This window comes from Grimontia sedimenti (assembly GCF_011045095.1).
In the GTDB taxonomy this organism is placed as follows: domain Bacteria; phylum Pseudomonadota; class Gammaproteobacteria; order Enterobacterales; family Vibrionaceae; genus Enterovibrio; species Enterovibrio sedimenti.
This window is the reverse complement of the sequence record NZ_JAALDL010000003.1, coordinates 1-57,671: the sequence shown is the minus strand read 5'-3', so window position 1 is coordinate 57,671 and position 57,671 is coordinate 1. Positions and strand designations below refer to the sequence as shown.

Below are 57,671 nucleotides of genomic sequence, written 5' to 3'. Positions count from 1 at the left end.
AGCGTCGTAGAAGCTTTTGTCTTTAATCGCGCGCGATAACTTAGTGGCATAAGCATCCACTTTCTCTTTGTTTTCAGCGTTGGCGTGAACCCATTCACTGAGAGAAGGATGCTGATAGAGCTGCTCCCAGCTCGCTTGGTAATTTGCTTGGAAGTTCTCAAACTTCGGTGTGATTTCGCTCCAAAACAGGAGCTGAGCTTTAATCTTTTGAGAAAGGGTTGAGAGGTCCCGATGATCCCTTTCAAGCGCTAAAAGCGCCCATACTTCAGGGAGCTGTTCGTTCACGTATTCCGAATACGCCTCAGTCGAACGGGATGAAATCCACAGCGCCAAACTGCCAAGTCCTATCGTTGACGCGAGAAAAAGTGTGAATGCAACCAGCAATCGCTGACGTACGCTCATAGTGTTTCCTATCACCTACCTACTTCATTTGCGGGTAAGCCTAGTAGCGCCACATTTCACATTGGTTACAAAATTATCACTAGTGAGACTTGCGAGTTGCCATGCGACATGAATCACATTTTGTCTTTGGTGGGGAGTCGTATAGAAAGAAAAGCGCTCACAGGCGCTTTTCAGTTTACCAAAGTTCTGGGTTATTCAGTGCTGAAACACAGCCAGATTGTCCCGGAATAGCTTCCAATGATTCGTCATTCAACGATTGCCCCAACCACCCTTCAGGGAAGCTTAACGGAAGCGGTGCTTTGATTATGTTTTCGCTGATTTGTGCAAAACCTACCTTGCTGTAGAAGTTAGGGTCGCCGTAGGTCACGGCAATATCAACACCTTCAGATTTCAGCACTGCCAATGCATGGTTGATCAGCCCTTGCCCAATACCTTTACCCTGCACTTCTGTACTCACCGCCATTGGCGATAGCAGCTTGGCGGTTTTGTCACCTTCCAAAGTGAGCGTGGAGAACATCACGCCGCCAACAATTTTCTCTCCGTCTTTGGCAATGAATACCTGTAAATCTTCCTTAGGCGTGGTTTCCATCATTTCGCGGGCAAATGCGCCAATGACTTTTCCTTCTGCTTCACCTTCAGAGTTAGCAAATGTCGTTTGGAACAACTCGATAATCGCTTCGATATCGGTCTTTTGATAAGTGGTGTAATTCATGTTTCATTTTCCTTAAAGGTCTTTCTTCTTAAGCACAAAGACCTGATAACTAAACTCGTTCAAATATCGGTTGTAGATGTTCAATTCAGTCTGAATATCCTTCAGCGCCGCTGATTCCGCCATGTCTGCTTTCAGCGCATTTACTCTTTCTTCCAATGGCTTGAAGTAGTTTTCCCAAGCTTCTGGTGCAAGGGTAAAACTCTCCAATACTTCGTAGCCCGCTACTTTTGCTTGGGCTTCACGCTTGGCAATTGTGCCGATATCCGGGTATTCCCGTAGCCAGAATGTTTCGGTTTCTTCACTTGGTGTCTCTGTCAGCCAGACCAAATCACTTAACACCAAAACACCGTCATTCTTGAGTACTTTGCGCCACTGTTTGAGCGCATTTTCTACCCCCATGATGTAGGCGCAGCCTTCCGCCCAAATCAGCTCGAAGCTTTCAGGAGAGAAAGGCAATTCAGTCATGCTGGCGTTCACGGTTGTAATGCGATTCGAAAAACCAAGCTCTGCTGCACGTTTATTCAAGCGGTTGAGCGCAGAAGGCTCATTGTCCAGCGCTGTAATCGCTGCGTCGGTATGTTTTGCCAACACAGTCGTCGCAATGCCTTTACCACAACCAATCTCAAGCAATGTCTTCGGTGAAGTCTTCACACTGTTGAGCGCGCGAAGTGTTTCTTCTTCCGAACCAGGCCCCCAGCGATCCAGTGTTTCGAAAACACGCATAAAGTCAGCCATGTAGCGGTCATGTTCATTCATGTCTTTTGATAACCATTTCAAGTGCAGCGCCTCTTTTTCACTGAAGCCCTGCTTTATTAACCACTCGAGATGCGCGTCTGGCGCTATTTTGTCGACAGACTCATGCCAGGCTTTTAAGTCCCCTTCCCCCAGCAGTGCTGCTAACAATTGTCGCGATTGTTGTTTGTGCGCGATCTCTTCATCTAACTGTTGCAGCCGGTTCTGCAGCAACTCACGATCGACCTTGGCATTCAGGCAAGCTTTGCATTCCTTGAGCGTTAAGCCTCCAGCCTGAAGCTTCTGGATAAGGCGGACGCGTTGAACATCTTTATCACTGTAAACGCGGTAACTGTTTTCCAGACGTTTACCCTGAATCAGTCCCTGCTTTTCGTAATAAAGCAGCGCCGTGCGGGATAGCCCGACTAAATCCGCCAGCTCGGAAATACGGTACATGCTTGCCTCCTATGCCCACCAATGTCGCCACCTTAAACTATAAAGCTATAGACAGGTCAATAGGGGAGTTTAGGGGCTGGTGTAGGGGAGATAGGGTACAAAAGAGTGGAACCCTTGAGACTTAACACATAGGAACAGAATGGATATTCAGTTTTAGCGTCTGTTTTTAAAAGCTTTCTCCCGAGTTTAATACAGCTCAAGAGATCACAGATATCGCATAATGATAAGGCGCTAAGCCCGCGTTAAACCACAAGTACTCCCTGTGACAATTTAATTTATCCCTAATGTCTTTTGACTATGGAAAGGCAACGAATAGACGCTGAGTTTATGACAAAAAAGAAGTTGTATTTGAAGTTAGCCGTTTGCATAACGTTCATATTGGGAGGAGCCGTCAATCAAGGCTTTAGTTGGTTTTTTCTCGCTATACCTTTTGCCATCGCTTTTCTTTTTCTGCTCAAGCATTTCTCATTAAAGCTGAAAATCGCATTGCCTATATTCGTTGCAGTTTTGGTTTACCCTCTGACTTGGCAACATGAGAAGAACAAAATCATCTATCCGTATCTTGGCGATCAGTTCACGGCAAGCTGTGGTTGGCAAGCCGTGCAATATAGCCGTGATTTTACAGGATATAGTTATGAGACCTTAGTTCCTAAAGGTGGGAAAATATACGATTATTACGTGATCAGTAAACGGCCTGTACCTTGTGGTTCCGATTGGACTTTGACTCGAGTTTTTGTCAAACATCCGGATTTAAGTACCCTCTACTACCCTGTATTTTCCATCGGAGGTTCAGAAATGGCGATGTCAGGATATGAATTAAATGAAGCATTCGCGTCTAAGAAGCTCAAACATGACCAAATAGACACTTCTTATGAACTTCAGTCAGAATGGACGAAAAGTCTAAGCAACCTGATGATGTGGCCAGTGGCTCCCATCATGATATTAAATCAATTACGTGCCTTCTTTCATTTTTTGAACAACTGAAATACAGGTCTCTCTTCCGCCACTAACTAACAGCGATTTCAAGCAATCGGGTAATTAAAAACCCCATTGTTTCACTATGGGGTTTTTAAACACTAAGCCGCCTGTGAGAAATGCTTCCCAAGCAAAGCGTGGTAAAAATCATTATCTGACAATACGCCAATGACTTTATCGTTATCTTTTAGCAATACTGGCAGACCTGTCTGATAGCGAATTTCCAACGCATTTCGCATCGAAATATCGGCATTTGCCATAACGATGACATCTTTCGGCAACGAGCAAGCATCGCTTTCACCATCCCACGTCAGGATAGGCAAGGTTGTTTCACCACGATAGGCCGCAATCAATGAGCTCTGACTATCAAACTGAAGTCTGCTTTGCTCCATCTCGTTAAGCATAACCATGTTGTCGCGTCGCTCAAGATCGCCAATGGCAGTCATTAAAGAACGACCTCGCAGAACATTAAGCGGATTGGTATGCGCCACAAAGTCTTCGACATATTGGGTCTCTGGGCGCAGCACAATGTCTTCCGGTTTTCCGTGTTGGATGATTTTGCCTGACTCCATAATGGCAATGTTATTGCCGATTTTCAGGGCTTCATCCAAATCATGACTCACGAACAGAATCGTCTTGTTGAGTTTACGTTGAAGTTCCAACAACTCGTCCTGAAGCTGGTTGCGGATCAAAGGGTCTAGGGCTGAGAAAGGCTCATCCATCAGCAGGATATCGCTGTCCATACAGAAAGCACGCGCTAAACCAACTCGTTGCTGCATACCGCCAGAAAGCTCATGCGGCAGCTTATCATGCCACTCACTCAAGCCAACCATATCAAGCTTTTCCATGGCGCGTTTGCGGCGCTCTGTTTTACCCATGCCTTGCATTTCCAAACCAAAAGCGACGTTGTCTACCACACTGAGCCAAGGCATCAGTGCGAACTTCTGGAACACCATAGAAACGCGGTGTGAGCGTAGGTCACGAAGCTTGTTGGCGTCGATGCGATTAAGCTCCACCATCTCTTCGCCATCACGTACTTTCAGAGAACCGCGTGTCACTGGGTTTAAGCCATTCACAGCACGCAGCAAACTGGATTTACCCGAGCCGGACAGCCCCATCAACACACAGATTTCGCCTTGTTCGACAGAAATGGTGGCGTTGCTGACACCAACCACGTTGCCGGTTTCTTCCTGGATTTCCTGACGGGTTTTGCCTTCGTCCAGCATGGAGATGCTGCGCTCAAGCCCATGACCAAAAATCACGTCGAGGTTTTCAATCGATACTGCTTTCATGATTAACCCTCTTTACCTTGTGAAGCCGGCGCTTTGCAGAGACGGTCGAGAATAATAGCGACTAATACAATCGCGAGTCCTGCCTCAAAGCCTTGTGAGATGTTCACTGTATTCAGAGCGCGGATAACTGGTTTACCCAAACCGTCTGCCCCCACCAGCGCAGCAATGACCACCATTGAAAGTGACAACATGATGCACTGGGTAATGCCTGCCATGATATTTGGCATCGCCGCTGGCAGTTCCACTTTGAACAGCAGCTTGCTTGGTGTTGCGCCAAACGCTTTACCCGCTTCAATCAGCTCTTCGGGCACACTACGGATACCGAGATAAGTCAGGCGGATAGGTGCTGCGATGGCAAAGATAATCGTGGAAATCAGACCCGGCACGACACCCAGTCCGAACAGAACCAATGTAGGGATCAGGTAAACGAACGTTGGTATGGTCTGCATCAAGTCCAGAACCGGACGCATAAAGGTATACAGCCAAGGTCGATGCGCGGCGAGAATACCCAGCGGCACGCCAAGTAATACCGACAACATGGTCGCTGTAAGCACCAGCACGAAGGTTTCAATCATCTCCGTCCAGTAGCCCAGATTCAAAATCAGCAGAAGCGCTGCAACAACAAAAATCACCAGCGAAACGCGTCGGTGAAGCAGCCAGGCGATGCCCGCAGTCAACGCAATAGGCACATACGGTGGGAACCATTGCATCACATCGACGAGGGAAAGAATCAACCATTCAAGCGAAATAGAAAGCGCGTCGAAAAAGCCCGCTGCATTGTAGGTTAGCCAATCGACAACGTTTTCCATGTAGCTGCCGAGTGGAATTTTATTATCTGTAATCCAGTTCATGTGTACTCCAAAATCCATATTGATGTGCTGGGCTGATGGTCAGCCCAGCACCTGCTTTCGCGGTTACTGCTTGCGAAATGCAGTTGGGTTTACTGGATATTGAGGTGAGCTTTCACCGCTGGCAGTGCATCTTTGCCGTCTTGTGTTTTCACGCCGTCCAACCATACAGTCAGTACGTCAGGATTGCTTTGCAGCCATTCCTTCGCAGCCACTTCCGGTTTCTCACCGTCGTTCAGAATGCCGTTCATGATTTCGTTTTCCATTGGCAGGGTGAACTTCAGGTTGGTCAGCAGTTTGCCGACATTCGGACATTCCGTTGTGTAGTTCTGACGTACGTTGGTGTAAACATTCGCGCCGCCATAATTAGGGCCGAAGTAATCATCACCACCGCCCAGGTATTCCAGCTCAAAGTTGCTGTTCATTGGGTGTGGCGCCCAGCCCAGGAACACAATCCACTGGTCACGTCGCACGGCACGTTTAACCTGAGACAACATGCCCGCTTCGCTTGATTCAACCAATTCAAACTCTTTCAGTCCGAAAGCGTTGGCATCAATCATGTCCTGAATCAGACGGTTACCGTCGTTACCTGGTTCGATACCGTAGATACGGCCTTTGAAGTTGTCTTCAAACTTTGCGATATCAGCAAAGCTCTTTACGCCACCTTCAAAAGCATACTTTGGTACGGCTAGGGTGTATTTAGCACCTTCCAGATTCATACCGATGGTTTCTACGGTGCCCGCCTCGCGGTATTTCGCGATGTCACCTTCCATGGTCGGCATCCAGTTACCGAGGAATACGTCGATGTCGCCATTTGCCAGCGAGGTATAGGTAACAGGGACAGACAACAGTTGGATGTCAGTGTTGTATCCCATACCTTGCAGTACAAGCGTGGTCGCAGCCGTCGTCGCGGTAATATCCGTCCAGCCCACATCAGAGAAGCGGACTGTTTCACACTGGTTTGCCATTGCTGGCATGGCAGTAAGACCTGCCGCCAGAGTGATGCTCAAACCTGCCAGTCGCTTGGTCTGTTTATTATCCATGGTTACTTCCTCTTCCTTTCTTTTTTGGCTGAGGGCGCAACGACTTGCTGCGCCCTTCCGTTTTACTTGGGTGTTGCTGATGTTGCTTGTCGCCTTAACCTCGCATACTGCATAGCACGCTTACTGCAAAGGATTCAGGCGTTGCTGGGTTTCCCAGTTTGGGTCAATCCAAACCGACACATCCGTCGACGCCTCCATGGGCTGCCCCAAAATCATGTCTGCAGCACGCTCGGCGACCATGATGGTTGGGCCATTCAGGTTGCCGTTCGGGATCGTTGGGAACACAGATGAATCCACTACCCGGAGGTTGGCAATACCGCGAACCCGAAGTTCGTTATCGAGCACTGCCATCTCATCGCTGTCTGCGCCCATTTTGCATGTACACGATGGGTGATAAGCGCTTTCCACATTTGCCTTCACCCATGCATCAATTTCTTCGTCGGATTCAACTTTCATACCCGGTTGGATTTCGCCATCGCGATAAGGCGACATCGCTTCCTGCGCCAGAATCTCGCGGGTTAAGCGGATGCAGTCGCGCCAGTCCTGTTTGTCCTGTTCGGTGCTGATGTAGTTGAAGATGATTTCCGGCTTGTCATTGGTGTCGGCACTTTTAATGTGCACATGGCCACGGCTTTCCGGTTTGTTTGGCCCAACATGAACCTGGAATCCATGCCCCTCCACCGCAGACTTTCCGTCATAACGGATTGCTGCCGGCAAGAAGTGATATTGAATGTTTGGCCATTTAATACCCGCGCGGCTTCGGATAAACGCACAGGATTCAAAGTGATTGGTCGCTCCGAGACCGTCTTTGAACAAAATCCAGCGAGTACCGATCAAACCTTTACTGATAAGTCCCAGCTTGCCGTTCAAAGTGATGGGTTGTTTGCAGAAGTATTGGAAATAAACTTCCAGATGATCCTGCAGGTTTGCACCCACACCTGGCAGATCATGTTTTACTTCCACATTTGCATTTTCCAGCACGGATTTCGGGCCCACACCAGATACCTGCAACAGTTGCGGAGAACCGACAGAGCCAGCAGCACTGATCACTTCTTTACGCGCTTTCACCTCGAACGACTGACCGCCTTTTTCATAGGCAATACCTGTTGCGGCTTTGTTCTCTATCAGGATTTTTTTGACCGTGACGCCTTTGATTAGCGTCAGGTTGTCGCGCTTTAACGCACGTCGAAGATAGGCATTTGACGTAGAAGCACGCACACCACCATCCACGGTCATGTGCATCGGGCCAAAACCTTCCTGCTGGTAGCCGTTGTAGTCTTCTGTGACTGGATAGCCAGCCTGCTCACCCGCATCAATAAACGCGCGATACAGCGGGTTAAGCGCCATATCGTTACCGTTGCAGGTGCCAACAGGGCCTTTGCCCCCGCGGTATTCGTCTTCGCCGCCGATCCAGGTTTCCGCACGTTTGAAATACGGCAGACAGTTTTGATAGTTCCAGCCTGCTGCACCATTGGCTTCCCATTCGTCAAAATCACAGGCGTGACCTCGAACGTAAACCATACCGTTAATCGATGAGCTGCCACCTAAAACCTTGCCGCGAGGACAATGCAGCTTCCTGCCATCCAGTCCTTCTTCCACTTCCGTTTCAAACTGCCACGCGTACTTTTCGGTGTTCATTGGGTACGAGAGCGCAGTCGGCATTTGAATGAAAATGCTTCGGTCAGTGCCACCCGCTTCAAGGATCAGTACCTTATGTTCACCTGACGCACTCAGTCGATCTGCCAGTACACACCCCGCAGAGCCTGCACCGACGATGATGTAATCAAATTCTGTGTTCGACATTCCGGCCCCGTTCTCTTATGCGTAAGGACTGTCTACATCGCCCAATTCGACGTAAACACTCTTGGTTTGGGTGTAACTGCTTAGGGTCTGGATGCCATTCTCACGACCAATACCGGATTGCTTGTAACCGCCAACCGGCATTTCCGCCGGCGATGCGCCCCAGTTATTGATCCAGCAAATACCCGCCTGAAGCTTGGCAATCACGCGATGAGCGCGGGAGAAATTAGTGGTGAATACGCCTGCTGCAAGGCCATAAGAGGTGTCATTCGCTCGGGAAATGACTTCCTGTTCGTCGCTAAACCGCAGAACAGACATCACAGGGCCGAAGATTTCATTTTGAACATGTGACATGTCATCGGTGCAGTTCGCAAACACGGTAGGTACAACGAAGTTTCCTTTCGCCAGTTCACCTTCTGTCACTTGGTATCCACCACACAACAAGGTCGCGCCACTTGCTTTACCCTTTTCGATAAAGCCGAGCACTTTGGATAGGTGGTCTTTGGAAATCAGCGCGCCGATTTGGGTTTCTGGATCGGTAGGGTCACCCACCACCAGCTTTTCAGTGCGAGCTTTCAGTCGGGCAAGAAACTTGTCATAAACATCATCATGAACAAAAACGCGGGTACCGTGCGTACAGACTTCACCTTGGGTGTAGAAGTTGGCAATCATCGCACCTGAAACCGCGTTATCGAGGTCTGCATCGTTAAAAACGATCAGTGGCGATTTGCCGCCAAGTTCCATAGTGACGGGCTTGAGCGTACCTGCCGCATCTGCCATCACTTTTTTGCCCGTGCCGCACTCGCCGGTAAATGATACTTTCACGATGTTGTCATGGCGCGACAGCATTTGACCCACGCGGTAGTCGCCTTGAACCACGTTGAATACGCCATCTGGCATGCCTGCTTCGGTAAAGATTTCTGCCAGTTTCAGCGCCGTTAGCGGCGTTTCTTCCGAAGGCTTAAACACCATGGCATTACCTGCCGCAAGAGCAGGGCCCGCCTTCCACATCGCGATTTGGATCGGATAGTTCCACGCGCCAATACCTGCACACACGCCGAGGGGTTCTTTTCGCGTATAGAAGAATTGGTTTTCGCTCAGGCTTTGTTGTTCGCCCTGAATAGCCACAGCAAGACCCGCGTAGTATTCGATAACATCCGCGCCAGTGACCACATCAACATACTGCGCTTCCTGTATTGGCTTACCGGTATCCAACACTTCCAATGCCGCCAGCTCGTCATTGCGTTCACGCAAAATTGCTACCGCTTTGTTCAAAATGCTGCGACGCTCTGCCGCACTCATTGAAGACCAAACCTTGAAGCCTTCCCATGCGGAAGTCACAGCGATATCGACGTCCGTTTGGCTTGCTTGTTGTACGTCAGCCAGAGTTTCACCTGTGGCGGGGTTAGTCGTAGTAAACGTTTCGCCGGAAGTTGCGTTAACATACCTTCCGTGAATGTATAACTGCTTAATATCCATTTAGTTTTTGCCTTTTGATACGGATTCAACATCTTTCAGCTGAAGCTTGAGATAATCTTCGACTGTCGCCATTGCAGCACGCGGATCGATACCTTCCGGCGCAAGCGCACCACGAAGCCATATTCCGTCGATCAATGCTGCAATGCCTTGGGCAACGAAGTTAGCGCGCTCTGTCGGCATCAGCTTTTTTAATTCAATGCGAAGGTGGGATAGGAGGCGTTTTTCATTGACGCGCTGCAATCTAAAAAGAACTGGTTCGTGCATGGCATGAGACCAAAACGCCAGCCAGGTTTTGGTAACCGCAGCGTTCACCTGATTCGGGTCGAAGTTACCTTCCACAATCGCCAAAATCCGGGCATATGCATCATTTGGCGATGTGCCATTGAGACGCATCTGCACGCCTTGAGAAAGCTCTCGCAAAACCGAACGCATCGTTTCTTCGAGTAATCCGTTTTTGCCGCCAAAGTAATGGTTGATAATGCCTGCTGATACACCCGCTTTTCGGCTGATCAGTGAAACGCTGGCCCCTGCCAGCCCTACTTCATCAATGACCGCCATGGTGGCAGCAACAAGCTGCGGGCGGCGAATTGCTGGCATCCCTACTTTTGGCATTTCGCTCTCCTTTTTTCTTGCATCCAATCTCCCTAAACACCATCACATTTAGGTTAAAAATGTAGCGCAGATGTTTTTTGATTGAATGTTCAATTAAAAACAGACTTACAAATTAAACATTTGTTGTCAAAACAATATTTAATGTGAAAAAGTGAAAAGTGAATAATCCGAAGAATTTAACAATTTATATTCAGTGACTTACAGACTATTGAGAATGGAGTAGTGAAAAGATCGATTGAACAATATTTAGCACACTAAACATTTTTGAAGGCACTTAACCGCCCTGGCACTCTCATATTGAGAGTGCTGTTCCATGACAACGTGTATGCCTAAACAATCTGAAGATGGGTCACTGCGTCATGCGTTTGATGATTTTGACCGTGATAAGCGGATAAACGATAAGCGAAACCAAAATCATCAAAAATGCCATGCCAAGGAACAAGGATTGATATTCAAAAGTGGAAGGCAGCAACAGAATCAAAGCGACCGATACAGCTCCCCTCGCACCGGAGAAATTCAATAGCCAGAACTCATCCATGGACAGTGCTTTATGTTCTACACGCATGACTGGCTTTAAAGTACCTAAAGCAATAAACCGCGCAGCGAACAATAGAATCAGCGCGAGTACTGTATAGAGAACAGGTAATGTTGAATCTGATGTCAGCGTGAAATAGCTAGTGCCCAACAGAAAAAACAGCAAGGCATTAGCCGCATAATCCAGGTATTCCCATACTTTTTCTTCTGATTCACGGTTCTTGCTGTTGTGATCCGGCTTATAGCCATATGCCAATGCTGCTGCGAACACCGCCAAAATTCCCGAGAAGTGAAGAAATTCAGCCAGTACAAAGCTGCCATAGGCCAATGCCAGCGTAATATTGGTGGTAAGGATATAATGCGATGTATGCATTAGCTTCAATACCCACCTTGCAACTCTCCCCAGCAAAGCCCCAGATATCAGAGCGCCAAAAATGTGGGTGACAAAACTGAACCCTGTCTTTAAGGCATCGAAGCTTTCGTCGCTAAATATTAGCAATGCGAGAATCCCCGCTACGGTTACCACAAACCCGTCATTCAGAATCGACTCTCCCTCAATCAGCAGCTTCTGATTTTCCGTCACGGCTTCATTGCCTTTAAACAACGCACTGACAGCTAGCGGGTCTGTTGCTGAGATAATCACGCCAAACAAGAGTGCCGGAAGCCATTCCACGCCAAGCAGAAGATAAAAAGCACCACCGATCACCAGCATACTGATAATAATGCCCAACGTGCCCGCCAGCACCGCCGGCAGCAAAATCGGCCTGAAATGAAATAGGCACATTTTCTTGGTAGAAGCGAAGATAAGGAGTGGTACAAAAACAAAGAGGACAATTTCCGGATTCAATACCAACTCTGGTAGGCCTGCATTGGAGGAGGAAGCGACCCACCCATAAAGTAATCCAGCGAGTAGAATCCAAATGATGTCGGAGAACACCATCCAGCGTTCGGATATATAGAAAATGATGTTCAGCGCAACCCAGCCAAGCGCAGCGTATGTCACCAGAGCAGGAACAGATTCAGTCATAAGGCTCTAAAAGTTCTGAATAAGATTGAGTTAACTATAGGGACTGCTGACTTTTAGTGACGATTTTTGCAGCAGTTTGATTCCCAAAGTGTACAAATTGGATGTCCAGTTGCCCTGCTCTTCAAACGTTGAGCTTTTTTGTGTAGATAATCGATGAAAAACAGTCCACTTCCCTTTATGTATCATTTCCGAAAAGTAACCTTCCTATCTCCTGCTCTATGCTGAATGCGAGTCAAAACGAAGGGAAAGGCAATGGCACAGCAAACAAATGAGGAGCAAGACGAATCCCTACAAAGGAACCCTCAATCCAATGTGATGCGTCGCTTCCTTGCCAGCCATCAAAGTTCGCTTCCTATTCTTTTCCTTGCGGTATTCGTTGGACTACTAGCAGGACTACTTTGTACTTTCTTCGATATCGCCATTGATTGGGTCATCACCCAGCGTAATGAATGGTCAAAAACCCATGGCGAAATGTCGCTACTGACCATAGTGACTGTTGTGCTCAGTAGCGCTTTGCTCTCTGCATTCGGCTTCCTTTTGGTAAAGAAAGTCGCCCCGGAAGCAGCCGGCTCTGGGATACCTGAAATAGAGGGCGCACTTGATGGGCTTCGTCCCGTTCGTTGGTGGCGGGTAATTCCAGCGAAGTTCTTTGGCGGTATAGGTGCCATTGGTGCAGGACTGGTTCTGGGGCGCGAAGGGCCTTCGGTGCAAATGGGCTCCAGCGTCGGCAGAATGATCACTGATATATTCCGGCTCAATGATGATGAAAGTCGCCACACCTTGGTAGCTTCAGGGGCTGCCGCAGGTTTAGCTGCAGCCTTTAACGCACCACTTGCAGGAATTATGTTTGTCGTTGAAGAGATGCGCCCTCAGTTTCGCTATAACCTGATTTCGATTAAGTCCGTCATGATTGCCGCAATTGTCGCGACCATTACCTACCGATATTTTCAGGGACAAGGCGCGATGATCCCCTTACCTGCACATGCAGATGTGCCTTTGGAAGCCTTGGGGCTTTTCCTGATTCTGGGGCTGATGTTTGGTGGTTTTGGGGTACTGTTCAACCGGATGGTGGTTTGGAGTATGGACGGTTTCGAGCGCCTGCACCGACATGAGACTAAGCGATTTATCGGCATTGGCGCGGCGCTCGGCGCCATGTTTGGTGTGATGATCATTTTTCTGCCTCGATTAACTGGCGCAGGTGAAAGTCTTATCACAGATGCCGTTGGCGGGTCGTTTACGCTGTCGATGCTTCTACTTCTCTTCGTAGCCCGAACCGTCACAACTCTCGCGTGTTTCTGTTCCGGCGCACCCGGCGGTGTCTTCGCCCCCATGCTTGCGCTGGGAACACTCTTCGGTACCTGTTTTGGTGCCGTTTGTATGTTGGTATTTCCGGACTTTGATATCACTATCGGAATGTTTGCTGTCGCAGGCATGGGCGCGCTGTTTGCTGCTACCGTTCGCGCGCCCATCACCGGAATACTTCTGGTGATCGAGCTCACCCATAACTATGAGCTTATCCTCCCTCTTTTGATTACCTCTCTCGGTGCAACCATGACGGCGCAGGCCATGGGTGGAAAACCGCTCTACAGTCAGCTATTACAACGTACACTAAGCAAGCAAAAAGCCGCAGGAAGCACAGAAACCAAGAATACGTCGACATAAAAAAACCGCTTCAAAAAAGCGGCTTTCTCAAGGGGGAATCTGTTTATTTTAGACAGTCTGTGCCTGTCGGTTGCTGTAAGGGCTTTTTAAGTCAGTCAGTACTTTCGCACCATACATACCGCGGTAGAAAACCCAAAGGTAAGTGACACCCGCTGTTAGCATACCAATACCAAATGGGATCAGCAGCAGGTTCATCAACGCCAGAGGCACTGCAATCCAAAAGGTGCGAATAATCCAGCGGAAATGGTCGACATACATGTCTTCCCCTGCCTCTAGAGCCTCTTTGCGCTTAAAGTAAGCAAATGCAGCACCTGCGATGCTGAAAACACCGAAAGTCAGCAGGCCACTAAGCAGCAGCATGTAAGCGATCATGGCAGAAGATTTGAACTTTGAAGGCTTTGTATCTGTTGTCATTATATTTGTACTTATTTTTACGTGAGCGTGAAAAAAGCGCATGTTAATTCATTAAATTGACCCAAATCAACACATCAATAAACATTTAGATAAATCACGTTACAAACCCAATTTTTTGCTCATTTAATAATCAAAAATGAACAGCTGAGATAGATTTACCATCCAAATGTTATTTTTCGTACAAATATCCATCAAAATACATTCTCAGGTACCCATTTTTGCCGGTAACGCCTTTGAATAACCTTTGCCATATAGCCAATCACCATTAGGTTCATGCCCAACGCTAGATATGCCATGGTTTTGCCTGTAGTGATCACTTCATAGACTTCGAAAGGCAAATATATCGCCCCACTTGCCAAAGCAAACCACTCTGTCCAGCCAAAGGCTCGCCACAATCCATAGGCTTCGACAAAACGGACACTGGCATATAGCAACGTTCCCAATGCAAATAGGGTCAGGTTCCTGTCATCAACACTTGCCAACGCTTTATGAATCACACTTGGAATTTCTCCAGCAGGATTAAGCCGCAAATGGCGTAGCATCTGTTCGCATAGTGCTTGGATTTCAGCACCACCCAATTCATGTAAAGCCAAGCCAACTATCAAAGCCAACAAACCCTTCCCTGCCTCCAAAATGGCAATGGCTCTCAACCCTTTGGGTTGGTGTCTTTCTATCGCTTGATGATTCACATTCAGTCACTCATAGGAAAAGCATATTAAGCGTGGGCAGTATCGTGATGAGATGCAGTCACAGAGGCAAGAAAAAGGGCTCTTAATGAGCCCTAAGAAATAAATGTCGATTAGATCGAGTAGATGAAGTAAAGCTGGGCTTTCATTCTGATGATGATGCCACGAATCACATCAAGGAAGCTCATAAACCCGATAGGCTTTTCACCAGATACCCACGCCAGTCCCACTGCGCCGACAGGAATGTCATAGCCTTCCGGTTCTTCTAGTTTCAGCCTGACAAAATGATGCTTGTTGGCAAGATTTGAACCTGTAGTCATGCGCACATTGTCGTCAGTGGCAATCAGTCGGGCCTGAGATTCTCCTGTTGCTTCAACAATCCCCTCTACTTCTGCTTTAAAGATCTTACTTGGGTAAACCGGGCTCGCGAATTCAGCATACTGCCCCACTTCAACATTACGAATAGCCTGATGATTCACCCGCATCAGCACATATTTTTCATCGGTGTACATATGGATGCGAGGAACCATACCTACATACTGACCTTCGCGCATGATGAAGTTAGTCACGTAACCATCTGCCGGCGCACGCACTCGGGTTTGCTCTAGATTCCATTCAGCCTGCGCGGTATTCTCTTTCGCACTTTCCAGCTCGGCTTCTTTAGTGGCCACAGCCAGCACCGATTTTTCTTTGTTCAGGCGCGCTTGCTCAACCCCAATTTCCGCCTTTTGTATCTGCTTTTCGAGCGTAGCGATTTGCGCTTCGGCAAGTTGAACTTTATTGCGTTGCTCGTCCATCACAGATTCCGTCACGGTATTTGGCGCACGCTTATTCTGAGTGATGTATCGGTTTAGCTGGTTGGCCTTCCATTTGGCATCTTCTTTTGCTGCAGCCAGCTGACTTTCAAGCACATTGAGATCAGCTTTCGTTGCTTCGTATTGCTGTTCATTCAAAGAGACATCCTGAATCGCCACTTCGAGTGCCACGTTTGCCGCATGCTCAGCAACAGCAGCACGATTAAGAGCGATTTCGTAAGGTTCAGCATCAAGCGTGTAAACAAGCTGACCCTCTTCAACACGTTGGTTTGGATTAACGTAAATTTGATCCACATTGCCACGAATTTGATTTGAACCCGGGCGCAATTGAATATGCGGAGACTGCACCACAGAACCGCCAGTTAGGTCCATCGGCGTGAAATTCAATAAGCCAATCCAAACAAAAATCAGCCAAGAACCTCCACCAATGTAAGCGAACGCCTTGCTATAAACGTTCCATGGCATGCCAACCAGGCGAAGCAGGTAAATAAACAATGCCCATACGGCCAATCCTTCAAGCATGATTTTCCTCCTTCTCGCTGACTGTCTTTGTGGTAATTTCGGTTTCATTAATTGGCGCACTCGGCTCACGCCAGATGTCCCGAATCTTTCTCAGTGCTTTTTCTCCATCCACAAACGCGAGAATCACGGCAACCACCCAAACCCAATGCCAGATAAAACCAATCCACGTCAGAGCGGATATCAATCCCATTTGGTGATGCTGCTTTTTACGGGCTTTGCTGACAGGCAATTCATGGACTTTCCAGAAGCCAAACGCGATTGCACCAACCGATCCCAAAAGAACAACCAGCGCGACCACATGGAGGACAGTATCAGTGGTGGTATCTACAAAAGGGGTTGCCAACAGGCTCATTCACATACTCCGATATTTATTCAATGCGTGAATGCTCACACAGGAAGATTATCGGCACCTGAATATGGATTGATTACGTTAAAATTACGTATATATTGAACTCTTCTATCCACATTAAAGTGATATACATGTTCGACATCTCATTTATCCGTATCGCCTATATCCGCCCTCTGATCAGCGGATCATGTTCGAAATATCACTTAACGCCGGAACAACTGGGTATTCCATCCTCGCTATATAGAGATGAAATGGCGCTCGTTCCCCATGCAGTAGTCAATGGATGGCTAACAAAGATCGCCGAGCTCTCTGGCGACCCGTCTTATCCACTCGCCATTGCAGATTCCCTGGCGATTTCCTCCATTGATGTGAAAGCAAATTGGTTTATGTCTGCACCGGATTTGGCAGTCACCTTCAGGCGAATCAACTATGGTTTGAGCTGCTTTCACTCAGGCGCTCACTACGTGGGAAGGCAATCAGGAAAGTTGTTGAAGTGGTGTTATGACAACGAATACTCAGGAACGGCGGCGGGTATCGATTCACTGCGTGTCGCCATTATGATGACTTCCGTTCTTCGCCATTTTACCCATGAAGGTTTTGCACCGCTGGCAGTCAGGCTCAAAGGGACGGATATCGATATCAACGCTGCAAGCGAATGGTTTGGATGTGAAGTGAAGACAGGTTGTGCCATGACGGAAGTCTGGTTCGATAACAAATTGCTACTTTTGGAACATGCTGTGCCGCGCGACCATAACAAAGCGACTCTTATTTCTTTGTTTGATTTGGATGAACTGGTCAACATGCCGCAACGCGATGACCCCACCAAAGCGCTGTATGAAGTCGTGAACTTCACCCGTCATTACGGCATGCCTTCTTTGGAAACGGTCGCATCAACATTGGGTCTTTCCACACAGCAATTGCAGCGGCGATTACATCGACTGGGTTTCAGTTTCTCGTCTATGCGGGGTTATGTGCTGAATAACATTGCGGCGAGGTACATGTTAAAGGGCTATGCCCCGGATGAGGTTGCCCGTCTACTTGGCTACAGCAACCCACAAAGCTTCACCAAAGCCTTCCAACGCGTCCGTGGGTGTACACCGAAAGAGTACATGCGACGTATGGAACACTGATCGCGCAAACAATAAGCATGCAGCCGATCTGCCCTTCCCTTTTCGATTGAAAACACAGTAATATTTGTTTGCTCATTTTGAGCATTATTCTCAGGGCGGGGCGAAATTCCCCACCGGCGGTATGTCAGCACGCAAATCATTGTAAGACTGGCGAGCCCGCGAGCGCCCAAGCACATGTTTGGGGTCAGCAGACTTGGTGAGACGCCAAGGCCGACGGTTATAGTCCGGATGAAAGAGGATGATAAAAATGCACCGATTCACGGCGGCGTTCGCTTAGCCGAAAATCGTTGGATTGCGTACGGCTGCGTTCGCAGTTTGCGCTCATCCATACCCAAACGACCTGAGGATGCAGGATTCAGCGAGCTTGACTGGTGTTGTGATCGCGGCGTTCCTTTGCAGGTGTAGCCACCTCCATCAAAAAGGAACAACAAAGAGCACAGCGTCAGTCAACTCGCCCGAAGGGAGGCCCTCAATGCGCCCACTTCTTCGTTAAATTCCACGAAAATAGAATGACTATTCCTCGCGGAATTTGCCTCGAATTGAACGCATTGATGACCTCTGAATGCTCGCATCTTCAGGACGTTTGGGTATACGCCCTGATTCTGGTATTTAAACTTAGGAGTTACCATGAATCAGACTCACACATCTCTACTTTCTGGCACCCCATTTGAGCGCGTTGAAGCGGCGCTTGAAGCACTGCGCTTGGGTAAAGGCGTTTTGCTTCTCGACGACGAAGATCGCGAGAATGAAGGTGACATCATTTATTCTGTAGACCACTTAACCAATCAGCAGATGGCACTCATGATCCGCGAATGCTCTGGCATCGTTTGCCTGTGCCTGCCTGAAGAACAAGCCGACAAGCTGGAACTTCAACCAATGGTGGCCAATAACAACAGCGCCAACCAGACCGCATTTACCGTTTCCATTGAAGCGAAAGTGGGCGTCACAACCGGCGTTTCTGCGGCTGACCGCGTCACTACGATCAAGACCGCCTCGAACCCAGATGCAAAACCTTCTGATCTTGCGCGCCCTGGCCACGTATTCCCGCTTCGCGCACGTAAAGGTGGTGTTCTCGTTCGTCGTGGTCACACCGAAGGCACTATCGATTTAATGCAAATGGCTGGTCTATCACCTGCCGGTGTTTTGTGTGAAGTGCAGAACGAAGATGGTTCCATGGCAAAAGCACCAGAGATCGTTGAGTTCGGAAAGAAGCATGACATGCCAGTACTGACCATTGAAGACATGGTTCAATACCGCCTAACGTCTGCGGAGAAGATCGCTTAATCTTTCGAACGATAAGCAATTTTGAGATCGCTCACATTTTTAGATTCATGAGCGGTCTCTATTTTGTAAAAGAATAATTCCTCTCATCGTGCAAGCTATCACCAAATTGTTAACCCCACCGCTTCTTTAGGAAAGCAAAATTCACCCAACACAAGAACCACTCGTCACTCCATTCACGCAGTGAATTTCATCAATCCTTTTTATCATCAGCATCCAATAGCTGAATTGATATGGATTGCATTCATCATGAGAATTTCTAGATACAACACTGTGAACTGGAAGTTTATTTTATGAAAAAACACTTTGAGCTCATCGACAAGCCGACTTTCTTCGGCGCGTTGGGGCTGCTGTTTTCTGTCATCGTTCCATTGCTGGTTTGGCCTGACCAAGGTGCAGAGTGGATTGCGATTGCAAAAACCTTTATGACCGACAAGCTGGGCTTTATGTACCTGGCTCTTGGTATCGCTGCCTTCTTTTTTATGGCTTACATCGTTTTCAGCGATATCGGACAAATCAAACTTGGTGACGCAGACGAGAAACCAGAGTTCGCCACGGGCTCATGGGCTGCGATGCTTTTCTGTGGCGGTATCGGTGCCAGTATCCTTTACTGGGGTACTATCGAGTGGGCTTACTACTATCAAAACCCTCCCTTCCAGCTTCAGGCTGGTAGTGAAGAAGCCGTCCGCTGGGCAGCAACCTACGGTATTTTCCACTGGGGTCCAATTGCTTGGTCTATATACCTGATCCCAGCGATTCCAATTGCTTACTTCTTCTACGTTCGTAAGCAGCCTGTACTGAAAGTATCTGCAGCGCTGATGCCTGTCATTGGCGAAGCACGCAGCCACGGTAAACTGGGCAAGTTCATTGATGTGCTGTTCATTTTTGGTCTTCTGGGTGGTGCTGCAACCACATTGGGTCTGGCTGCACCCTTGATCAACGAAGGTATCAGCTACCTGTTTGGCATTCCTTCAACCACAGTGACTCAAATCGGTGTTCTGCTGCTTTGTACCGCGTTATTCGCCTACTCGTCTTACAAAGGTATGGATGAGGGCATCAAGGTTCTGAGTAACATTAACTTTTGGGGTGCACTCGGTCTGCTGGCATTCGTCCTGTTTGCTGGTCCAACGCTGTTCATGCTGGAGACCGGTTTAGACTCCATCGGTCGTATGCTGTCAAACTTCTTCGTGATGGCGACCTGGGCAGAACCATTCGGTGGCTACGGCACGTTTGAAGACACCCACTTCCCACAGGATTGGACGATTTTCTACTGGGCGTGGTGGCTGGTATTCGCGCCAAGTATGGGCCTGTTTGTGGCGCGTATTTCGCGTGGCCGTACTATCAAACAGATGGTCTCAGGCTCTATCTTCTTTGGCTCACTGGGCTGTGCACTGTACTTCATGATCTTGGGTAACTTTGGTCTGTCGCTGCAACTGTCAGGTCAGTTGGATGTTGTTTCTATCCTGAATGAGAAAGGCGCGACAACGGCGATTTTCTCAATCCTTGAGCAACTGCCTATGAGCACTGTGGTTATCGCTGTGTTCACGATTCTATGTATCATTTTCACAGCAACTACGTTCGATTCCATCTCGTTCATTCTGGCTTCTGTAGTACAGAATAACGTGACTGAAGACCCGCTGCGCTGGAACCGTCTGTTCTGGGCATTCACCCTGTCTGTGATGCCTTCTATCCTGATGTTTATGGGTGGTCTGGCAACGCTACAAACGGCGGCAATCGTCGGCGGCTTACCTCTGCTGGTGATTGCGGTCATGCTGATGATCTCAGGTGTGAAAGCAGCAACACTCGACCTTTCACATCAGGAAGGCTACGAAGACCCAACCATCAACATCGAAGAGTTTCCGGAGGTTGACCCTTGGTCTCGTGAAGGCATGGCGATGGCAAAGTTTGAACGACTGAAAGACGAAGCGATCACAGCGGCAAACGAAGAGCGTGAGAAGTTGGATGCTATCTGGGATCTGAAGAAACACATCCGCGCCGAAGCGTTGTCACGAGGCGAAACAGGTATGGAATTGGGCGATGCTCCTCAAGAGCAGCTGGATGAAATCCAACGCCTGACTGACGAAGCCATGGCCGCCAAAGAACACAAGCTTCAGGCTTCTGAAGCAGCGCAACAGGCACGTATTGAGTTCAATGAACTGATGCGTGAGAAGAAGCGTTTAGAGCAAGAAGCGGAAGAGCAAATGGCGTAATCCACCAATATGACATGGTAAAGGGCACAATTTGTGCCCTTTTCTTTCATCTAAATGTTTCTATCTAAGAAACGACTGTTTTTCGTTGAAAGCCCAAAGCCCGCTCAGGCTTTTTTACAGAGTTAGGCTCGAAGATTCTGAATTTGTTCTTGCCCATATCTTTTGCTTCATACAAGGCTTCATCAGCATGACGAACCAAGCTATCGCTATCTATGCTGTGGTCTGGGAATACGGCAAACCCGATGGAAAGCCCCACCTGAATCTCAATATCATCCACATAAATGGGTTTACCCACCGCTTCGATTAGGCGTTGAGCGATATCCGGCAACATATCCCGACTTTCGGGGCCACTGTAAATGATGGCAAACTCATCTCCACCCAACCTCGCAACTGTGTCTTGCTCCCGGCACTGTTGAAGCAGCCGCCCAGCGACGATTCTCAAACATTCATCACCGATCGGGTGTCCGTGCAAATCGTTAACGGGTTTGAAGTCGTCTAAATCCAAGATGGCCAGGGCAACATGCCGCCCTTTTAACGTTGCTGCATGCAAGGCCAGCTTTAAGTCATCACTAAACCGAATGCGGTTAGCCAGCTTAGTTAGAGGGTCAGTCATTGCCAGTTCGGTAATTTTCTCCTCGGCTTCCAAGCGTCGCCGGATTTCTTGCTTCAAGCGAAGGTTCCAGTAATAGAACAGGCCTATCGTAGTGGCAGAGCAGATAAAAATGGCGAAAATCACTGACCAGAACAATCCCCAATCTATGCCTGTTTCATAGCGAACAGGGAACCAGCGTTCAAAGATCTCTTTTCGTTCTAGCGGTGAAATATCGTTGATGGCGATGTTGAATAGGCCTACCAGTTCTGGTCTGTTTTTGTTCACTAACATCGAGAGTTTGGCGTTGGAAGGAAGCACACCACCGATTTTCACATTGGTGATGTTATGATCCTGAATCACATACACCAAGGACCCCAGCACAGAAACAAACCCAAACAGCTCTCTGGATTCTATTTTCTTCAATCCTTCCTCTGTGCTTCCAAAAGTCTGGACGGTTAAGTGCGGATAAAGCTTTGGGATCACTTCGGCCGCAGGCGAGTTAGCCAGTACGCCGATTGTTTCGTCACCAAGGTTGACCAAATCATCCACAAAGGGGGCGTCGACATGCGTTGCCAGCGCACGATGCGAAATAAAATAAGGTTCGGTGGCTAAATAATCTTGAAGTTTCTGTTCAGTTGCTACGTCTGCAACAATGAAATCACAGACACCAGCTTTTAAGGCTTGCAGGCTTTCGTGATAAGACGCTGTGGGGTGAAGAACGAAAGGAAGGCCTAGTTTTCGGCTGATTAACTCGGCATAGTCTGCCAAAACACCGACGTATTCTCCGTCATTATTTATTGCTTCAAAAGGTAACCAGTTCGGTTCCACACACATGGAAATATGGCCTAAAGCACGAACTTGGAGTTTTTGTTGGTCGGTCAATTGTTTTGCGCGCGCGACTTCAGAGAACATCACCATACAAAACAGGATAAAAAGATAACGCTGATACTGCCCAGAAATCTGTGAAATAACCGGTGAAAGTTTGGCCATGGCTTCCTCCCCAAAAAAGGTTACCGATTTGCCGCAACCCTAGATGTATTCTGCCATGGAGCAATACGAACATTGTGTATCAATAGTAAAACAATCGTTGCATTGATTGAATTATCATGAGAAATGAAATTGCCTTCAAATCATCACACCAAACATCATCCATTCACATAGTGAATACCACCACCCGACAAACGTAAAGCTAGATTATTATTCTTTTAACAATTATCGCACAGACCCAAATTGATCAAATCCTCGATTAGCATAGATGTATTTTTTCTATTTTTATTAGTTAGATAAGAGCATTACATCCAATGAAAACGCTTTCATTATCTATCAGAATTTTCAACTTCATTTATTAGGGTTTCATAAACAATTTTCCCAATCGAAATTCAACAAATTTCCGATTGATGTTTCATTCACAAAAAGAAAGTTCTGTCATAACAACACAATGCATATACCCACAGCCCACATTTCTATAACGGCTCGCCACGTTTCTCCCCATCTGAGAGGTCCGAAACCCGTTTTGTACGTCGCCAGCGACTTCTCATTGCGAAACCAGGGTCTATAGAGCTTCCTCTGGATTTTTTAGAGTAATAGCTCTAATATATTCGCAACTTCCTCATGCGGAAACCATTATGCTTGCCAGAAAACCCCTCCTTGTCCGTCTGATCATTGCATTGATGCTTTTGCCTAATGTGAGCAGCGCAAAGCCCATGACCTTTGAGCAGGCATGGCAATCAGTCCTGACCCGGAATGATGCGATAGCCGCAGAACGCGCTAACGTTGAGCGCGCCGAACACATGCGAAACGCCGCATCGGCACATCACCTTCCTGCGATTTCACTTAGCGGTAACTACACGCGCTTGGACCAGGACGTGGAGCTCAAACCGTCTCAGCTAGCTCACCATATGAATGGTGGCGATGCGCTGGGTCAAATTGCAGGTTCTGTTCCCCAATTGGGTCCATTGATGGGGAACCTCGATAACCTGCTGACCACCACTTTGGCCGACCGTGATATCTACACCAGTTCGATCCGCGCTATCTGGCCGATCTTTACCGGCGGCCGTATTCTTGCAGCGGAAGACATTGCCAACGCCCAGCGCGACGAAGCCAGCTTCTTGATGCAAATGGCCCAACAGGCGAAGTTTGAAGATCTTGCGAAAGTCTATTTTGCGACCGTGCTGGCGGAGCAGGTGTTGGAGACTCGCGTAGAAGTGGAGCAAGGGCTGGAAAAACACCTCGACCACGCGAAAAAGCTGGAAGAACAGGGGCAAATTGCTCGCGTTGAACGCTTGCAAGCAGAAGTTTCTTACGACAAAGCCAAGACTGAACGCCGTAAAGCCGAACGCGACCTGGAAATCGCCCAAGCTGCGTTGCAAACACTGGTGAAAAGCGATGCACCGGTGACGCCATCCAGTGCCCTATTTACTCAGAAACACGCCCCTGAGATGGCGCCATTGATGCAAAAAACACTCGCAGATTATCCCGGCCTAAAAGTGTTGGACGCCAAGCGTGAACAAGCTGATGGCTTGGTTAACTTAGAGAAAGGCAAGTACTACCCGCAGGTTTATCTTTACGGTAACTACAACCTCTATGAAGGTGATTCCTTGACCGCTGAATTGGCACCTGATTGGGCAGTTGGCGTGGGTGTAAGCATTCCCCTTATCGACAACGGTGGCCGTTCAGACAAAGTCAAAGCTGCCCACAGCACCGCACTTCAGGTTCAGTACCTTCGCGCCCAAGCGGAGCAAGACCTTTCACTGCTGGTAGAGAAAACATGGCGAGAAGCAGGACAAGCACTGGAAGAGTATCAAGGTTTGGCTTCAAGCATTTCCCTTGCACAAGAAAACCTTCGCTTGCGTGAAAAAGCCTTTGCACAGGGGCTTTCCACTTCACTCGATGTCGTCGATGCTGAGCTTTATCTCGCCAGCATCAAAACCCAGCAGCTTGCAGCGTCATACCAATACGTGCTGTCGCTTTCTCGTCTACTCGCTGTTAGCGGCGAGATGAATCGTTTCCCAGAATTTCAGGCGGCATCACTCCAATCAACCCAACCAATAAAGGGATAAATCACAATGATCAAATTGAAATCTATTGCGCTGGCATTGCCTGCTGCTGCCGTTATTGGTTGGATTGGCTACAGCTTTTACCAAGCTTATCAACCCGTGCCTGAGCGTTTTCAAGGTCAGATTGAAGCGCAGCAATACAGCATTTCTTCGAAGGTCGCTGGCCGTATTGACAATGTGTTGGTGCGTAAAGGTGAAACCGTGAATAAGGGCGATTTGATTTTCACCCTTTTTAGCCCAGAGCTTGATGCTAAGCTGGAGCAAGCGAAAGCCGGACAACAAGCAGCAGACGCCATGGCAGAACAAGCTGAAAGCGGCGCTCGTGAGCAGGAAATCAGCGCTGCGCGCGACCAATGGCAAAAGGCCCGCGCTGCGGCACAACTGGCAGACAAAACCTACAAGCGCGTCGATGCACTCTACAAAGAAGGTGTTGCCGCCGAACAAAAACGCGACGAGGCTTACACCCAGTGGCAAGCGGCGAAATACACTGAAAATGCTGCGCTCCAAATGTATGAACTGGCGAAAGCCGGTGCGCGCTCTGAAACCAAACGGGCAGCGCAGGAAAAAGTCCGCATGGCAGCCGGTGCGGTTGCAGAAGTGGAAGCTTATGCCAAAGACACCAAGATCCATAGCTGGTATCAAGGCGAAGTCAGCCAAATCCTGCTTCACCCTGGCGAGCTGGCACCGCAAGGTTTCCCTGTCGTCACTGTCATCGACATGAAAGATGCCTGGGCAGTCTTCAATATTCGCGAAGACAAACTGCGTCAATTTGCCAAAGGCGCTCGGTTTGAGGCAAACATTCCTTCTATGGGAGAGCAGGCTTATGAGTTTGAAGTCACCCATGTTGCCCCATTGGCGGATTTCGCGACGTGGCGCGCCACCAACAGCCAGAACGGCTATGACATGCGCACCTTTGAAGTGGAGGCACGCCCTGTAACGCCTATTGAAGGTCTGCGCGCAGGCATGAGTATTCTGGTCTCCGAGCAAACTCAGGGTTGATCACCATGGACAAACCTTCGTTTGCGTCACGGCTTCTAGATGAGTGGCGATTAACTTCGTCAGATAAGTGGCTAACCGCCCTGCTGGGCTGGTTACCCCTGGCGTTGTTTCTGTTGGTGTGGGCTATTTTCTCATCAGGCACAGGGCGCGATTTGCCAATCGGCGTCGTTGATCTTGACCATAGTGCCATGTCGCGGAGCCTCACACGTTACTACGACGCCAGTCCTACATTGGAAACTCGTAGTTTCACCAGCGTTCAAGAAGCGACCGCTTCACTGAATAATGCTGGGACCTACGCTACCGTCATCATTCCCTCAGACTTTGAGAAAGCCACTGTTCGCGGCGAAAGCCCAGAAGTGACTGCCTTCTACAACAGCCAGTATATTCTGATTGGTAAACTGGTGAATGCAGCGATTACCCAAAGCCAAAGTACCTTTGCGGCCATGGTCGAAACCAAAGGGAAAATGCTGCATGGCACGACGGTTTCCACTCAAGCAGCAGGACAGTCTGTGCCTGTCCGTTTTCAACTAGTGCCGCTGTTTAATAACGGCACTAACTACGCGCAGTTCCTTGTCTCCGCGATTATTCCCGCACTTTGGCAAATTGTGATTGTCGCGAGCGGCATGCTTTCCATGGCACTGACCGACAAACGCGTAGGGCTGGAAAATCACTTCAAGCAAGGTTTGTTATCAGCGCTAGTTGCCAAAGTAACAGGCTTGCTTATTCCGCTTTGGCTGATGGGCGTTGTGTTCGCCATCACCATGCACTTTGGGTTGGGCTGGCCAATGAACGGAAGCTGGACGTTACTTTTCGCCTCACAAGGCTTGATGGTGTCAGCAGGTCTCGCGGTAGGTTCCTTGCTGTATTTAAGCACACGCGATGCAACCCGTGCGATGAGTTTGGTCGCAGGTTTTACTGCGCCGGCCTTTGCGTTTATGGGAGTGAGCTTTCCAGCCAGTGACATGCCGTTTCTGGCGCAGTGTTGGCGCGCAATGTTACCAGTGAGTCATTACATCACGGTTCAAATTGGCCAGTTCAACTATGGCGCGACACTGATACAAATGCAGCCCATGCTTCTCGCTTTAGCGTCTTTCAGCCTGATTTGGCTACTTGTCGCCGCAAAACTCAAACGGCTCTGCCGCTCAGCGACGCTAATTCAGGAGGCTGGCATATGAATTGGACTGCGTTGTTTAAGCAAGAACTGAAGGCACTGTTTACCAATCCAGCAGTGGTTTTCACCGTGTTTGGCGGCATCATTATCTATTCACTGCTTTACCCATTGCCGTATCAAAACCAACTCCCACGCGAACTTCGTGTTGCGGTTGTCGATCACGATAACAGTCAGGAAAGCCGCACGTTCGTTAGAAAGTTGGATGCCACCCCACAGCTTTCTGTCGCGATGAGATTGGGCACAGAGACGGAAACCAGCGCTCAAATTGCCGGTGGTGATATCGAAGGTGTCGTTGTGGTTCCACAGCACTTCTACCGCGACCTGTTGATGGGTAAAAGCCCAGTGATTTCAGTAGGAGGAGACGCTTCATTTTTCCTGACCTACGGCACCATCGCAGAAGGTGTCGTCAATGCAGGTAACACACTTGGCGCGTCAGTAAAAACGACGCGCGCCATGATGCAAGATACGCCAATGGAAGCAGCAACCAAGCAGATAACACCGTTCTCACTAAATTTGGTGCCGGTTTATAACCCAACAACGGGTTACGGAAATTATGTGGTTCCCGGTGTGTTTATCCTGATCTTGCAGCAAACTCTGCTGATCTCTTCCGGCATGCTGACCAGCGTAAACCCACATAACGGGGCGAAAAATCTGATCGCGCGAACCTGCATTCTTACTGCGATTTACAGTGTAATGGCAATGTACTATCTGGGTGCCAGCCTTGAGATTAACGGGGTTAATCGTTTGGCAGAGCCTGTAAATCTCATCATCATTATGATGCCTTTTTTGCTGGCAACGATTGGCCTAGGTACGGTGATGGGAAAATGTCTTTCAAGGCCGGAAATCATTACCTTAACGGTGTTGTTAAGTTCGATGCCTCTGCTGTTTACATCAGGATTTGTCTGGCCAAGCAGTGAACTGCCAGTGTGGTTAAATGCTTTGGCGCAATTGGCACCCTCCACACCTGCCATTCAGGCGACTATCCAGCTCAATCAAATGGGCGCGACGATTCAAAGCCAGCTAGGCCACCTTTCCCAACTATGGTTACTGACTGTGGTTTTCGGCGCTATCGCCCTGTTGGCAAAAACCAGACGTACAACAAACTAGCCCCAACAAAAAAGACCCCCGCTAAAAGCGGGGGTCTTTTTCAATTAGCACTTATCACTTAAATTAGCGACTCAATCGCTTCGACAACCGCGTCTACTTTAGCGCCATTCGCAGCTTCAGAGTGCGGAGCAGCAAAGCGATGCGAATCATTGTCATAGTACTTACCGGAAGCGTCAGCGAATTCGTCGCTCAGCGAGGCTCGAGCGAGAATATCAGCACCGATACCAATATCACCGCCTGCCACGCCAAAGCCTTCTGTTACCATTTTACTGCCGAGCATTGAACCTGGGTTAACGGCCACCAGCATTGGACCATCGGCACCCAAATCACTCGCCAGTTTTTGCGTCCACATGGTGATAGCCAACTTGCTTTGCGCGTAAGCCGAAAACTCATCACCCACTCTCACTCCACCTTTCATTGCAGAGATGTTGACGGGTGCTTGCGCGGCAGAAGACAGGTTAACAACACGCCCTTCTCGTCCAAGCAACGTCAGCAAGTGCTTGGTGAGCAGGTAAGGCGCGATTGTGTTAACAACAAACCGCACGTCGAATCCATCTTCGGTGATTGGCGAGGAAGTTCGGAAAATACCCGCGTTGTTAATCAGCACATCCAACGATGTATGGTTTGCCACGACTTCATCTGCAAACTTTTCTACATCCTTCAGGTTCGACAAATCTGCCAGATAAGTTTCCACATTACCGACACCTGCGATCCCCTGAACTTGGGCTTTTGCATTTTCCAGCTTGGCGGCGCTACGCCCATGTAGCAAGATATTGTGACCTTGAGAAGCCAGTAGTTTAGCGGTTTCCAGCCCGATACCGTCTGTTGCACCTGTAATTAGAATCGTTTTTGTCATTGTTTGCCCTGTTCCTTGTTTATCGCTCCACCCTTCACTATGGCAGCAACAGCTTTCAACCATCTGAGCTTAATAGCTTTACCATGACACGGGATGTCATCTTGTCTCTGCTTTAGCGATTGCTACTACATTGGTTATGCTGTAATCATATTCAATATGCTTTTATTAGTAATCACAGAATATAAAGAATCACTTTTTAATTTTTATTGATAATGATGAATATCGAACACCTCAAACTCTTTGTCCGGTTAGCCTCGACAAACAACATCAGTGCCGCGGGCGCCGAGCTTGGCCTTTCACCTGCGGTGTCCAGTGCGCACATTAACAAGCTCGAAGAGTCCATGGGCGTGCGATTAGTGCATCGCACCACACGAAAAGTCTCGCTGACCGAAGAAGGCATTGCCTTTTTGCCTCATGCAGAAGATGTGTTGGCGAGTGTCGAGGCGGCGTGCGCCTCGGTCGGCGCGGGAACAACCTCACCTCGGGGTACACTTCGAATAACCGCCCCTGCCTCTTTTGGACGAATGCACCTTATTCCCGGGCTAAAAGGTTTTTTGGAGGAATACCCCGATCTTTCACTCGACCTACGCTTGTCTGATTCCATTGTCGATCTGGTTGAAGGCGGCTTTGATATCGCCATTCGAAATGCCGAGCTCAAGGATTCCAGTCTCATCGCGCGTAAGCTTGCACCGGATAACCGAATGCTGTGTGCCTCACCGTCTTATATTGCTGAAAACGGCAGGCCAGAAACCCTAAAGGAGCTCAGCTCTCACTCTTTTGTTCAACTCCCTTCTTTGGAACAACTGGTATTTCGAACACCCAGCGGGCTTGAAAGCATCAAAGTGAAGAGTTTGTTGAGAACCGACAACGGTGAAGCTGTTAGGGACGCCTGTATTGAAGGAATTGGCATTTCTGTTTGTTCAAATTGGGCAGTACACGAGCAATTGGAACGTGGTGAACTCGTGAGAATTCTAGAGAACTACCCGCTTGAATCAGACACTGCAATTTGGGCTGTCTACCCAAGTTCAAGGCAACTGGCCCCCAAGGTGCGTGCATTTATTGATTACTTTGCCCAACGCTTTGAAAACATGCGTTGTTGGGGAGAAAGCAGCTAACTCACCATACGACGGAATACTGATTTCTCATATTGAGAAATCAGTATTCCGTCCCTTTTCTTATGACTGTCAATCTGAGAAAAAAGCCTATTCCAGACTGATTCTCACAATAATAAATCACTAAATATCAGTAAATTAAAAATGGCACGCTCTTTGAAACAGGGTCATTAACATTTTCAAATCCTGGAGCAACTTATGTCTCGACGTGCCATACCTCTCGCGCTAGCGTTGATGTCGCCCGTTGCCTACGCAACGCCGTTTGATACGTGTCCCAGCAAAGCTTACCTGTTCCAATCAAGCCCCGTGCAAGTTTACGGCGTCAACCTCGTCACTGGTGAAACAAGCTTGCTGCAGTCTGACACTGGTCTGAACGCCAACATTAACGGTGTCGGTTTCGACTTCGAAGACAGATACATATACGGCTACGACACCAACAACAAACAAATCGTCAGACTGGGACAAGACTTTCAGGCTGAGATATTGGATGTGACTGGTTTACCCACCGATCACACCTTCTACGTGGGTGACGTGTATGACCATACCTATTATCTATACCGCCAAGGCAAAGGGCTGTTCAAAATCGATTTGAGCCCATTGGACAGTGACCCGAATGCTACTTTGGAGATGGAGAGAATCACAACAACTGCTTCGGTCAGATTGACCGACTTCGCTTTCCACCCAGGCAACGGCGGTCTTTACGGCATCGACAACCAAAGCGGCAACGTCTATTTGTTTGATACCACAGATGGCAGCACCACCCTGGTTGGTAATGCAGGTATAACCGGGACATTCGGTGCGGGATATTTCGATGTTAACGGCTATTTCTACGTTTCACGTAACAGTGACGGGGACATCTTCCGTATTGACCTCTCTGACTATGGCGCTGATGGCGATATCACGGCGGTTAAATTTGCGGACGGCCCAGCTTCTGGCCAAAACGACGGTGCACGTTGTGCGAACGCTCCTGTGATTGATGAAGATTCCACCATTGACTTCGGTGATGCGCCAGATAGCTACCTGACTTTGCTTGCCTCTAACGGTCCACGTCATCAGGTAGACACTGCCTATTACCTTGGTTCGGTCGCACCAGATAGCGAAGGAGACGGTCTTCTCTCACCACTTGATGATAACAAAGCAGGTACCGCTGACGAAGACGGTGTCGGTTTCGTTACGGCATTGGAAGCTGGCGAGAGCGCCATTATATCGGTGCAGGCTTCAACGCAAGGCTACTTATCAGCATGGATTGACTGGAATGCTGACGGTGATTTTGAAGACAGTGGTGAGAAAATCATCAGCGACAGTTTACTGTCAGCAGGTGCAAACACCCTTTCAATATCTGTTCCTGTTGATGCGGCAATCGGATCCACCTACAGCCGCTTCCGTTTCGCAGAACAGTCCGGCTTGGATTACTTTGGCGGTGCGACCACGGGCGAGGTGGAAGACCACCCAGTCACAGTGATGAAAACCGGTACCACGTTGGTGCATTACCCTAGTCAGCAAGGCTATGCCACGATTGCCTACGAGGATAACTGGCCAAAAGAAGGCGATTACGACATGAATGATGTGGTGGTCCGTTTCCGAATCACAGAAACACTTGATGAAGACAACCAGGCAACACGCATTTTGATCACCGGCTACCTCGCTGCCTATGGCGCGGGCTATCACAACGGTTTTGCGATTCGTCTTCCTGGCCTCAATCAGGCCGACATTAACAGCGCTGCCACAACGCTCAAGCACAATGGCGTCGCGCAGGAAAACAATGGATTGGAGACTGATTCGACAGAAGCGATCTTCATCATTGATGAGGATTTGAAAACCAAGATCCCGACGGGTGAATGTAATTTCTACCGCACCGCCCAGTACTGTCAGGAAGCCCTGTCATTTGAGTTCGAGATTGATATCTATACCAACGAGGGCGTCAACACCTACGGTTTAGTGGATATGCCTTACGACCCATTTATCTTCTCGACCCCAGGCAGTTATGTGCGTGATGGTATCTGGTACAACCCAGGACGAGGCCTGGAAATCCACCTGCCTGACCAAGCACCAACAGAGCAGTTCGATACCTTCCTCTATGGATGGCAGGACGACGACAGTGTTCCGGCAGAAAACCGCTACTACAAAACCAGCACTAACCTCCCTTGGGTTCTGCTCATCACTGATGAATGGAAATGGCCACAAGAACATATCGACTTGATTCAGGCTTACCCATTGTTCGCAGGCTACACAGAAAGCAGCGGTCTATCGAATACCACCTGGCATGCGGAAGAAAATGCAGCCGAAAACAAAATCTACGAGCCAGAGGAGTAACTGACATGAAATATTCACTTATCACACTAGCTCTGGCAGGTTTACTCACCGCATGTGGTGGGGGTGGAGGCGGTGATACTGCCCCATCAGGCAGCGGTAGTACTTCTTCGACGGACTCCAGTACAACTGGTTCAGATACAACAAGTTCTGGCACATCTAACACAACGCCTCTAGGCATGATGACAGATACTTCTGGTGCAGATGTGACCATCCCTCCGACGGTGCTGAGTTCTGCCACAAATATGTCTGAGATGGTCGTACCCGCGGATTTCAGTTATGACTCTGTCGATTCACAAAGCGTAGATATTGATATCAGCAGCTACACCACCAGCAAAGGATATATCTCCATTTACGGTGGCTTCACCCAGAATGATGATGGTTCTTACAGTGCAGATTACAACAGCCGAATCACCTCGGCCGATGTAGAAAACGGATTGGCTTCCCTCACCTACCCCTTGGCCGATTCCCAATACTACATGCTGGCCGAGGTCTTCTTCTATGATGGCACCACTCCTATCCAAACACGGATCAATAACGAGCAGTCCAGTTGGGTTTGGTAACCTTCGAGCTAAGTAAAAAACAGGCGGGTATTACCCGCCTGTTTTTATTGCTGCTGTGGTTTCACGAACCACTAATTTAGCCTCAAGTTCCAGTGTGTCACTCACGGGCTCACCCGCGAGTTTTGCCAGCAAATAGTCTGCGGCTTTCTCACCCATTTCCCGCGAAGGTACTTGCATGGTCGTGAGAGCGGGTTGGATATGAGACGCCATGGCCACATCATCAAAACCAACAATCGAGATATCTTCCGGAATCCGCAGGCCAAGCGACTGCGCTTCCAGCAATGCGCCCATGGCAATTATGTCGTTACCGCAAACAATGGCTGTTGGTCTTGGTGTTAATTCCATCAGCTTTCTCAGTGCTTGACGGCTTTCCGCTAAATCATAACGACATTCAATGATCCTGTCCGAGGTCAGGGCTATTCCCGCTTTTCTCAGCGTCTCTATACATCCAGCGATACGATCTTTAGGTCTGTCATTCAGCTTGGTAATACCCGGAATGGCTGCGAAATCCTTATGCCCCAGATCAATAAGAAACTGCGTCGCCCTGGCTGATGCCCGATAGTTATCAAACCCTATACAAGGATGAGGTAACTCAGGCTTGAAAGACCATGTATACAGGTATGGGAGCTGTTTTTTATGAAGAATATCGAAAAGCTGAGGCTGGTGTTCAGCACCCACCAGCATCAGACCTTCTACGCCACGGGTGATCAAACGCTCTGCCTGAGCCAGCTCTTCTTCTGTCGAATAATCGGAGCTCGCAATAAACAGGGTATAACCTTTTTCCTGCAACCTACGTTGAAAAGCCTGAATACCTTCCGCAAAGATCGCGTTGTCTAAGGTGGGGACGATAACACCGATGGTTCGTGAACGTTGAGAGGCCAGCGCTTGAGCAGCACCATGGGGAATATAGCCAAGTGATTCAATCGCCGACCGAATCAAGGCGCCCCGCTTCTCACTCACAGACGTAGGGTTTGCCAAATAGCGGGATACAGTCGCCGTCGACACCCCTGCTGCAATCGCAACATCTTCCGCCGTTGGCGCATCTGACGGTCGTTTTTGTAAGCGCTTACGCGCTGATTGAGTCTCTTTTGTCATAGAAAGTTATATCGTTGACTCACTTTTGGGATTTATAAACCGCAACTTACCTAATTATAGCGTTACACAAAAATTTTACCGCCAAAAACTTGACAGTCGTTCAACCCCTCTTCTATCTTCACAATGTAAGCGCTTACATTTAACAATCATTTTACAAGATTGGTGAGTGCTATAACTACAAAATGGCGACTGCAAGCCAACACGACTGATAACAGCGAGGCAATGCAACATGACGTTAAGGAAACGCTACATACTACCCGCGGTGCTTTTTTCACTCTATTTCCTCAATGTGATTGCCACCAAATTTCAGATCGCTTCTGGGTCCACATCCATAGTTCGCGTCGGTGATGTCGGGGAGTTCCTTTTACTTCTCCTTGCTTCGCTGACTTTCGTCTCGCTATGTTGTCAGCCGAAAAGGAAGCTGATGGCCGTGCGACAGAATTACGATAAAAAGCAGAAAGGAAGTAGATATATGTCTGTTCACCATAAGGATGACTCCCCACAAAGTGCAGAGCGTCGCCGTTTCCTGGAAATTGCAAAAAAAGCAGGTTTTACGGCAGCTGTCGTCGCAGGTGCCTCGGGGGCCTTGTTGACCTCAACCACCGCACACGCTGCGGCTAATGAAGAAAAAGAACGACAGAAGCGAGCTAAATACACCATGACCATTGCTACGGCATACATCATCGGTGCATCCCGCAGCTACCCTATCATGCAGCTGGATTTCAAAGAAAACATCCAGAACATGACCAACGGTGAAGTTTACGTAAAACTGGCACCGGGTGGTCAACTGGGTGCTGGTGGCGCATTAGCGCAAAAAGTACAGGCAGGCACCATTCAGGCCGCTCAACACTCTCTCTCTAACTTTGCGCCTTTTGCTCCTGCTGTTGACCTCATCAACATTCCTTACTGGTGTGGTGAGAACCAGAAATTCGTCAACTTGGTTACATCTGACGCATGGAAGAACGAAATCCACCCGAAAGTAGAGGCGAAAGGCTTCAAACCGCTTTGGTATGTGGTGATCGACCCACGCGTTGTCGCTATTCGAAATGGTCTTGAAGGTCCAATCAAAACCCCAGATCAAATGGAAGGCATCAAATTCCGTGTACCGGGTTCGAAAATCCTTCAGCAATTCTACCGTCTGTTGGGCGCAAACCCGACACCAGTTGCCTGGGGTGAAACACCGTCAGCAATCAAACAAGGCGTGGCAGATGCCCTTGACCCTTCGGTAGAAGCGCTGAATGTCTTCGGCTTCAAGGATGTGCTTTCCTGGGTCACCTTCAACCGCTCAGTACCAGACTCACAAGTCTTCTCTTGTAACTTAGAGTGGTTTAACAGCCTCCCGGGCCACATTCAGGAAGGTATTGAGTTCGCCAGTGAAGTGACCTCGTTGCAAAACTTGGCGAAAGTTCCTGCTGCACGTGCCTATGCCATGGCTGAACTGAGCCGTGCTGGGGTTCAATTCTATGCACCGAACGCTGACGAGATGAAGCTGTGGGCTGACAAAGCAGGCCATCAGCTACCCGCTTGGGATTCGTTCAAAAACGAACTTGCTGGGTCTAAAGCTGCATTCGATAAACTGCTTGCAGCGGCGAACGAAAACAAAGGTCCATTCGTTCACGACGTTTAATAGCTGAGTAAACCGCCATTTGGGTGGACGTTTCTCCTAGCGCACCCAAATGGCTCCCACTCTCTCTGAAACGGACGTTGGACGAACGCAATGAATTTCTTAAAACAAATCGACGAAAATGGTGAGCGCTGGTTGCTGTTGTTCTTCTACACCACCATCGTCATTACCATCGCCATGGAAGTACTAAGACGCTTTGTCTTCAGCTACTCCTCCATCTGGGGCGAAGAAGTTGCAAGGTATGCCTTTATCTATCTGGCTTGGGTCGGTGCGTCTGCGGCCGTAAAAGAACGCGCACACATACGTATTGATGTCTTGCTGCATTACCTGCCAAACCGGGGCAAGGCAGCCATTTATCTGCTTGGGGATGTCGCCACACTGGTTGTCGCATTATTCGCGCTCTATTGGTCAATCCACCCTATTGAAATATCGCTGAAATTTGGGTCTGTGACCCATGGTCTGGGGATCAGTCAGGCATGGTTTCTTGCCGCTGTTCCGCTGGGATTCTCCATGATGATATTCCGACTGATGCAGTCTATGCGCCGGGATATCCGCAGCCTCACACAGAATACGCCTGTGTTCGAAGGCAACAAGCTGTTTGATTAGGAGGTCTCATGCTGAATTATTACTCGCAACAGGTCTCCGTCGATCTTGGCTGGGAATTCTATGGCCCTGTTATTGCCATGCTGGTACTCATCGCACTTGCGGTGCCGGTATGGGTATCACTGGGTTTGGGCTCAATTGCCCTCTTATTTATCACCGAAGTGCTACCTCTGTCCTTGTTTGGTGAATCTCTGTTCGACGGTATTGATGCCTTCGCGCTGATTGCCGTCCCACTTTTTATCCTGACAGGTGATGTTCTGGTGAGAACCGGTCTCTCGAACAAGCTCCTTGACGTGGCAGAAGCCAGTGTCGGTGGCGCGAGAGCAGGTTTTGGTAGTGCAACTGTTTTAGGCTGTGGTTTCTTCGCCTGTATCTCAGGTTCGGATGCGGCAGGTGCAGCTGCAGTAGGCCGAATGACCATTGACCGTCTGGTGGCGCAGGGTTATCCAAAGCCTTATGCCTGTGCGCTGGTCGCAGCAGGTGCCTGTACCGGCATCCTGATCCCGCCGTCGATCGCTTACATCATTATCGGTCTGGTGTTGGGTATTTCCGCGTCGACGCTGTTCCTAGCAGCCGCTGTACCGGGCGTGATGGTCATGTTCGCCATCATGATGACTAACGTGGTAATGAACCGTATCTACGGTTATGAGAACGCCAGACAAGGCTTCTCGATCAAGCGCTGGTTTTCAGTAGTGGTAGATGCCCGCTATGCCCTGTTGGTACCTGTCATCATTCTTGGTGGTATTTACTCAGGCGTATTTACTCCGACAGAAGCGGCCGCAGTGGCTGTGGTTATCACTATTATTATCGGCCTTTTCCAGGGCACGCTGAAAATCAGCGATTTCCCGAAAATGTTGGAAAGCTCCGCAAAAGTAAACGGCGTCATTCTGCCCATTATTGCGCTGAGCCTACCGTTGGCACAGACACTGGCTGCGCTCGATGTACCACAGGCTTTCGTGGAAACCATGACATCGTTTACCGATAGTCGCACAGCACTGATTCTGATCATGATTGGTATTTTGATCATCTCAGGCTGCTTTATGGAAACCACGCCAAACATTCTGATTTTGTCGCCAATCCTGCTGCCACTGGCACGCGAGATCGGCATGGAAGATGTGCAGTTCTGCATCATGATGGTTACCGCACTGGGTGTCGGCTTCATCACACCGCCACTTGGGCTGAACCTCTTTGTTGTATCCGGATTAACGGGGACCTCGGTTCTGAAGATTGCCGCGCGATCGGGGCCCTACGTCATATCCATGTTAACGGTGGTATTGCTCCTGGCATTTATCCCCGAATTGTCGCTCTGGGCACTCGACTAACCCAACGTATCTAACCCTTCCCTGGCTTGTCGCCGACAAGCCAGACAGGGAAGTTGCGCCCAAAATTTAACGAGGAAATTATCGACATGGCTGTTAAATATCTGAAAAAAGCAGAAAAAACTGCTGCAACAGGTGAAGACGATGTTCGCGCAATCGTGGCGGACATGCTCAAGGATATCGAGCAGGGTGGAGAAGAAACCTGCATCGAGTACACACGTAAATTCGACAACTGGCATGGCGACATTGTCGTCTCTCAGGAAGACATCGACGCGGCAGCAGCGAAAGTACCAGAGCAATTGAAGAAGGATATTCAATTTGCCTATGAGCGCGTTCGCGACTTCGCCCAGGCACAGCTAGACAGCCTGAGTGAATTTGAAACTGAACTTTCGCCGGGCTTGTTTGCAGGTCAGCGTTTGATCCCAATGCAAGCAGCAGGTTGTTATGTGCCGGGCGGCCGTTACTCACATATCGCATCAGCGATTATGTCGGTGACCACTGCAAAAGTAGCCGGTGTTGACCATGTTATCGCGTGTTCACCTCCAGGCCGTGAAGGCGGTATCCACCCTGCCATTCTTTACACCCTAAGCCTGTGTGGTGCTGACACCATCCTGAACTTAGGTGGCGTACAAGGCATCGCTGCCATGGCATTCGGTCAGTTCACTGGCCACCCAGCCGACATTCTTGTTGGTCCGGGTAACCAGTTCGTTGCTGAAGCTAAACGCCAGCTCTATGGCCGTGTGGGTATCGACATGTTTGCAGGCCCTTCTGAAGTGATGGTGATTGCAGACGCAAATGCCGATCCAGAACTGGTCGCGGTCGATTTAGTGGGTCAAGCAGAGCACGGTCCCAACACCCCAGCTTGGCTGCTGACGGATTCAGAAGAGTTGGCTGAGAAAGTCATGAAACGTCTGCCTGAATTGATTGCTGATCTGCCAGAGCTCAACAGCAAATCAGCGGAAGCTGCCTGGCGCGATTACGGCGAAGTCATTCTTGTCGACACCAAAGAAGAAGCCGTGAAAGTCAGCGACGAATACGCCTCTGAGCACCTGGAAGTACACGCTGAAGATTTGGATTGGTGGCTGCAAAACCTGCGCAACTACGGCTCTCTCTTCCTTGGCGAAGAAACCAATGTGGCCTTTGGCGATAAAACCTCTGGGCCAAACCACATCCTCCCCACCAAAGGCGCTGCCAAGTACACCGGTGGCCTGAGTGCGGGCAAGTTCATCAAGGTGGTGACCTATCAACGCTCCACCAAGGAAGCGAGCAAAGATGTGGCGCAAGTGACTGCCCGTATTTCCCGCCTTGAAGGCATGGAAGCACACGCAAAAACGGGCGATGCACGCCTCGCGAAATACTTCCCTGACGAGCAGTTCAACCTGCAGCCAGAGTAAGTAAAACGAAGAGGGACTGAGATGACGGGCAGCATGATAAATCAACTATTCAACCTTGAAGGTCAAGTCGCATTGGTGACGGGAGCGGGTTCCGGTATCGGACAACGCATGGCTTATGCCCTCGCCAAAGCGGGCGCAAAAGTGGTGCTTTCCGGACGCCACGCAGAAACGCTTGCGCAAACGGCAGTCGCCATTGCCGGTGAAGGCGGAGACGCCGCCATCGAAACCGTTGACCTTAACAAGCGTGAAACGCTGCCCCGATTCATTGAAAAAGTGTCATCGCACTTTGGCGCACCAGACATTCTGGTGAATGCCGCTGGCGTCAACCTACGCCAACCAGCCGATGACATCACGCTGGAAAGTTGGGACATGACATTGAACCTCAACCTGTCTGTTCCCTTCTTTCTCGCCAAAGCCTGCTTGCCAGGCATGCGGGAAAAAGGCCACGGAAAAATCATCAATATCGGCTCGCTGCAAAGCTATCGCGCCTTTGCCAATTCGATTCCTTATGGCGCATCAAAAGGTGGCGTCGCGCAGCTGACAAGAGCAATGGCAGAAGCCTGGTCGAAGGAAGGCATTACCACCAATGCCATTGCACCTGGGTTCTTCCAAACACCACTGACCGAGAAAGTGTTCAGTGACGATTCACTCTCCAAGCACCACGCATCAATGACGGCGGTTGGACGCAATGGAGAGCTGAGCGACTTTGATGGACTGACGGTGTTTTTGGCTTCCAAAGCCTCGGATTACATCTCAGGTCAGATGATTTCTCTTGATGGCGGCTATACCGCGAAATAGGCAAGCAGTAAGGATTAATTGAAATGGATATGAAAGCGCTGGTTTACACAGGTCCAAATCAAATGACCTACCGCAACGAGGAAGTACCAACACCACGGGAAGACGAAGTGTTGGTCGAAATCCGGGCAGTTGGGATTTGCGGATCTGATTTACACGCTTACCTCGGTCACGACGAGCGACGCCCTGCCCCATTAATTCTCGGGCACGAAGGCGCGGGTATCGTCCACGGTGGCGAATGGGACCAAAAAGCCGTCGTCATCAACCCTCTGGTCAGCTGTGGTGAATGCGAATACTGCCTGAATGGCTTCGCGAACCAATGCCAATCTCGCCAGATTATTTCAATGCCGCCAAGGGAGGGTGCATTCGCAGAGTTTGTCGCTATTCCCAAACGCAACTTAGTGCCGGTACCGGAAGGTATGTCACTCAGTACAGCATCACTGGCTGAGCCGATTGCCACAGGCTGGCACGCCGTCACCAAAGGCGCAGAGCTTAGCAAACGCCCTTTGGTGGAAAACAAAGCATTGGTTTATGGCGGTGGTGCAGTGGGTCTAGCAGCCGCGCTTTCTCTTGCTGCACAAGGCTGCAAGCAAATCTATCTGGCTGAAACCAATGCCCTGCGCCGTGAAACCGTGGAAAAGGCCAATGTCGCCACTGTTTTCGATCCACTGGCCGAGCAGGTCGTCGGTGAGAACACCATGGATCTCGTCGTGGATTGCGTGGGCAACAAACACACACGAATGGGCGCATCAGCGGCGGTCAAACCCGGTGGCGTGATCATTCATGTGGGACTGCAAGACAGCTTGGAAGGGCTGGATGTTCGTAAGTTCACCCTTCAGGAAGTCACCTTCGCAGGCAGTTACACCTACACCATGCAGGACTTCAAAGCGACGCTAGAAGCCATGCATAACGGTGCGCTTGGCGCACTGGACTGGATTCAGGAGCGCCCGCTTAGTGATGGAGCGAACGCTTTTGACGATTTACTTAACGGACGCATCGCCGCTGCCAAAGTGGTGTTGCTCCCCGAAGGGTAAACAAACACCGAGGCAAGGTTGGTGAAGCAGATTGCCCAAGCTGTATGCCAGCCACGCCAAGGATATATGGAAGTAAGTTTTAAACCTTGATTCAAAAGGAGATGAAAATGCAAGCACCGGACTTTCTCGTCCACGACTCGTCTGACACTGTCGGCGTGATTGTGGTCGAGGGCCTCGAAGCAGGCCAAACGCTAACCGGATGGGTGATGGACACAGATGCCACCATCGAAGTACTCGCGCTGGACGCAATCCCTCTCGGCCACAAAGTGGCGCTGAGCGACATTAAAGACGGCGACACCATTCTTAAGTATGACAACGATATCGGTAAAGCTGTCGCAGACATCGCGAAAGGCGGTCACGTACACGTACACAATGTGAAAACCAAGAGGTGGTAACCATGAGCAAATACACATTTATGGGCTACCGCCGCGAAAATGGCCGTGTCGGTGTGCGCAATCACGTCATCATCCTGCCATTGGACGATCTGTCTAATGCAGCATGTGAAGCTGTTGCTAACAACATCAAAGGCACACTGGCGCTGCCACACCCGTATGGCCGCCTGCAATTTGGTGAAGATTTGGAACTGCACTTCCGTACCCTGATTGGTACAGGTTGCAACCCGAACGTGGCTGCGGTTGTGGTTATCGGCATCGAGCCGGGCTGGACTAGTCGTGTGGTTGAAGGCATCAAAGCTTCTGGTAAGCCTGTTCAAGGCTTTGCAATTGAGCAAAACGGTGACATCAACACGATTGCTGCCGCTTCCCGCGTAGCGAAAGAATACGTTCATTACGCGAGCGAACTGACCCGCGAAGAATGCGACGTGAGCGAGCTGTGGGTTTCAATGAAGTGTGGCGAATCTGATACCACGTCTGGTCTGGCAGCGAACCCAACTGTGGGTAACCTGTGTGACAAGTTCTCAGCGGAAGGCGCGACCCTATGTTTCGGTGAAACATCAGAGCTGACCGGTGCAGAGCAAATCTGTAAGACCCGTGCAGTGAGCCCGGAAGTTGGCCAGAAGTTCCTGGACACCTGGCAGGCATACATGGACGAAGTTATCGAGCCACACAAAACGTCTGACCTGTCTGACAGCCAGCCAACCAAAGGCAACATCGAAGGCGGCCTGACCACCATCGAAGAGAAAGCATTTGGTAACTACCAGAAGATCGGTAAAACCACTCAGTTCGTTGATGTTCTGACGCCAGCAGAGCGCCCAGAAGCAGGCCCAGGTCTGTACTTCATGGATACCTCTTCTGCAGCGGCAGAGTGTGTGACGCTGCAGGCAGCTGCAGGCTTCGCGGTTCACCTGTTCCCAACAGGGCAAGGCAACGTCATTGGTAACCCCATTGTGCCGGTTATCAAAATCACTGCGAACCCACGTACCGTGCGTACCATGGGTGAGCACATCGATGTAGACGTTTCCGGCATTCTGCGCCGTGAGCTGAATCTCGACACAGCGGGTGATGCGCTGATCGACATGACGCTGCGTACCGCAAACGGCCGTGCAACCGCAGCGGAAGCGCTGGGTCACCGCGAGTTCGTTCTGACCAAACTGTATCGAAGCGCATAAGCATTTCGCTTATTCGGCGCGGCAATCATTTGATACAGCAAGACCGACGCTGGGGAAACCCAGCGTCCTTTTCCTTACCATTCGCAGGAGCCAGTTATGCCTGTGTTTATCGACCCTTCGGAAGCTAAATCTGTGACCGCACAAGCGCTGGAAAACGCTGGCGTCACACCGGCTAATGCTAAATCTGTCGCGAACGCTCTGATTCAAGCGGAAATCGATGGTCAATCAGGTCACGGACTCGCCCGTCTCGCGGCCTACATTGAGCAGGTCAAATGCGGAAAAGTGGTGGGTGATGCGACCCCCAAGGTTGATACCCCAAAACCCGCAGTTTGTCATATCAATGCAGAGCTCGGTTTTGCCTTTCCGGCGATGGACAAGCTTGTTTCCCTGCTTCCCGCGATGGCAAAAGCACAAGGTATTGCGTTAGCCACAGTCAACCGTTCCCACCATTTTGGGCAAGCAGGGTTCCACGCAGAACGTATTGCCAAGCAAGGATGTATCGCCTTGGTATTTTCCAACAGCCCGAGCGCCATTGCGCCTTGGGGCGGAAAGAAAGCCCTTTTTGGCACTAACCCTATTGCTTTTGCCTGCCCTCGTGACGGTGCTCCACCAATGGTCATCGACATGAGCTTGAGCAAAGTGGCCCGCGGCAAGGTATTGGTCGCCAGAAAGAATGGCGAAACCATTCCTGAAGGCTGGGCGATCGATGCCAATGGCGAGCCAACCATAGATCCTGATGCAGCAGTAAAAGGCTCCATGCTCCCCATCGGCGATGCCAAAGGGGCTGCGCTCGCGCTCATGGTCGAAGTTCTTTCAGCAAGCCTAACCAGTGCCCTTTATGGCTTTGAAGCGTCAAATTTCTTCGATACTGACGGGGAGCCACCTGCTATCGGGCATTCTGTCATCGGCATCGATACGACGGTTTCTGGAACACAATTTGCTGAACGTCTTGAATTACTCCTCAACACCATGTGTGAGCAGGAGGGTGTTCGCTTGCCCGGGCAGCGTCGCATTATCCGCCGTGAGCGTGTTCTCAAAGAAGGCTTACACCTTACCGAAGCCACTATGAAAGAGCTGAAGGAATTAGCTGACTTATCTAATAATCAATAACATGGAAGTTATTCATGCAATCACAACTAAAACAACGTCTCCCTGATTGGCAATCACTGAGCCAAAGTGCCCGTACCCTTGCGCCCGGTCTGTTACTTTCCGTCACCGTCGCTGCTGCAGCCACCTTTCTCGCAGCACATTATGGTGCACCGCAAATGCTGTTTGCCCTCTTGCTGGGCATTGCGTTTCACTTTCTTGCTGATGATTCCAAGTGTCAGGCAGGAGTAGAATTTGCCGCCAAAAAAGTCCTCCGATTTGGCGTGGCTCTACTCGGCCTTCGCATTACCGTAGAAGAGATGACTTCTCTCGGCTGGGAAGTGCTGGTTTGGGTGGCACTAGGCATAGCGCTCACCATTTCTATCGGCATGTTAGTAGCGAAAATTCTCGGCCGCCGCATTCAATTCGGTGTGTTGACGGGCGGCTCCGTCGCTATCTGTGGCGCATCTGCTGCGCTGGCGATTTCTGCCGTTCTACCCAAACACCCTTTCAGTGAACGCAACACGCTGTTCACGGTAATCGCTGTCACCGCATTCAGCACCATCGCCATGGTCATCTACCCCATCTTCGTTAACCTTTTAGGCTTTGACGACCGACTGGCCGGCATTTTCATCGGCGGAACCATTCACGACGTCGCACAGGTCGTAGGTGCAGGCTATTCTATTTCCCCACAAGCCGGCGAGTTCGCCACCATCACTAAACTGCTTCGCGTGGCCCTGCTGGTTCCCGTGATTCTGGTGATTTCCCTTTACTTCCGAAGCCATCCTGACAAAGACAGCGAGAAAGCAGATATCCCACTGCTTCCGTTTTTCGTTGTCGGTTTCTGTATTTGTGTTGCGATAAACAGTGCCCACATTCTGCCTGTTGGTGTCACCAATACCCTGTCAGGACTCTCATCTTGGTGTCTGGTTTCAGCGGTGGCTGCCTTGGGGATTAAAACCTCTGTGAAGAAACTCTTTACCATCGGCTACGAGCCAATTCTGATGGTGGTGATTGAAACAGTCGCCATTGCAGCTTGGGTGTTAGTGGGGATTTATTGGTTTGGGTAACTCTATGATTCCTTCCACTGAAAGTAGATAGCTGACTATTTTAAAGATACAGTCTGGGAATGATTTAGACTTATTGCAGAAATGGTCTTTGTCGGGTACTTCTACCTCAGCTTTTTAAGCGAATGCCAGCTAGGTTCGTTTAGGTACTTGGGATAGCTAGCATTACTATCTCATGGGTATTTTTATTTTCCAGGCTTTTATCTCTGACTTGACCTTCTATTTCTTACAAACGGGCTTTTTGCTTTTCAGTAAATGCCAACTTTTCCCTGCAAAGGGGAATTTTATCCTTAGGAGGCCGTTGACCTTTGGTGGTTAAATTTTGTTCTAGCCATAAGCGTTTTAGGCGCGGCGAGGTGTGCGCCGCCTAATCATTCTAAGCAAATACACCTCAACAAAGGTCAACAGCCCCTAGCAGGTAATCTGGACTGGATTTCTTTCATCAAGCCTTCTGGGTCTCGGTACGCATAATAATTCACCACAATACGTTTCTCGCCAGCAGAAATGACAATAGAAAAGTCATTCGATTTTGAGCTTGTGACATCGCGCCAGTGAATTCGATTTTTACCCTTCTCAACGTACTCGTCGGTCACACAGGTATTTTTCGAATCAAACACCCAGAACAAAGAAACAAAAATGCCGACAAACGACAGAAAACCATACAACAAGTTCATCAATAGACTTTGTTCTCCTCCTCCCAGCACTAACTGCAGGTTCAGCACGCCAAATGTCATGCCCAACATCAGGATAACGAAGGAAAGTGGCTTGTTCAGAATCGCGTAATTTTTGTCCATGTCAGAAGGTTTTTCACTCACTGATAAAAACTCTCAATTTGAATCTATCCATAAGACCGCGCATGTTACTGAAAATTCATTAACTATTGTGCCTGACTAATTACACAGTAGCGGGTTTTCTTCCTACACTCTTAACAATGCGACACTGATTTGACTCGGAGGGAGGACCTGTGCTCGAAAATTGGAAACGACAATTTGAAGATTATGCACTCGTAAAGAAGATGACCGTCATCCTCTGTTTGATTGGTCTGGTACCCACCATCATTACAGCGTTTATCGGTCTCTACAGCTCGTCCAATTCCATCGAACAGCAGAAAAGTGAATCCCTTCAAGCCATTGCTCAGTTAAAGGCAGACTCGGTCGAACTTTACTTTCAAAACTCCAACGCAGTATTACAAAGCATTGCTCAGAATCCGCTGACAGTGAACGCCATTACGCCTTTACTGGAGGCCTTTCGCGAGTATCCACAAGAAAGCACTCAGCAAAAGATGCAGGACCTCGCAGCGTTTTATGAAGAAAGCTTTGCCAATACCTATCAATTCGAAACCGACTCGCCATTAGAAACCGACGCACTGATGGAAGGCGCCAACGCGACAATGATTGCGTTACAACATGCCTACATAGTAAAGAATCAATATCCTATCGGGCAAAAAGACCAACTCCGTCAGGCTGGGCGCACTCCTTACGATGAAGCCCATAAGCGGTTTCATCCCACTTTCCGCCAGTACCTTAGTGACTTCGGCTTTTACGACATTTTTCTTGTTAATCTCTCTTCCGGTGACGTGGTTTACTCCGTTTTCAAAGAGATCGACTTCGCCTCCAATCTGATTGAAGGACCTTATGCCAACTCCGGCTTGGGCGAGGTATACCGGACACTCAAAAGCAAACTGCTTAACGGCGAGAAAGTCGACACCGTCTTTCATGACTATAGCCAGTACCTGCCATCTTATGATGCGCCTGCCGCGTTCTCAGCCACACCTGTATATGTGAATGGCGTGCCTAAAGCTGCGTTGATTGTTCAATTGCCGCTTGAACAGATAAGCACGGTGATGAGCAAAGGCTATGGACTGGGTGCCACGGGAGAATCTTATATCGTCGGCGCTGACCGCAAGCTGCGTTCAGACACCTTTCTCAGCGAAGACATGACCGTCGAATCAGCGTTTCGAGACAATAAAACCATCAATACGGTGGCGATTGAAACGGCGCTTAACAGCCAATCTCAGATTCCTGATACCGCGATTCATGGATTGAATTACCGCGATCACGACGTCTTTACCGTGTTCAGAAAAATACAGATTGGTGAAAACGCAGATTGGGTGATCATCGTAGAACAAGATGTCAGCGAAGCCTTGGAAGCCATCACTGGCCTGCAACTTATTTATCTTGTGGTCGCACTGGTGCTGATCGCTTTGGTGCTATTTTCTGCCAAACACTTTGGCCAACTTATTGCCAGGCCGATTCAAGAGCTGTCGGCTTTTATTCTTGGTCTTCGTCAAAGCTGGCGTTTTTCTGATCGCGCAAACGTGCACAGCAAAGATGAAACCGGACAGGCAGCAGAGGCGCTCAACACCATGCTGGCATCCTTGGACACTGCCGTCGGCAGCATTTCAAACACCATGGAAGGCCTTTCTGAAGGCGACTTCTCTCAGCGCGTGAACTCCGACATGGCTGGCGATTTACAGAAACTCAAACTCAGTATCAATGAGTTCGCCAGCGAAATTGAAGTCACCGTGAAAGGCATTGGTCATGTGATGGCAAAAATCGAACAAGGTGATTTCAGCTCTCAAGTGACCACCGATGCCAAAGGGCAACTCGATGTACTGAAAACACAGGTGAACAGTTCAGCCCGCGCCACTGCTGCCTTTATCAAAGACGCCAAGCTGGTGATGTCATCCCTTGAAGTCGGTGACTACAGCAAACGCATCACCACGCCTGCCGCTGGAGAGCTCGCTTCCCTCAAAGAGTCCATCAACCAATCTATTGCCAATACAGAAGGCGTCATCGTTAACATCTGCGGCGTGATGGAATCTATTAGCCAAGGGAAATTCGGACAAACGGCGTCGATTGAAGCTGCAGGTAAACTGGACGAAATGAAAACAGCGGTGAACCGCGCCTCAACCTCCATTAACGGGGTGATTGCCAATATTGTCACCGTCATGGCTCAGGTCTCGGAAGGTGATTTTTCGGCTCGATGCCAGACAGAAGGCGTGTCGGGCGATTTGCTCGAATTAGCAAATGCAGTGAATCAATCAGCCACCAACATTGATGACACCCTCGCCCACACTCAACAGATATTGGAAAAACTGTCCAAAGGTGATTTGACTGAAACCTTCGACCATAAAGTGGCTGGCGATTACCAGAAGCTGAAATCAGGCATTAACGACACCATCATTAGCCTGGCGTATATGGTGCAGGAGATTCAAACGTCTGCCTCAACCGCCACCAACAAATCAGAAGAAACCAATGCTGAGGTGTCGGATCTGAACCGCCAATTAGATGCGCAAGTCAAAGGCCTGAAAGATGTCACGCTGCGCATGGCGGCGATGCGCAGCAATATCGAAGAAACACTGGATCACGCCAAAGTCTCCGTTTCTGTTTCCCAAACGGCACTGGATCACGCCCATGAGAGCGAAGTGCTGGTGAAAGAAGTGGAAGATGCGATGAAATCCATCACCGACTCCAGCCGCAAAATGCAGGTCATCATCGAAACCATCGAAGGGATCGCCTTCCAGACCAACCTTCTTGCACTCAATGCCAGCGTAGAAGCCGCGAGAGCTGGCGAGCAAGGACGCGGATTCTCTGTGGTGGCCGGTGAAGTAAGAAATCTGGCGCAGCGCTCCGCGGATGCAGCGAAAGAGATTTCATCTTTGATTAAAGAGTCTGATAACCGTGTCGCGCTGGGGGCCGAGAAGGTAAATCTGTCCGGTGAGTTACTATCAAAAATCACTCAATCGAATAGCGAAGTCTGTGCCAATTTTGAACGGGTGAACATCTCTATCAAAGCGCAGTTTGATCGCGTCAGGGAAGCCTCAGATGGGGTGACGGATGTGGGCGACAACATTCAACAATGCGCGCGTATTTTGAACCGCATCAACAGCAATATGGATGGGGTAAACGAACAGGCTGAAAACCTCAACCGTATGATTGGTCGATTTAATTGTTATACCCAAACAACCTGAAGATGCAGGATTCAGCGAGATTGACTGGCGTTGTGATCGCGGCGTTCCTTTGTAGGTGTAGTCATCTCCATCAAAAAGGAGCAACAAAGAGCACGGCGTCAGTCAACTCGCATTCAGGTCGTTTGGGTATAGACCCTCAAGTCTCGATATCGATCATTTAAGCCGGAAAATTCTGCTGTTACCCTGTGCAGAGTAAAGATGGACATGGATGTACAGGATGACAGCTCCAAACGAATTGGCGATCGGCATTGATTTAGGCACCACCAACAGCGCGATTGCTGTTTGGCGAAATGGAAACGCTGAACTGATCCCCAATGCCCTCGGCCACTTCCTCACCCCTTCCGTTGTCAGTATCGACGACAGCGGACAGGTGTTGGTGGGTGATGCCGCGCACTCCCGTTTGGTGACCCGCCCTCAGGAAACCGCTGCAGCTTTTAAACGTTATCTTGGCTCCGACAAGCAATACCAACTCGGCAAACAGCGTTACACGCCCACTGAGCTTTGTGCGCTCATCCTGCGTTCACTCAAAGCGGATGCGGAAGCGTTTCTCGGTCATGCCATCAGCGAAGTGGTGATTTCTGTTCCCGCTTACTTCAGTGACCAACAGCGTAAGCAAGTTCACCTTGCCGCAGAATTGGCCGACTTGATTGCTGTTCGGCTGATCAATGAACCCACTGCTGCCTGTCTTGCATACAGCCTTCACGAATCTCACGAACGCCGCTTTCTGGTCTTCGACCTTGGCGGTGGTACCTTTGATGTTACCGTGGTGGAGCATGCTGACGGTTTTGTTGATGTGCGCGCCTCTGCCGGCGATAACCGTCTTGGTGGTGAAGACTTCACCCGCAAGCTTGCTGACTATGTCATCGATAAAGTCAAAACCGATGACGGTGATATTGCCCTGAACGACATGGCAAAGATCATCAGCGCCTGTGAAAGCGCCAAGAAAACCAACGAAGGCGACGTTGTCATTAACCTGCCGGAACCCTTTGCCCAGTCAATATCACTCACCCCATTCATGCTTGATGAAATCTGGAAGGAGACCATGCTGCGACTCTCCCAGCCACTTCGTCAGGCATTGAGCGATGCGCGTATTACACCGGAAGATATTGATGAGCTGATTTTTGTTGGCGGTGCCACGAGATTGCGTCAGGTTCAACAACTCGCCACTCGTTTGATTGGACGTTTCGGTAAAATTTCCATCGACCCGGATTTGGTCGTTGCTATGGGCGCAGCCACTCAAGCTGCTTGCCGTTTGCGAGATGAAGCCGTCGAAGAAATTGTACTGACAGATGTTTCCCCTTTCAGCCTCGGTATCGCGTCAAACCGTAATGGTCAGGTGGATGTATTCAGCCCAATCATTGAGCGCAATACCGTCATCCCTACTTCCCGTGTTGAACGTTACTACACCACCACAGATAACCAAACAGTGGTACGAATTGCGGTCTACCAAGGCGAGCGCTATTGGGTTCGCGAGAATATCTTCATCAATGAATTTGAAGTGACCTTGCCAGAAAATAAAGCGGGCGAAGAAGCGATTGATGTGCGTTTCAGTTATGACATCAATGGTCTGTTGGAAGTGGATGTGACAGTGCTGTCGACACAGAAAACCACTCAGAAGATCATCGACCGCACCCCTGTTGGCATGAGTGAAGACGACAAGGCGGCAAGCCGCGAACGACTCGCCATGCTGAAAATCCACCCCCGCGACAAACTGCCTAATATTGCAATGTCAGAAAAGCTCAACCGCCTCTACGAAGAAAAACTCGCAGAAGAACGCCAGTTGGTGGAGGAACTTATTGTTGCCTTCACACAGGCTTTGAATAGCCAGGATGAGCGAGTGATCCGAGAAGCCAGAGAGTCAGTCGACCAGCAATTAAAGGTATTGGGCTTTAGCTAGCTCTCTTGGTGAGGTCTATGCCGACTGGCGCGAGAGATAACATCCCTTGCTGGAATTGGTTTTAAACGAATTCTTCCAGCTAAACGCATTTCTCTCAGTGACTTGCTGCCAGCATTAAAACTCCGCATTTGATATATCTATCAATTGAGTCTATTTATTAATGCTGGAAGTAAAATTATCCATACAAACGATAAGGTCTGCTCCACTTATTTACGATACGGGCAAAGGGTTAAGTTGATACCATGCCACCGACTCAAATTACGCTTAGAACCGCCGTTGTCCTTCCATTTGTCATCATTTTTCTTTTTACGATTGGCGTTATTTTTGCGGTTCAGAACAATAGCTATGAAGACATGGTGCAGGACACCAGTCGTAAGCAACTGTCTTCGCTGACTTCCAATGTCACGCTGGAGCTACAGCAATTTCTGAATATTCCGTTCAACGCCAGCCTCATCCTCAGTCACGGCATCAGCTTCAATGAGCTTTATCAAGACGGTGATACTTCAAACGTCGAGCAATACCTGCTCTCAAATTTCAAAGATATCTACCTCAACATTCCGCGCTTGGATGCCATTGGATTTGGTGGTGAAGGCGGTGATTTTGTTGCGTATAGAAAAGAAAGCGACGACGACTACACCTTGATACTGCAAGATGAACGCACTGATGATGAGCTTATCGTCTATCAGGGCAGCGAGATCAGTGAAAATGTACGCTCAGTCTTCCAAGACTATGACCCGCGGATACGGCCTTGGTATGCGCCCGTCGCTGAAAGCCTGAAACCGGGTTGGTCTGAGATATACACCAATGCTGACGAGAAGCAGGAAATCACCCTGTCAGCCCTCGCCCCGGTTTTTTATCAAAGGGACTTTATTGGTGTGGTGGTCACCGATGTGAAAATCGACACCTTCAATGCCTTTCTTATGCAGAAGCAACGCGAGTTCAACACCATTATCTATGTGTTTGACGGCGAACAACGATTGATTGCCCAATCAGATGAGAGTGGCGTTGTTTCTGGGGGCACACCTGACACCCCAGCAGGTAAGAGACTGTTAACCACAGAGAGCGCGAATCCTATTATCAAAGCCAGTGCGCTGTTTGCAGAAACGCATCAGCTTCCTCTTGAAACCTCCTCTACCCGATTTTCACTCGAGGTCGACAACGAGCGATATTTCTACCAAATCACCCCTTATAACGACGAGTTTGGCCTTGAATGGTACATCGGGGTCGCAACATCAGAAGAAGCTTTGCTGGGGAAACTCCCTAAAAGTCAGCGAGACAGTTGGATTATCGGTCTGATCCTTTGCACATTGGGTATTTTCCTTGGGTTGTTCTCTTTCAACCGAATTGTGGCTCCCATTACTTCCACGGCAGCGGCCGCTCGCCACCTCGCAAAAGGCGACTGGGACAGCAAGATGCCCAAACCCGGGAACATCTATGAAACTTCCATGTTGGTTTTTGCGTTTACCGAAATGACCAACAACCTCAAAGCTTCTTTTCGTGCCATGCGTCATCAACTGCTGTATGACTCGCTCACTGAGCTCTACAGTCGACATGGCCTCACTGAAGTCTGTGACCGACGCGGGGAATACAATGGCTGCCTGATGCTGATTGGTCTGAACAAGTTCAGAGAAATTAACGACAGCCTAGGGCAAGCTAAGGGAGACCAACTGCTGGTCGCCATTGCTGATAAGCTCAAGGTGATGTTTGATGTAGATTGCTATATTGCACGAGTCGGTGGCGATGAGTTTGCGGTTTATCTTATTGATAACCCGAACGATGCAATCATTGCAGATAATGCGAACCGCTTGACTCAACTGTTCTCATCCCCTTTTATCATTCAGAAAGAACGTATTTTAGTCAGCGCCTCTATCGGCATTGTGGCTGATCATGTCGAAAGGAACATGACCATGTGGCTTCGAAGCGGCAGCATTGCTTTGAGCAAAGCCAAGCGGGACAGAACCAGCATCAGCTATTACAAGCCGGAAATGGCAGACTATTCGCGCAAACGCACCAAGATGCTGGCAAAGATAAAAGATGGCATTGAGAGAAATGAATTCGTGCCTTTCTACCAACCTATTGTCGACTTACATACCGGTAAAGTCGTTGGCGCTGAGGCATTGGCCAGATGGTTATCTCCAGATTCAGGGATCATCGAACCGAAGGAATTTATCGCCATTGCGGAGGAAAGCGGGCTGATTGAAAAGCTGGGCGAACAAATTCTCTACCAAGCCTGCTTTGACGCGGTGAAAGGCATCAAAGAGGGTAAGTGGTGTGCCGATTTTCACCTACACGTCAATCTGTCAGTCAATCAACTGGTGCAGCCTAACTTTATTGATGTACTGAAGAATGTGCTGAAAAAAACCGGGTTAAACCCAGACAACCTGACGTTAGAAGTCACCGAGTCCCGTATCGTTGATGATGATCCGATTACTATCGGCAATATGCAGAAAATCATTGGATTGGGTGTCCATATTGCTATTGATGATTTTGGCACCGGATATAGCTCTCTGTCGTACCTGAGTAAATTGCCGTTTGACTGCCTGAAAATTGATCGCGCGTTCGTCGAAATGTTGGATAGGGAAACAATCGACACGTCCATTGTCGCTGTGATCATCAATATGACCAAGAGCCTGAAAATAGAGCTGGTGGCAGAAGGCGTAGAAACACCGGAGCAAGCTAATATGCTGAGTGAGTTAAGCGCTGAAACTTATGGGCAGGGCTTTCTATTCAGCAAAGCCGTTGCGTACGAAAAATGGCCTACCAAAATGACATGTGAGTGATGGTAATTTCAGCTCCCCCAATAAAACAACAAAGGAATAGGGAATTCTTGATATGTTAATTAGTTAAGAGGACATTGGCTTTAAGAAACCCCAATACTTTCAAGACTGGGTTTTTGACTCGGCTGATTAGCATAATGCTTGCGCCCAAGTAGAGCGAGCCGGTTTACTCGGAAACAACCAAGCCATTCAGGAGGTATTGCGTCCCTCAAAACCGACGCGAACATCCGGTTTCAGATTGCCTGACGGTTAAGCGCTTTACTTGCCTCTAATCCCAACTACTCAACATCGGCCGCCTGTATTTTTTCTCAAGATCATAAATTTAGTGAGATTTGATTCGAAATCTAGTGACTGACTCGATTGTTGCCTTTTTGATAAATCTGGCTTTATTACAATGAGTTACCTAAAGACAAATGTTGTTTCTCTCACTTTCTTTCTCTAATGAAGACTGTCCCAATGTTTCACACCTCCAAACACTTTCAACGATGTTTAATCGCCAGCTTTAGATTTATTAATTTCCGTGATAAATTTATCCAAAGATGAAACATTATCAAAAATCAAAAAATAGTACTCCTCATCATATGAAATAGTTATCGTTTTACGTTCATTGATGAATATGAGATTAAAAGAATCCAGAAAATTTTTTTGAAAAACCCCCGGTTCCTTTTCCAAACAAGAAAAAGTGCCAATAGTCCACGTTACTTTCTTTCCAACTACTGGCTTGATGTTTAACCTTTTTTCACAGATATCAACACTTTTTGCTGTTTTTCTAATTAAAAAAAATTGCCCCATCAACTTCAATAATGCATATAGGTAAGCAAAAGAAAAGAAATAGAAGCTGATATTAAATTCATCTTTAGGCCAAAGAATAGCCGCAAATAATCCTAGAGATAGAATGAACACTATCACTTTGAATTTTCTCTCAATACCATCAAGAAAGTGAAATTCAGTCACCTACTCTCCCCCCTACAATTGAACCAATTGTGGAAAAGTAAAAATCAAATTGAGCTGATAACAAACCTCCAGCCCCCCCAGAAAGGAAAGATCCGACACCAGCACCATACGCTGCACCAGCAAACGAACCAAAATTGAAACAACTATAGCTCTTCCCATTTCTGGAAAGTCCGAGCAATTGACCATAGCCATTACCAAATGCTGCAGCACCAACAGGGCCAAAGGCAGCCCCACCAATAGCGCCAGCTACAGTAGATTCAAGTATTGTATCAAAATTACCACCTTGAACCCATGAACCCAATCCACCATTAATGCCTCCTATAATACCACCTATTATTGGCAAGGGGAGGTTGCCATTTGGGTCAACTAGTCCTACCGGATTACCATCCACATATGAATATAGGTTAAGCCCCCCCTTCTCATGAAGTGGGTCTCTATTTAGCCAAGTGCGACTATAAGGGGAATAGAATCGATAGCCAAAATAAACCAGTCCACTTGCGAAGTCACTTCGCTTCGTTGAAAGCCTATATGGTTGTGTAGACCAAGTATCACTCCCAGTTTGTCCGAAAGGTGTATAATTAGAGTTACCAGTCATTTCACCAGATTTGTTAAGAACTCTACTAACATTGCCTATGTAGTCGTAAATGTAAAATCTACTTGTATCTCCCGCCTTAGAAATCAAGAGCCCACCGATGCCGCCGAGTGAGTTTAAGTCCCATACAAATTCAATTTCAATATTACCGTTTTCATCCCTTTGCTGTAATTCAACCAAGCCAAGACGAACAAATCTTTTCACTTTATCGGGTTGACCATCCTTCATAAGTTCATATTGAACAAGCATACTTGAATGGTCATAACCAAAGCGCTCGGAGTAACTCACTCCATCTTTTTGAAAATCAATTTGAACAAGCCTATTTTCCGCATCATAAACTGCTTGATAAGGGATATCATCGGCCAATAAACCTTTGGTTGGATTCCCATCTTGGTCATACTCGAAAAGACTTGGCTTCCCTTGCCATTTTGTGATTTGGTTGAGGTTATTATACTCAGCATGAGTGTTTTGAGGTTTATAAAACTCACTCGTTCCTGCTTGGCTTTTGACTTGGCCCGCTTGGTTGTAGCCATATTGATAGTCAGCAATCACATTATCATTTAATGTATATTTAATCTGGTTCAAGTCCGCGCTACTATTTAATGTGCTTTCCTTTCTGATTCCATTCGGGTAATCCAAAGCAAATTTTAGATTGGAGTCTGATAGGTCATAGTGATATTTAAAGACGTTTCCTAATGCCGTTGTATTAGCAATACGACCCAAAGAGTCATATTCGTAAATGGCATTTTCCTTGCCATTAACCAAAATGCCAGTAACTTGCTTTTGTGATGAGTATTTAATTTCAATGTTGTCTTGTGCTAAAGGCCCGTCTATGCCAGATAAGTAGCCATCATTTGTGAAACTATATGTTGTCGTCCCAAATTGATCTGTAGCAGTCTCAATTCGGCCAAATACATCATATGTATATGATACAGGTGGTGTATCATCAGAATAATCGATATTGACAAGCTGCCCTAAGTCATTATAAGTCAGACGCTTTTCAATACCTCGAGCATTAACTATCTTTTGTACTCTACCCTGTCTGTAGCTCATCTCCAACTGACTGCCATCGGCATAGGTCTTCTTTAGCAGTTTACCTGTATCAGAATACTCAAACTTGGTTGTGTTTTGGTTTGCATCTGTAAGGCTGGTTAACCGACCGGACTTATCTCTACCCAAATTAATTTCTGAATCGTCAGCTCGACGAACCTCGGTGAGGTTTTTATTGTTATCATAGCCGTATTGTGTCTGTCGACCCATAGGAAGCGTCTTCGATTGTAACAACCTTGGACACGCCCCAAACTCATATTCGACAACTCGATCTCCCGGATATCGCACACTGGTAACAGTATCAATATCATTATATGTGAAGTGAGTGCTATAGCCGATATAATCAGTTGCGGTAACCACTCTCCCCAAACTATCTCTTGTCAAGGTAGTAATACTTTCGCCATTTTTAGATAAGCCAACAAGATAACCACTTAGGTCATATTGATACTCAGCAACTTCACCATCACTTGATGAAATTTTTTTGGGATTTCCATCATCATTATATTCAAAGGTAGTCGTTAACCCCGAACCGTTATCCCAAGAAATTACCTGCCCTTTATCATCGTATCGGAACGTTTCTGTTATTAGTCCATTAGAGACTGATAGAATATTTTCATTCTCATCATACTCATATGTCGTTTCTACACCACTGGTGTTAGTTTTCGAAGACAAGAGTCCATTATCATTCCAAGTGTATTTCTCGGTTCTCCCATCTGAGTACTCTTTTGTTGATAGATACTTATTATCACCATAGTTAAACCTAATCCAAGTATCATCTTGGTAGTCGATTTTCGAAATTCTCGAGTAACTATCACTATAACGTTTATAGCTATAAGTTACTTTTGGAACATCAAAATTGTAGTTATTATTATCAGGGCCTAAATATGGCTTATAGTGCTCAGGTGCAGTGTAATATGTATTACCATTAGCAGAGTTATAGAAGTATTCAGACTTGTTATTTTCAGGATCAGTAATAGTCAGTCTTATACTCTTGCCCAGTTCCTCGCCTGGCGCAGGGTATACAGTATCTCTAATAGCATTTTCATCACCAATCTCAATATAGAAAGATGTCTTACCAAGAGCATTCTCAATGTACTCAATGTAACCTCTATCATCATACCCAATGTCTGCTGTGTACCCTTCCATGTCAGTAATTGAGGTCAGATTACCATCAACATCATAGGTCATGTTTGCCGATCGCCCGTAAGGGCCTGTAACACTGATAATTTTACTGTTTGAATACGAGAAATGTGTTCTCCTACCTAAAGAGTCCTCTACAGCTGTCAATTGCCCATTGCTGAAATGGCTTCGACTTATCAGCCCATTTGGACCCCCACGCTCTGTTAATCTAAAAGTTTCATCAATTTTATATTGGTAAAGGCTGTAGTAACCATTAGGTTTTATGATTCTGTAGCCTAAATCTGTTTTCTCTATTTCAAATGTATTCTGAATTTCAGATTCAAGTTGAATGTTATCTGAAATTCTATATTTTCCATCGTCACCTTTTTCGTAAAGGTCGATTCTGCCATTCGCCAGTGTTAGTGCAACATTGCCATCTTCTGTCTCTGTAATTTGGTTACCGTACTTGTAGCTCCATCGACTACCTACAACGCTGTTTTTATCTTCATTTGCGAGTACATTGTAGGTAAGGCTAAATTCAACACCATACCCATTTGGGGAGCTGAGCCAAAAAGGAGTGTCTCGAACCACCAAATTGAGATTACGAACATCAACGTGCCAAACAGGGGCACCGCAGTCATCATTATTGTTATCGTCACCACCATCACTATCACCTCCTCCAGAGCCGGCTTCACCAGACCCAGTTTCGGAGCCAGAACCACCACCGCCTAGCCATGAATTCGGAGGACTAAAGTCTAAATTACATGACTGAAGCATAAGTATCACAATTAGCAGTACCGTCAGGAAGATTGCCCACATATTTCTATTTCCTTAAACCTACTTTTAATTTTTTTGTTTTAATAAATCATCCGCAGACAACAGCGCATCAAACGCTCCGGTCGCCACGTTCTCTACCCAGCGCCCTTTCGCACGGCTGAAGTCGTAGTACGCCAACAAATCGGCTTCACCCGCCACCGG

At 48.4% G+C, this 57,671-nt stretch carries 45 protein-coding genes and 1 riboswitch (1 of these 46 running past the window's edge); of the genes, 25 read left to right on the top strand and 20 right to left on the bottom strand.

Going from position 1 to position 57,671, the window contains the following annotated elements:
* From G5S52_RS05585 to G5S52_RS05575, 3 genes are all read right to left on the bottom strand, one after another.
* Nucleotides 1–402, bottom strand: partial view of a methyl-accepting chemotaxis protein gene (locus G5S52_RS05585; RefSeq protein WP_165012165.1) — the 5' end (the start) only. Its footprint begins 1,197 nt before the window's first position; only the first 402 of its 1,599 coding nucleotides appear in the window; the start codon lies at nt 400–402; the stop codon falls past the left edge of the window.
* A 175-nt stretch (nt 403–577) separates the two neighbouring features.
* Nucleotides 578–1,114 carry a GNAT family N-acetyltransferase gene (locus G5S52_RS05580; RefSeq protein WP_165012164.1) on the bottom strand — a complete coding sequence of 179 codons (537 nt, stop codon included), beginning with the start codon at nt 1,112–1,114 and terminating at the stop codon, nt 578–580.
* Nucleotides 1,115–1,126: 12 nt separating this feature from the next.
* Entirely contained in the window at nt 1,127–2,302 is a 1,176-nt protein-coding gene (locus tag G5S52_RS05575; RefSeq protein WP_165012163.1) for a MerR family transcriptional regulator, read from the bottom strand.
* Between the two features lie 348 nt (nt 2,303–2,650).
* Between G5S52_RS05575 and G5S52_RS05570 the strand changes: the two genes are divergently transcribed.
* Nucleotides 2,651–3,286 (top strand): hypothetical protein, encoded by a 636-nt coding sequence (locus tag G5S52_RS05570; RefSeq protein ID WP_235956109.1) that lies wholly within the window; start codon nt 2,651–2,653, stop codon nt 3,284–3,286.
* A 92-nt stretch (nt 3,287–3,378) separates the two neighbouring features.
* On the opposite strand, the gene choV is transcribed toward G5S52_RS05570, so the two are convergent.
* The 7 genes from choV to G5S52_RS05535 all read right to left on the bottom strand — a co-directional run bounded on the left by choV (nt 3,379) and on the right by G5S52_RS05535 (nt 11,912).
* A complete protein-coding gene (gene choV, locus G5S52_RS05565; RefSeq protein WP_165012161.1) occupies nt 3,379–4,569 on the bottom strand; it encodes a choline ABC transporter ATP-binding protein in 1,191 nt (396 codons plus the stop codon).
* Between the two features lie 2 nt (nt 4,570–4,571).
* Nucleotides 4,572–5,420, bottom strand: a complete 849-nt coding sequence (gene choW, locus G5S52_RS05560) for a choline ABC transporter permease subunit (RefSeq protein ID WP_165012160.1) — start codon at nt 5,418–5,420, stop codon at nt 4,572–4,574.
* 89 nt (nt 5,421–5,509) lie between these two features.
* Entirely contained in the window at nt 5,510–6,460 is a 951-nt protein-coding gene (locus G5S52_RS05555) for a choline ABC transporter substrate-binding protein (RefSeq protein ID WP_165012159.1), read from the bottom strand.
* Between the two features lie 120 nt (nt 6,461–6,580).
* Nucleotides 6,581–8,263: a choline dehydrogenase gene (gene betA / locus G5S52_RS05550; protein ID WP_165012158.1), complete on the bottom strand. Its 1,683-nt coding sequence runs from the start codon at nt 8,261–8,263 to the stop codon at nt 6,581–6,583.
* Between the two features lie 15 nt (nt 8,264–8,278).
* Nucleotides 8,279–9,739, bottom strand: a complete 1,461-nt coding sequence (gene betB, locus G5S52_RS05545) for a betaine-aldehyde dehydrogenase (protein WP_165012157.1) — start codon at nt 9,737–9,739, stop codon at nt 8,279–8,281.
* Nucleotides 9,740–10,351 carry a transcriptional regulator BetI gene (gene betI, locus G5S52_RS05540; RefSeq protein ID WP_165012156.1) on the bottom strand — a complete coding sequence of 204 codons (612 nt, stop codon included), beginning with the start codon at nt 10,349–10,351 and terminating at the stop codon, nt 9,740–9,742.
* Nucleotides 10,352–10,700: 349 nt separating this feature from the next.
* Nucleotides 10,701–11,912 carry a cation:proton antiporter gene (locus G5S52_RS05535; protein ID WP_165012155.1) on the bottom strand — a complete coding sequence of 404 codons (1,212 nt, stop codon included), beginning with the start codon at nt 11,910–11,912 and terminating at the stop codon, nt 10,701–10,703.
* Between the two features lie 252 nt (nt 11,913–12,164).
* Here G5S52_RS05535 and clcA point away from each other — a divergent pair, with 252 nt between their 5' ends.
* Nucleotides 12,165–13,574, top strand: coding sequence for a H(+)/Cl(-) exchange transporter ClcA (gene clcA, locus G5S52_RS05530; RefSeq protein ID WP_165012154.1), 1,410 nt, complete (start codon nt 12,165–12,167; stop codon nt 13,572–13,574).
* 48 nt (nt 13,575–13,622) lie between these two features.
* On the opposite strand, the gene G5S52_RS05525 is transcribed toward clcA, so the two are convergent.
* From G5S52_RS05525 to G5S52_RS05510, 4 genes are all read right to left on the bottom strand, one after another.
* Nucleotides 13,623–13,988, bottom strand: a complete 366-nt coding sequence (locus tag G5S52_RS05525) for a DUF4870 family protein (RefSeq protein ID WP_165012153.1) — start codon at nt 13,986–13,988, stop codon at nt 13,623–13,625.
* A gap of 191 nt (nt 13,989–14,179) precedes the next feature.
* The gene (locus tag G5S52_RS05520; protein WP_368737454.1) at nt 14,180–14,677 is read right to left on the bottom strand and encodes a DUF2127 domain-containing protein; all 498 of its coding nucleotides are present in this window, start codon (nt 14,675–14,677) and stop codon (nt 14,180–14,182) included.
* A gap of 110 nt (nt 14,678–14,787) precedes the next feature.
* The gene (locus G5S52_RS05515) at nt 14,788–16,011 is read right to left on the bottom strand and encodes an HlyD family secretion protein (RefSeq protein WP_165012152.1); all 1,224 of its coding nucleotides are present in this window, start codon (nt 16,009–16,011) and stop codon (nt 14,788–14,790) included.
* Nucleotides 16,004–16,363 (bottom strand): MFS transporter, encoded by a 360-nt coding sequence (locus tag G5S52_RS05510; protein ID WP_165012151.1) that lies wholly within the window; start codon nt 16,361–16,363, stop codon nt 16,004–16,006. The genes G5S52_RS05515 and G5S52_RS05510 overlap by 8 nt, the downstream gene beginning before the upstream one ends.
* A 128-nt stretch (nt 16,364–16,491) precedes the next feature.
* On the opposite strand from G5S52_RS05510, the gene G5S52_RS05505 reads away from it, so the two are divergent.
* From G5S52_RS05505 to G5S52_RS05495, 3 genes are all read left to right on the top strand, one after another.
* Nucleotides 16,492–17,490: an AraC family transcriptional regulator gene (locus G5S52_RS05505; protein WP_165012150.1), complete on the top strand. Its 999-nt coding sequence runs from the start codon at nt 16,492–16,494 to the stop codon at nt 17,488–17,490.
* Nucleotides 17,491–17,572: 82 nt separating this feature from the next.
* Nucleotides 17,573–17,734: riboswitch (FMN riboswitch) on the top strand.
* A gap of 383 nt (nt 17,735–18,117) precedes the next feature.
* A complete protein-coding gene (gene ribB, locus G5S52_RS05500) occupies nt 18,118–18,774 on the top strand; it encodes a 3,4-dihydroxy-2-butanone-4-phosphate synthase (RefSeq protein WP_165012149.1) in 657 nt (218 codons plus the stop codon).
* Nucleotides 18,775–19,064: 290 nt separating this feature from the next.
* Complete coding sequence (locus G5S52_RS05495) at nt 19,065–20,981, top strand: BCCT family transporter (RefSeq protein ID WP_165012148.1); 1,917 nt, start codon at nt 19,065–19,067, stop codon at nt 20,979–20,981.
* A gap of 64 nt (nt 20,982–21,045) precedes the next feature.
* Here G5S52_RS05495 and G5S52_RS05490 read toward each other — a convergent pair whose 3' ends face one another.
* Nucleotides 21,046–22,563 carry a diguanylate cyclase domain-containing protein gene (locus G5S52_RS05490; RefSeq protein ID WP_165012147.1) on the bottom strand — a complete coding sequence of 506 codons (1,518 nt, stop codon included), beginning with the start codon at nt 22,561–22,563 and terminating at the stop codon, nt 21,046–21,048.
* 635 nt (nt 22,564–23,198) lie between these two features.
* Here G5S52_RS05490 and G5S52_RS05485 point away from each other — a divergent pair.
* From G5S52_RS05485 to G5S52_RS05470, 4 genes are read left to right on the top strand one after another with little or no spacing between them, the layout of a single operon-like run.
* Nucleotides 23,199–24,632 carry a TolC family protein gene (locus tag G5S52_RS05485; RefSeq protein WP_165012146.1) on the top strand — a complete coding sequence of 478 codons (1,434 nt, stop codon included), beginning with the start codon at nt 23,199–23,201 and terminating at the stop codon, nt 24,630–24,632.
* A gap of 6 nt (nt 24,633–24,638) precedes the next feature.
* The gene (locus tag G5S52_RS05480) at nt 24,639–25,628 is read left to right on the top strand and encodes an HlyD family secretion protein (RefSeq protein ID WP_165012145.1); all 990 of its coding nucleotides are present in this window, start codon (nt 24,639–24,641) and stop codon (nt 25,626–25,628) included.
* Between the two features lie 5 nt (nt 25,629–25,633).
* Nucleotides 25,634–26,803: an ABC transporter permease gene (locus G5S52_RS05475; protein ID WP_165012144.1), complete on the top strand. Its 1,170-nt coding sequence runs from the start codon at nt 25,634–25,636 to the stop codon at nt 26,801–26,803.
* Nucleotides 26,800–27,906, top strand: a complete 1,107-nt coding sequence (locus G5S52_RS05470; protein ID WP_165012143.1) for an ABC transporter permease — start codon at nt 26,800–26,802, stop codon at nt 27,904–27,906. Before G5S52_RS05475 ends, G5S52_RS05470 begins: the two co-directional genes overlap by 4 nt.
* 58 nt (nt 27,907–27,964) lie before the next feature.
* On the opposite strand, the gene G5S52_RS05465 is transcribed toward G5S52_RS05470, so the two are convergent.
* The gene (locus G5S52_RS05465) at nt 27,965–28,762 is read right to left on the bottom strand and encodes an SDR family NAD(P)-dependent oxidoreductase (protein ID WP_165012142.1); all 798 of its coding nucleotides are present in this window, start codon (nt 28,760–28,762) and stop codon (nt 27,965–27,967) included.
* 215 nt (nt 28,763–28,977) lie between these two features.
* Between G5S52_RS05465 and G5S52_RS05460 the strand changes: the two genes are divergently transcribed.
* The 3 genes from G5S52_RS05460 to G5S52_RS05450 all read left to right on the top strand — a co-directional run bounded on the left by G5S52_RS05460 (nt 28,978) and on the right by G5S52_RS05450 (nt 32,747).
* Nucleotides 28,978–29,877, top strand: coding sequence for a LysR family transcriptional regulator (locus G5S52_RS05460; protein WP_165012141.1), 900 nt, complete (start codon nt 28,978–28,980; stop codon nt 29,875–29,877).
* A gap of 195 nt (nt 29,878–30,072) precedes the next feature.
* The gene (locus G5S52_RS05455; protein WP_165012140.1) at nt 30,073–32,187 is read left to right on the top strand and encodes an LruC domain-containing protein; all 2,115 of its coding nucleotides are present in this window, start codon (nt 30,073–30,075) and stop codon (nt 32,185–32,187) included.
* A 5-nt stretch (nt 32,188–32,192) separates the two neighbouring features.
* Nucleotides 32,193–32,747 (top strand): hypothetical protein, encoded by a 555-nt coding sequence (locus G5S52_RS05450; protein ID WP_046304674.1) that lies wholly within the window; start codon nt 32,193–32,195, stop codon nt 32,745–32,747.
* Between the two features lie 30 nt (nt 32,748–32,777).
* Here G5S52_RS05450 and G5S52_RS05445 read toward each other — a convergent pair whose 3' ends face one another.
* Nucleotides 32,778–33,842 carry a LacI family DNA-binding transcriptional regulator gene (locus tag G5S52_RS05445; protein ID WP_165012139.1) on the bottom strand — a complete coding sequence of 355 codons (1,065 nt, stop codon included), beginning with the start codon at nt 33,840–33,842 and terminating at the stop codon, nt 32,778–32,780.
* 472 nt (nt 33,843–34,314) lie between these two features.
* Between G5S52_RS05445 and G5S52_RS05440 the strand changes: the two genes are divergently transcribed.
* From G5S52_RS05440 to G5S52_RS05395, 10 genes are all read left to right on the top strand, one after another.
* Complete coding sequence (locus tag G5S52_RS05440; RefSeq protein WP_165012138.1) at nt 34,315–35,469, top strand: TRAP transporter substrate-binding protein; 1,155 nt, start codon at nt 34,315–34,317, stop codon at nt 35,467–35,469.
* A gap of 90 nt (nt 35,470–35,559) precedes the next feature.
* On the top strand, nt 35,560–36,072 hold the full coding sequence (locus G5S52_RS05435; RefSeq protein WP_046304668.1) for a TRAP transporter small permease: 513 nt from the start codon (nt 35,560–35,562) through the stop codon (nt 36,070–36,072).
* An 8-nt stretch (nt 36,073–36,080) separates the two neighbouring features.
* Nucleotides 36,081–37,391 (top strand): TRAP transporter large permease, encoded by a 1,311-nt coding sequence (locus G5S52_RS05430; protein WP_002541233.1) that lies wholly within the window; start codon nt 36,081–36,083, stop codon nt 37,389–37,391.
* Between the two features lie 86 nt (nt 37,392–37,477).
* Complete coding sequence (hisD, locus tag G5S52_RS05425) at nt 37,478–38,782, top strand: histidinol dehydrogenase (protein WP_165012137.1); 1,305 nt, start codon at nt 37,478–37,480, stop codon at nt 38,780–38,782.
* 21 nt (nt 38,783–38,803) lie between these two features.
* Nucleotides 38,804–39,580, top strand: a complete 777-nt coding sequence (locus G5S52_RS05420) for an SDR family NAD(P)-dependent oxidoreductase (protein ID WP_046304665.1) — start codon at nt 38,804–38,806, stop codon at nt 39,578–39,580.
* Between the two features lie 23 nt (nt 39,581–39,603).
* Nucleotides 39,604–40,611: an alcohol dehydrogenase catalytic domain-containing protein gene (locus G5S52_RS05415; protein WP_165012136.1), complete on the top strand. Its 1,008-nt coding sequence runs from the start codon at nt 39,604–39,606 to the stop codon at nt 40,609–40,611.
* Nucleotides 40,612–40,718: 107 nt separating this feature from the next.
* Complete coding sequence (locus tag G5S52_RS05410; protein ID WP_002541227.1) at nt 40,719–41,006, top strand: UxaA family hydrolase; 288 nt, start codon at nt 40,719–40,721, stop codon at nt 41,004–41,006.
* Nucleotides 41,007–41,008: 2 nt separating this feature from the next.
* Nucleotides 41,009–42,178 carry a UxaA family hydrolase gene (locus tag G5S52_RS05405; RefSeq protein ID WP_002541226.1) on the top strand — a complete coding sequence of 390 codons (1,170 nt, stop codon included), beginning with the start codon at nt 41,009–41,011 and terminating at the stop codon, nt 42,176–42,178.
* A 96-nt stretch (nt 42,179–42,274) separates the two neighbouring features.
* Nucleotides 42,275–43,288 carry an Ldh family oxidoreductase gene (locus tag G5S52_RS05400; protein WP_165012135.1) on the top strand — a complete coding sequence of 338 codons (1,014 nt, stop codon included), beginning with the start codon at nt 42,275–42,277 and terminating at the stop codon, nt 43,286–43,288.
* Between the two features lie 14 nt (nt 43,289–43,302).
* On the top strand, nt 43,303–44,334 hold the full coding sequence (locus tag G5S52_RS05395) for a YeiH family protein (protein WP_165012134.1): 1,032 nt from the start codon (nt 43,303–43,305) through the stop codon (nt 44,332–44,334).
* Nucleotides 44,335–44,732: 398 nt separating this feature from the next.
* Here G5S52_RS05395 and G5S52_RS05390 read toward each other — a convergent pair whose 3' ends face one another.
* Nucleotides 44,733–45,146: a hypothetical protein gene (locus tag G5S52_RS05390; protein WP_368737453.1), complete on the bottom strand. Its 414-nt coding sequence runs from the start codon at nt 45,144–45,146 to the stop codon at nt 44,733–44,735.
* Between the two features lie 149 nt (nt 45,147–45,295).
* On the opposite strand from G5S52_RS05390, the gene G5S52_RS05385 reads away from it, so the two are divergent.
* The 3 genes from G5S52_RS05385 to gepA all read left to right on the top strand — a co-directional run bounded on the left by G5S52_RS05385 (nt 45,296) and on the right by gepA (nt 52,981).
* Nucleotides 45,296–48,304, top strand: a complete 3,009-nt coding sequence (locus G5S52_RS05385; RefSeq protein WP_165012133.1) for a methyl-accepting chemotaxis protein — start codon at nt 45,296–45,298, stop codon at nt 48,302–48,304.
* Between the two features lie 217 nt (nt 48,305–48,521).
* The gene (locus G5S52_RS05380; RefSeq protein ID WP_165012132.1) at nt 48,522–50,201 is read left to right on the top strand and encodes an Hsp70 family protein; all 1,680 of its coding nucleotides are present in this window, start codon (nt 48,522–48,524) and stop codon (nt 50,199–50,201) included.
* A gap of 242 nt (nt 50,202–50,443) precedes the next feature.
* A complete protein-coding gene (gene gepA / locus G5S52_RS05375; RefSeq protein ID WP_165012131.1) occupies nt 50,444–52,981 on the top strand; it encodes a phosphodiesterase GepA in 2,538 nt (845 codons plus the stop codon).
* 486 nt (nt 52,982–53,467) lie between these two features.
* Here the strand turns inward: gepA and G5S52_RS05370 are convergent, their stop codons facing one another.
* Together G5S52_RS05370 and G5S52_RS05365 are read right to left on the bottom strand one after the other, a co-directional pair.
* Complete coding sequence (locus G5S52_RS05370) at nt 53,468–53,932, bottom strand: hypothetical protein (RefSeq protein ID WP_165012130.1); 465 nt, start codon at nt 53,930–53,932, stop codon at nt 53,468–53,470.
* Nucleotides 53,925–57,512, bottom strand: a complete 3,588-nt coding sequence (locus G5S52_RS05365; RefSeq protein WP_165012129.1) for an RHS repeat-associated core domain-containing protein — start codon at nt 57,510–57,512, stop codon at nt 53,925–53,927. Before G5S52_RS05365 ends, G5S52_RS05370 begins: the two co-directional genes overlap by 8 nt.
* Between the last annotated feature and the right edge of the window lie 159 nt (nt 57,513–57,671).

What these genes read in the sequence shown, in the direction of transcription:
- G5S52_RS05580 (WP_165012164.1), bottom strand. Translation starts at nt 1,114, where the DNA reads ATGAATTACACCACTTATCAAAAGACCGATATCGAAGCGATTATCGAG.
- G5S52_RS05575 (WP_165012163.1), bottom strand. Translation starts at nt 2,302, where the DNA reads ATGTACCGTATTTCCGAGCTGGCGGATTTAGTCGGGCTATCCCGCACG.
- choV (WP_165012161.1), bottom strand. Translation starts at nt 4,569, where the DNA reads ATGAAAGCAGTATCGATTGAAAACCTCGACGTGATTTTTGGTCATGGG.
- choW (WP_165012160.1), bottom strand. Translation starts at nt 5,420, where the DNA reads ATGAACTGGATTACAGATAATAAAATTCCACTCGGCAGCTACATGGAA.
- G5S52_RS05555 (WP_165012159.1), bottom strand. Translation starts at nt 6,460, where the DNA reads ATGGATAATAAACAGACCAAGCGACTGGCAGGTTTGAGCATCACTCTG.
- betA (WP_165012158.1), bottom strand. Translation starts at nt 8,263, where the DNA reads ATGTCGAACACAGAATTTGATTACATCATCGTCGGTGCAGGCTCTGCG.
- betB (WP_165012157.1), bottom strand. Translation starts at nt 9,739, where the DNA reads ATGGATATTAAGCAGTTATACATTCACGGAAGGTATGTTAACGCAACT.
- betI (WP_165012156.1), bottom strand. Translation starts at nt 10,351, where the DNA reads ATGCCAAAAGTAGGGATGCCAGCAATTCGCCGCCCGCAGCTTGTTGCT.
- G5S52_RS05535 (WP_165012155.1), bottom strand. Translation starts at nt 11,912, where the DNA reads ATGACTGAATCTGTTCCTGCTCTGGTGACATACGCTGCGCTTGGCTGG.
- clcA (WP_165012154.1), top strand. Translation starts at nt 12,165, where the DNA reads ATGGCACAGCAAACAAATGAGGAGCAAGACGAATCCCTACAAAGGAAC.
- G5S52_RS05525 (WP_165012153.1), bottom strand. Translation starts at nt 13,988, where the DNA reads ATGACAACAGATACAAAGCCTTCAAAGTTCAAATCTTCTGCCATGATC.
- G5S52_RS05515 (WP_165012152.1), bottom strand. Translation starts at nt 16,011, where the DNA reads ATGCTTGAAGGATTGGCCGTATGGGCATTGTTTATTTACCTGCTTCGC.
- G5S52_RS05510 (WP_165012151.1), bottom strand. Translation starts at nt 16,363, where the DNA reads ATGAGCCTGTTGGCAACCCCTTTTGTAGATACCACCACTGATACTGTC.
- G5S52_RS05505 (WP_165012150.1), top strand. Translation starts at nt 16,492, where the DNA reads ATGTTCGACATCTCATTTATCCGTATCGCCTATATCCGCCCTCTGATC.
- ribB (WP_165012149.1), top strand. Translation starts at nt 18,118, where the DNA reads ATGAATCAGACTCACACATCTCTACTTTCTGGCACCCCATTTGAGCGC.
- G5S52_RS05495 (WP_165012148.1), top strand. Translation starts at nt 19,065, where the DNA reads ATGAAAAAACACTTTGAGCTCATCGACAAGCCGACTTTCTTCGGCGCG.
- G5S52_RS05490 (WP_165012147.1), bottom strand. Translation starts at nt 22,563, where the DNA reads ATGGCCAAACTTTCACCGGTTATTTCACAGATTTCTGGGCAGTATCAG.
- G5S52_RS05485 (WP_165012146.1), top strand. Translation starts at nt 23,199, where the DNA reads ATGCTTGCCAGAAAACCCCTCCTTGTCCGTCTGATCATTGCATTGATG.
- G5S52_RS05480 (WP_165012145.1), top strand. Translation starts at nt 24,639, where the DNA reads ATGATCAAATTGAAATCTATTGCGCTGGCATTGCCTGCTGCTGCCGTT.
- G5S52_RS05475 (WP_165012144.1), top strand. Translation starts at nt 25,634, where the DNA reads ATGGACAAACCTTCGTTTGCGTCACGGCTTCTAGATGAGTGGCGATTA.
- G5S52_RS05470 (WP_165012143.1), top strand. Translation starts at nt 26,800, where the DNA reads ATGAATTGGACTGCGTTGTTTAAGCAAGAACTGAAGGCACTGTTTACC.
- G5S52_RS05465 (WP_165012142.1), bottom strand. Translation starts at nt 28,762, where the DNA reads ATGACAAAAACGATTCTAATTACAGGTGCAACAGACGGTATCGGGCTG.
- G5S52_RS05460 (WP_165012141.1), top strand. Translation starts at nt 28,978, where the DNA reads ATGAATATCGAACACCTCAAACTCTTTGTCCGGTTAGCCTCGACAAAC.
- G5S52_RS05455 (WP_165012140.1), top strand. Translation starts at nt 30,073, where the DNA reads ATGTCTCGACGTGCCATACCTCTCGCGCTAGCGTTGATGTCGCCCGTT.
- G5S52_RS05450 (WP_046304674.1), top strand. Translation starts at nt 32,193, where the DNA reads ATGAAATATTCACTTATCACACTAGCTCTGGCAGGTTTACTCACCGCA.
- G5S52_RS05445 (WP_165012139.1), bottom strand. Translation starts at nt 33,842, where the DNA reads ATGACAAAAGAGACTCAATCAGCGCGTAAGCGCTTACAAAAACGACCG.
- G5S52_RS05440 (WP_165012138.1), top strand. Translation starts at nt 34,315, where the DNA reads ATGTCTGTTCACCATAAGGATGACTCCCCACAAAGTGCAGAGCGTCGC.
- G5S52_RS05435 (WP_046304668.1), top strand. Translation starts at nt 35,560, where the DNA reads ATGAATTTCTTAAAACAAATCGACGAAAATGGTGAGCGCTGGTTGCTG.
- G5S52_RS05430 (WP_002541233.1), top strand. Translation starts at nt 36,081, where the DNA reads ATGCTGAATTATTACTCGCAACAGGTCTCCGTCGATCTTGGCTGGGAA.
- hisD (WP_165012137.1), top strand. Translation starts at nt 37,478, where the DNA reads ATGGCTGTTAAATATCTGAAAAAAGCAGAAAAAACTGCTGCAACAGGT.
- G5S52_RS05420 (WP_046304665.1), top strand. Translation starts at nt 38,804, where the DNA reads ATGACGGGCAGCATGATAAATCAACTATTCAACCTTGAAGGTCAAGTC.
- G5S52_RS05415 (WP_165012136.1), top strand. Translation starts at nt 39,604, where the DNA reads ATGGATATGAAAGCGCTGGTTTACACAGGTCCAAATCAAATGACCTAC.
- G5S52_RS05410 (WP_002541227.1), top strand. Translation starts at nt 40,719, where the DNA reads ATGCAAGCACCGGACTTTCTCGTCCACGACTCGTCTGACACTGTCGGC.
- G5S52_RS05405 (WP_002541226.1), top strand. Translation starts at nt 41,009, where the DNA reads ATGAGCAAATACACATTTATGGGCTACCGCCGCGAAAATGGCCGTGTC.
- G5S52_RS05400 (WP_165012135.1), top strand. Translation starts at nt 42,275, where the DNA reads ATGCCTGTGTTTATCGACCCTTCGGAAGCTAAATCTGTGACCGCACAA.
- G5S52_RS05395 (WP_165012134.1), top strand. Translation starts at nt 43,303, where the DNA reads ATGCAATCACAACTAAAACAACGTCTCCCTGATTGGCAATCACTGAGC.
- G5S52_RS05380 (WP_165012132.1), top strand. Translation starts at nt 48,522, where the DNA reads ATGACAGCTCCAAACGAATTGGCGATCGGCATTGATTTAGGCACCACC.
- gepA (WP_165012131.1), top strand. Translation starts at nt 50,444, where the DNA reads ATGCCACCGACTCAAATTACGCTTAGAACCGCCGTTGTCCTTCCATTT.
- G5S52_RS05365 (WP_165012129.1), bottom strand. Translation starts at nt 57,512, where the DNA reads ATGTGGGCAATCTTCCTGACGGTACTGCTAATTGTGATACTTATGCTT.